The sequence below is a fragment of the Erwinia persicina NBRC 102418 genome (assembly GCF_001571305.1).
GTDB classification, from domain to species: domain Bacteria; phylum Pseudomonadota; class Gammaproteobacteria; order Enterobacterales; family Enterobacteriaceae; genus Erwinia; species Erwinia persicina.
Map to the genome: position 1 here is coordinate 114,153 of NZ_BCTN01000003.1, position 57,671 is coordinate 171,823.

Genomic DNA, 57,671 nt, shown 5'->3' on the forward strand with positions numbered 1-57,671 from the left:
GCGCAGCAGCCCGGCTGGCGGCCCTGCGACCCGCTTTCAGGTAAAGGGAGTGACTGACGTGAAAAACAAAAATGAACAGCTGGCTGATATGCAGCAACGGCGGGAAAAAATCCTGGAAATGATCCGTGAGGATGGCACCGTCACGGTGAAAAGGCTGAAAGAGACGTTCGGCCTGACGGAGGCGACGCTGCGCACCGACCTGCGGATATTACAGAAAGAGGGGCATGTGCAGCGCTATCACGGCGGCGCCACGCTGATGACCGGCAAGCAAAATACCGGCGCGCTGCTGCTGGAACGGCAGACCCATATGGAGGCGAAAGATGCCATTGGCCGGCTGGCAGCCCGACATATTGAAAACGGCGATACGGTGATTTTCGATTCCGGCACCACCACCACCGCTATCGCCAATCATATGGCACATATCCGGCGGCTGTCGGTGGTCACAAATGCGGTGAATATCGCCCTGAAGCTGGGCGGGGAGCCGGGGATCAATATTCTGCTCACCGGCGGTACCTTTAAGTTTCCGACCCTGTCCACTTCGGGTGAAAAAGCCGCCAGCTTTTTTGAAAACGTGCTGGCAGAAAAGCTGTTTCTGGCGACGGCCTGTATCTCCCCCCGTCTGGGCCTCAGTTTTCCCAGCGAAACCGATATCAAAGTGAAAAGTGCGATGATCCATTCAGCCAGCACGGTTTATGTGGTGGCCGATTCCAGCAAAATCGACAAAGTCTCGATGTTTGCGCTGCCGTGTGACTGGAGCAAAATCCACTATCTGATCACCGACAGCGGCATCAGTCAGGCGTCGATCTCGGCCTTTGAAGCGCTGGGGATCACCGTACTGGTGGCGACCTGAACGGCGTCGGGGCGATACAGGCTCACTACTTCGCCCACAATTAACAGACTGGGTGACTGCGGCTGGTGCAAGGCCACGGCCTGCGCCAGCCGGTCAAGACGGGTGATCAGGGTGCGCTGGTCTGTCCTTGTTCCCCGCTCGACGATCGCCACCGGGGTAGCGGCATCACGCCCGGACAGGATCAGCTGTCCGCTTAAGGCTTCACACCAGGTCAGCCCCATATAAAACACCAGCGTCTGACGTGCGTCGCGCAGGCTTTCCCAGTCAAGTCGCGGTTTCCCGTCACGCCCGTGACCGGTAATAAAGCGCACAGACTGGGCCAGGTCACGGTGAGTCAGCGGGATGCCGCTGGCGGCAGCACAGCCGGTGGCAGCAGTAATACCGGGCACAATATGGCAGGTAACTCCGGCTTTTTGCAGCCACACCATCTCCTCACCGCCCCGGCCGAAGATAAAGGGATCCCCCCCTTTCAGCCGGACAACCTGCCGCCCGGCGCGGGCCAGATCTTCCAGCAGCTGGTTAATCTGCGACTGTTTCATCCCGTGGAAGCCCGGCGTTTTTCCGACGTCGATGCTCAGTGCACCAGGCGGGATCAGCGCAAGGATCTCCGGGCTGACCAGCCGGTCATAGACAACTACTTCCGCCTGTTCAATCAGACGCAACGCGCGAACCGTCAGCAGATCAACGGCACCCGGGCCGGCTCCTACCAGCCATACGGCCCCCTGCTGGCCGGGAACCATATTCCCGGCCAGCAGTTTATCAAGAGAAGGAATTTTCGCAGTCATCGGTTACCCTCAAGCGGTGATCGTTTTTCCGGCCTGCACCATTGGCGTGCTGGCGACCCATACCTGTCCCTGCTCTACTTTCACCGGCCAGCAGCGCTGTGAGAGGGCCGGATTATCCAGGCTCTGCCCGTCCCGCAGGCGGAAACGCTGTTTGTACAACGGCGAGATCACCAGCGCATCACCGCCGCTGTCCCCGAGCAGACCGCGCGACAGCACGTTGGCCCCGGTTCCCGGCTCCAGATCGTCCAGCGCGTAAACCTTATCGTCCAGGCGGAACAATGCAATCGGCTGTGAGCCCAGCCGGGCACCTATACCTGCCTGCGGTGGAATGTCCTCGATCTGGCATACAGCATTCCACAGCGAGGTGGGTTGCACCTCGTTGACCGAACGACGGAACAGCGCCACGCGATCGGGGCTGGCCAGCGTGGTCTGCCATTCACACTGGTAGCTGTCGACCACGCGCTGCATATCCGCTTCCAGCTCGGCGGCCACGCCGAGGACGTCATCAATCACCACCTGACGCAGATAGGTCAGGCCCCCTTCGAGGTTATCCATCCATACGCTGGTGCGCTGCAGGCGGTCAGCGGTACGGATGTAAAACATCAGCAGGCGGTCGACGTAACGCAGCAGGGTTTCATCATCCAGATCGCTGGCAAACAGATCGGCATGACGCGGTTTCATTCCCCCGTTGCCACAGACGTAAAGGTTCCAGCCTTTGTCGGTGGCGATCACCCCGATGTCTTTACTCTGGGCTTCGGAGCACTCCCGCGTACAGCCGGACACCGCCATTTTGATTTTGTGCGGTGAGCGCAGGCCCTTGTAACGGTTCTCCAGCCGGGCGGCAAAGCCCGTAGAATCCTGTACGCCGTAGCGGCACCAGGTGGAGCCCACGCAGGACTTCACGGTGCGCAGCGATTTGCCATAGGCGTGGCCGGTCTCAAACCCGGCGGCCAGCAGCTTCTGCCAGATTTCGGGCAGTTGCTCCAGCTGGGCACCAAACAGATCGATACGCTGCCCGCCGGTGACTTTGCAGTAAAGGCCATATTCACGGGCTATCTCACCCATAGCAATCAGCCCTTCGGCGCTGACCTCACCGGCTGGCATCCTGGGCACGACCGAGTAAGTACCATCCTTCTGGATATTGGCAAAATAGCGGTCATTGGTGTCCTGAAGCGGTAGCAGAGCTGGCGTCAGCAGATACTCGTTCCAGCAGGAGGCCAGCATCGACCCCACCAGCGGCTTACAGATCTCACAGCCGCAGCCGCGCCCGTGTTTAGCCAGCAGCTGTTCGAAGCTTTTGATGTTGCCGACGCGGATCAGCGAATAAAGCTCCTGCCGTGACCACGGGAAGTGCTCGCAGATATCTTTCTTCACCTCCACGCCCAGATCGGCCAGTTGATACTCCATCACCTGTTTAACCAGCGCGGCGCATCCTCCGCAGCCGGTGGCGGCTTTGGTGCTGGCCTTCAGCGAGGCCATATCACTGCACCCGGCTCTGACTGCGGCGCAGATGTCTCCTTTGGTCACGTTATGACAGGAACAAACCTGAGCACTGTCCGGCAGTGCCGCCACGCCCAGCGCTTTCGATGGTGCTCCGGCGCTCTGCGGCAGGATCAGGGTTTCCGGTGCATCCGGCAGGGCCATGCCGTTGAGCATCATCTGCAGCAGAAGGCTGTATTCGCTACTGTCTCCGACCAGCACGCCACCGAGCAGCGTTTTACCATCGGCGGACACCACAATCTTTTTATAAATTTCATGGGGTTCATTGGTCCAGTAATAGCTCTGGCTGCCCGGGGTGGTGCCGTGGGCATCCCCCATTGAAGCCACTTCCACCCCCAGCAGTTTGAGTTTGGTACTCATATCTGCACCGCTAAAGGCGCCCGCTTCCCCGGCCAGGGTCGCGGCCAGCACGCGTGCCATCTGGTAGCCGGGGGCGACCAGACCATAGAGATTGCCCTGCCAGACGGCACACTCACCGATGGCGCTGACGGCGGGATCGGAAGTCTGGCAGCAGTCATCAATGACCACGCCCCCGCGCCGCCCGAGGGTCAGCCCGGCTGAGGCTGCCAGGTGATCGCGCGGGCGGATCCCCGCCGAAAACAGCACAAGGTCGGTTTCCAGTTCGCTGCCATCGGCAAAATTGAGCCGCAGCGTGCCGTCTTTCTGCACGTCAATGCCCTGACTGGCCTTGCCGGTCAGTACCTTAACCCCGAGCGCCTCGATTTTACGGCGCAGCATCGCAGCCCCGCCCTCATCAAGCTGTACCGCCATCAGCCGTGGAGACAATTCCACGACTGATGTCTCCAGCCCCAGCGTCTTCAGCGCATTGGCCGCTTCCAGACCCAGTAATCCGCCGCCGATCACCACGCCGCGTTTTGCTGTGGCTGCCCTGGCTGCGAGGGAATCCAGATCGTCCAGTGTGCGATAGACAAAGCAGGACGCGTGCTCACTGCCGGGGATTGGGGGCACAAACGGGCTGGAACCGGTCGCCAGCACCAGCCGATCATAATTTTGCACGCGCCCGTCGGCTTCGCGCACCTGCTGTTGCTGGCGGTCGATAGCGACGATCTGACGCCCGGTGCGCAGTTGTATGCCGTTCTGTTCCATGAATCCCGGTGGCACCAGCGACAGTTCGGCGTGCCCCTTACCGGCAAAGTATTCCGACAGGTGGACGCGATCATAGGCGACATAGCGCTCCTCGCCGTACACGACAATCTGATACTGCTGATGAAGCGCCAGGCTGACCATCTGCTCCAGAAAGTGCTGGCCGACCATGCCATGCCCGATGACCACCAGCGTGGGTTTGCCGGCGGCTTCAGACGCGTTGCCCGGGGCGGGTACTCTGCTTTGTGAATTGCTCATCATTGTCACTCTCTGAAAAACCCAAAAAAAAAGCGCCCACCCCCCTGCCTGATGCAGGGAGCTGGACGCCGTTATCCGAAGAGGGGTTTCACCGCCATTGGCGAAACCGCTCCGTTTTATGTTGTGTTAACTTTGCGCAGGCGACTACTTTTTCGCAGGTTCAAACGCAGAAGCCACCGCCATCAGCGCGCTGGCAATTTCCACCATGCGCTTGTTCTGGTTCATCGCCATTTTACGTAATGCCTGCCAGGCCTGTTCTTCACCGTAGCCGTGATGGTGCATCAGCAGTACCTTAGCGCGATCGATCTGCTTACGATCTTCAATGCTGGCGCGCAAAGCAGCCAGCTCGTCATCCTGATCCTGTAGCCGTTTTGACTGCTGCTGGATCATCGCCAGCAGCGACCGTCCCAGCCGTGGGGTGAGAGCATCGGCCTCCAGCGGCTCTGCCGGGGACGTTTTCTGCCACTCCTCCGCAGCGATAAAGACGCTCCACGCCGGCTCATTTGCCCGGTTTTGCATCTGCTGCTGGAGCAGGTCGTCTGTCAGGCTCTGACCCTGCGCCTCGGCATGTGCAATACTCTGCCGGCAGCGCTGCATCACGGCACGCGCCAGCCTGTCCTCGACAGTTTTCATACCGTCAATTCGCCGTGTCAGGCACTGATGCCAGCGCAGCGCCATTGCTGCATCCGGCTCATCCTGACATAACGTGGTACAGGCAATACGCCTCAGTCGCTCGATATCGCTCTCTTCCTGCGCCACCTGCTGCCAGCGTTGCAGACTGTCATCGTCAGCAAAACCGACAAAATGGCTAAAACAGCGTTCCTGGGCATCTATCAACGCCACAATCTGCTGGCTCAGCGCCATCGTCAGTCTTCCTGAGGCAAACCCCGCCGCCCCCATGGCGCGCTCCTGACCGGCCAGTTCTTTACCCTGCATAAAGCTGAACATAGCAATCAGCGCGCGGGAAACACCGGGGTCAGAGGCCGTATCTACCATCTCAAATATCAGGTTCAGGAGCTGGCGAATAATATGGTTAAACTGCGCCATCGCCGCATCATGGGAGAGGGTACGCTGCTGTACCTGCTCGCGCAGAACGTCCCGTTCACCCAGCGCCTGTAGCGCTGTAGCAATCCGGCTGTACAAGCGGCTGGAGACCAGCCCGTCGCTGTCGTCCTCTGGCAACGCAGGCAACCGGGCAATGACCTCGCTCTGGCTGTGTCTGACACGACGACTGCACTGTGACAGTTCGTCACCGAACATCTGCCCTGTCGTGCAGAGCCACAGATTACTGGCCCCACGCTCCCGCTGGATTTCATGGATCAGCTGACTGACCTCTGTGGTCAGTCGGCCCTTCTGTAAAAGGGAGCGCAGGCTGGCGATTTCCCGCTGACGCGAAGCCAGCAGGTACGCCAGCGGAGAAGGATCACCCCCGCTCATCGTTCATACCCTGCTTTTTTTTCATCGACCTGACACTCCCCCTCTCGTCGCGCACCGCATGGATACCGCCTGGCACTTCCCTGAAAAAGGGCGCGCCGACGGAGGTCATTAACCGGCTGCAATCAATCAGTCATGCTGCTGCGTTCGCGTATGTTAATGTCAGGCATCGCGTGGTTTTCAGGCGGACAGCATAGCGCAGGACGGAATACTGATTATTGATACTAATCAAATTGCCGTTTTGTCACCTTTCAGGCAAACTCTGTCACGCCCGCCGACCGCATTAACATGTTCATCCGGCGTCCGCAATGGTTTCCATTCCCAAAAGCGTCAGGTAAACTGACGTAAGAATTATCTTTATGTAAACCTGTGAATTTTCCTCCCGGAACGTACAGGCCACACCGCGTTTAATCACGCGTTCCTGGAGTCGCTCAGAGTCGCCCTGTCGCATCTGAAAAGAACCCGATTATTTGATGATATTCACGAGGACTAAAGTGAAAATTAGCATCGCGTTTACCCTGCTGGCCGCGCTCACGTTATCAGGGTGCAAAACGCCCCCTCCTCCGGTCAATGATGATACGGTCATAACCAGTGTCGTCGATGGCGCGACGCTAACACATCGACATGCGGTGAAAGCGCCTACGTCCTTCACGCCTGTGAATGAGAACTATCGCGCGCTCTACAGTGCCTCCGTCATGACCAGCCCGGACTATGGCGGCAAAGTGGTGCGCTATCTGGAAAACGGCAAACCTTTTCTGGTACTGGGTGAAGTGGAGAACCGCTGGTTTGCCATTGCTGACGTCGATCAGCAGCAGCTGATTGGTTACGTACCGCTGAAAGCCGGTGTGAAAAGTGAGCTGTACGACGCCACAGTGCGCAGCGATCGTCCACGGCCGCGTAAAAACAGCAAAAAAGTATGCGTCGATGTTGGCGGCAAGAGTAAAGCCTGCCGCAACAATAATACGGCGACCTGGATTCTGGAGTAACGCGCTTATTAAGGCACTGTGCTGCCAGGGATGGCAGCCAACGCGTTTCTTCTGCGTCTGGTAAAGTTTCCTATTTGCCTCCTGGCATACAGCCGAGAATAACACATCCTCATGACGTCGGAATTCCCTGTTGACCCCGCCACTCCGGTCAACCAAGACAATGCCTTGCTGGTCGCTGCCTCGCCGTTGCTTAATGCGATTGTACAGATCCGCCTGGCGGCTACCCATGACGACCCGGCCGGTTTACGCCATCAGCTGATCGATGAAATGCGACAGTTTGAGGCACGGTGTAAACAGGCGGGGATGCCCTTTGAAATGATTATTGGTGCCCGCTACTGCCTGTGCGCCGTACTGGATGAAGCCGCTGCGCAAACGCCGTGGGGCAGCCGTGGCGTCTGGTCTGCCAATGGCCTGCTGGTAACCTTTCACAATGAAAGCTGGGGCGGCGAAAAAGTCTTCCAGCTGCTGTCACGCATTTCACAGAATCCTGCCCAGCATCTCTGGCTGCTGGAAGTGATCCATTTTTGTTTACTGCTGGGCTATGAAGGTCGTTACCGCAGTATGGATAATGGTCGCCTGCAGCGTGATGCCGTTCGCACCCGTCTGGCCCAGCTGATTCGGGATGTGCGTGTCGAAGAAGTACAACCGTTACCACAAACGTCCATTGCCGCCGGGCAAAGTACGCTGTGGCGCCCGCCGGTTCCTCTTTGGGTCTGTTTTTCCCTCGCCACCCTCATCGGCTGTGTCTTTTTTTCCACGCTCAACTGGCGGTTAGGCAATGCCGCTGAACCTCTGCTGCGGCAAATCTGGCAAACCCCATTGCCAAAAGTGGTGACCGGACAACGCGCGACCGCCCCACAGGCTCTGCTGGACTTACGTCAGCGCCTGAGCGACCTGATTATTGAGCGCAAACTCGACGTCGCGGACAGTAATAACGGCAGTAAAGTGATTTTGTCCGCTGACCGGCTGTTTGAACCTGCCACAACCGGACTCTCCCAGAAGGGGCGCGCGCTGATAGCCCGCGTAGCCACGGCCATGGAGTCGGCTAAAGGCACCATTCTGGTGAGCGTTTTCACCGATGATCAGCGGGTGCTCTCACGTCGCTTCCCGTCAAATTATGAATACTCTGCCGCCCAGGCGCGTGCCATCAGCACCATGATGGCTGAGATGATGTCCCAGCCGGGGATCAGCGTTCACGCTCAGGGACGGGGCGACAGCGGCGCGCTGTTACCGAACGACAGCACAGAGAATCGTGCGCAGAACCGCCGTGTTGAAATCACCCTGTTCGCTGCTCCTGAGTCAGACGACAGCCACTCTACGGGGAAAAAATGATGCTAAAGACCTTCTTTTCACTGCTCTCCAGCCGCTTGCTCTGGGGACTTATTGGCGTCACCGCGCTCTCTGCGCTCATCTGGATGGTCGGCCCCCTGCTCTCACTGACCCCACTGCAGGGGCTGGACAGCCCGCTGAACCGTCAGTTGTTAATCGGCCTGACCTACTTTTTATGGATACTTTTTCAGCTTATCCCTCAGCTTTACCGCGCCTGGTTTAATAGCAAGCTGCTGACGCGCCTGCAAATCAGCAACATCGATCATGCGGAGCTTCAGGCGACGGGTGAAATGCTGGATAACCGCTTCAGTGAAGCGGCCATGCTGTTAAAGAAAACGCAATTCGGCAGGCGTAAAGGCTGGCTGCGACGCTTCAGCGCACAATATCTCTATCAGTTACCCTGGTATCTGATTGTCGGCGCGCCCGGCGCAGGAAAAACGACGGCGCTGGTCAACTCCGGTCTGGAATTTCCGCTCAGCGATACACTCGGTAAAAGCGCCCTTCGCGGCATTGGCGGTACCCGTCACTGCGACTGGTGGTTTACCGACCAGGCCGTGCTGCTGGATACGGCAGGGCGCTACACTCTGCAGGAGAGTCAGCGCGCACGCGATGCCAGTGAATGGCAGACCTTTATTACCCTGTTGAAACGTTATCGCCCACGCCAGCCGATTAATGGTGTGATCATGACCATCAGCGTCGCCGACCTGTTGAGTGACTCCGCCGAAGTGCGTCATGCGCAGGCCAGCGCACTGCGTCAGCGCATGGCTGAACTTCATCAACAGACCGGTATCGCCTTCCCCGTGTATATCATGGTGACTAAAACCGACCTGCTGAAGGGATTTATGTCCTATTTCGCCCGGCTCGATAAACAGCAGCGAGAAGACATATGTGGGTTCACCTTCCCGTGGGAACCAGGACGTCAAAACGATCGACGCCTGAACACGCAGTTTGAACAACGCTTTAAGCAGCTCTCTTCCCGACTGATGGCCGGTCTCAGCGACAAGATGGCGCAGGAAAGCGATCTGACTTTGCGCGCAGAATGTTTCCAGTTTCCGCAGGAATTTAGCGCGTTGCGTCCTCTGCTGGCCGAATACCTTGATATTGTTTTTTCACCGGAACACAGCGAAACCCCCTGGGCCGCCCGGGGTCTGTTCTTTACCAGCGGCACTCAGGAAGGCCTGCCGTTTGACCGGGTGATGGGCGAACTGTCGCGTAAACTGCAGCTACCCCAGCCACAAGGGCAGTCTATTGCCAGCTGGGATACCGTGAACCGTAGTGCCCCCATCCCGGCGAATAAAGGACAAAGCTTCTTTATTCATGGCCTGCTCTGCGGTGTGGTGTTTAAAGAGAGCCGGCTGGCAGGCAGCGATCGTCGCTGGGAAGATCGTAACCGCCTGCTACACAGGACAGGCTATGTGGCACTCGCCGTCGCCCTGCTGGGAACGTCGGCGCTCTGGTTGACCAGCTATATGAAAAATCAGGATTACCTGCAGGAAGTGGCCGCGCGCCTGCCCGCGGTGACACAGCAGGCAAAACAACTCACCCGGGATAACCACGGTGATATCCTGGATCTGCTACCCTTCTTAAATACCCTGGTCGCCTTGCCGCAAAGTCGCCATTTTTCGCTGGCGTCGCCACCGCTGACTCTGCGGGGTGGGCTTTACCGTGGCGATCAGATTAGTGATGCGACGTGGGGGCTGTATCAGGGGGCGCTGAAATCATTGCTTCTGCCCAGGGTCGCTCAAATCATCACCTACACACTCCGTAATGACGATGGGAAAGATGCTGAATTTAGTCGTAATGCCCTGCGCGCCTATCAGATGCTGTATCAGCCGCGCAGCTACGATGGTGAGTTTCTGCGGGGTTGGGTGATGCAGAACCTGCAGCGCAAGCTGCCAGCCAGCGTGACAACGCGTGAGCTACAACAGCTCGACTGGCACTTAAGCCAACTGCTGGACCGTCAGATTCTGAGTTCTCCCTACGTGCGCGATAATGCGCTGATGGTGAAAACATTAGCGCTCAATCTGGACAATTCCGGGCGTCAGGCCACTGCGACAGCCTCTGCCGAAATGCACACTTTTGATGCGGGTCGCCTCAACCCCGTTCACTGATAGGGTCATCACTATGGCAGCGAGAAATGACCTGGGATGGTATGGCAAACTGCCCACGGCGGGTGACTTTTTGCATCGCCGTATGCCGGAAGGGCTGATTGACAGCTGGTCGAACTGGTTTCAGCTTGGCCTGGCTCACTGGCACCATCATCATGATGGGACGACAGACCCGTTCAGCCGGGCACCGGTGTGGAACTTCGCCCTGCCCGCCACCCTGGGGGTTCAGCGGGTACAGATCGGTTGCCTGATGCCGTCGCGCGACAGAGTGGGACGGGCATGGCCCCTGCTGGCGGTGCAAAGTGTTCCGGTGAGTGCCTGGCATCCCGCCCAACTGGCCATCTCCGGGGAGTGGTTTCAGGAGTTGGGTGCCACGCTTAATCAGTCCGTTCAGCAGTTACACTCTGTAGACTGGCTTGAGCAGGCGCTGCGCGGCATGTCGCCCCTGTCGTTACCGGATACCGGGCGCTCCGATATTATGGATGTGATTGGCTATCAGGACCTGCCCTGTACGCTGGCATGGCGGGAAGTGGCGCTCCATTTTGATCCACTGCAGTACATCAGTTACTGGTGGACCAATCAGAGTGACGGGTATCCCCTGACCAGCCACAAACATAGCGGGAATCTGACCGCACAGCTCTTTTCGCAATTATTTCATCCGGCGGCCGGGTTAAAGCCGGGCCGTCACGGACTCTATCCTCCGATGTTTGAATAGCGTGTTTTGGCCATCGGCTTTATTGCAGGAAAAACGCATGCGATTGACCATTTTACAGAACCAGGACGACATTCCGATCGTCGCCTGCGATTTTGTACCACCGGGCGGCACGATTGGCCGCAGCGTTGATAACGACCTGGTGCTGCCGGATCCTGAGCGGGCGATCTCGCGCCTGCAGGCGCTGGTACATGTGGCGGCTAACGGCGACTGTCGCCTGACCAACCAGGGTAGCGTCATTGCGGTGATCCACAACGGCAATGAACTGATGCGCGGCAGTCAGGTCACCCTGGAACACGGTGACACACTGGCTATCGGCCCTTATCAGATTGACGTCAGCGATCCGCAGCAAGTCAGCATGGCGACACAGGAACAGGTTGACCCGCTGTCATTATTTGGTGACGAGGGGGCCTACAGCGACGATCCCCTGCAGATGCAGAGTCCCGCGGACGAGCCTGCTCCGCTCCCGACAGAAAGCCCTGACACCGGGGCAGCCGATATGCGGACGGCACGTCAGACCGTAGCCCGTCTGGGAATTGACCCGATAAGCAACGATACGTCCTCCACCGACCATGACGCCCCGGAGGGGGGTAATCGTGAGCAGCGTTTGATGGCCGCACTGCTGGAAGGCATGGGGCTGGACACCACGCTGGATAAAACGCCGCTGACAGAAGATCAGATGCGTATTACCGGGCGTATGCTCAGTCTGTTTTCACAGGGTACTGTTGCGCTGCTTTCATCGCGTTCGATCCTGAAACGGGGAGTGAAAGCGGAAATGACGATGATCCTGAATGAGGCCAACAATCCGTTCAAAATTCTTCCCTCAGGTAAAACGGTGCTGATGCAGATTTACCAGAGCCAGATGCCAGGTTTTATGCCGCCAGAGCAGGCGGTGCGCGATGCCCTGGTTGACCTGCAGGCCCATCAGTTAGGGATGATTGCCGGTATCCGCGCGATTATTGCCGCCATGCTGCAATCCTTTAACCCGCAGCGTCTGGAAGAACATGCCCGCCGCGACGGCGTACTACCGCGAATGGCGTTACCCCGTTGCAAAAAAGCTGCACTCTGGGACTATTTTATGCGTCACTATCAGAGCACGTCGGGTGAAATAGAGGATGATTTCCATACTCTGTTTGGCGAAGCCTTCCTGCACGCCTATGACATCGAAGTGAATCAATATAAAGATTCACAGACCCGCCCGGAAGACTTATGAATATTACGTATTCCACCACCAGTCAGAAAGGTGCCCGTGAGAGTAATCAGGACACCATCGGGGCCCTGCTGGGGCAGCACGCCGCCTGCTTTATGGTCTGTGACGGTGTCGCCGGCTCATCGGGCGGTGAAATGGCGGCCACAATTGCCCGTGATACCCTGCTGGCCCAGCTTGACGTCGATGCCCCTCTTCAGCCCGACCGCACGGCGGTACTGATTGAAAATACCGAGCAGGCCATTCTCAGCGCGCAGAGGAATAATCCGAATTTTCGGCAGATGAGTACCACGCTTGCGGCACTCTTTATCGATCGGGATAACCTGCATGCCTGGTGGGCTCACGCCGGTGACAGCCGGGTATATCTTTTCCGGCGGGGCGTTGTACATAGCGTCACCCGCGACCACAGTCTGGTGCAGCAGTTACAGGATGCGGGATATGAAAACACAGGCATTAACAGCAGCTTACTCTATAATGCCCTGGGTGCTGATGTGGCGCATCCGCACGGTTTCAGTGAGGTCGTGACGCTCCAGGATGGTGATGCCTTCCTGATTTGTACCGATGGTTTCTGGAGTCATCTCACCCCCGTCGAGATGGAACAGGCACTCCGGATGGTCAGTTGTCCGGAAGAGTGGCTGGCGCTGATGCAAAAAGCCATCGACCGCGGCGTAAAAACAGATAATCTGAGCGCCGTGGCGGTATGGGTCGGTTCACCCCAGGAGACCACGCTACTCTTCTCCATGGCGGACTCTGCTCGCTTTCTTCCGCCACGCGATTAACACCAAGGAATGTTATGAAATTTTGGTTGCCAGCTACGTTGACTCTGTTGTTCGCTACCACGACCCAGGCGGCGGACTACCGGGTCGTTTATTCCCCCAGTCTTGAACTGGAAGTGTTTATCGATAATGTTTCCAGCAATGCGCCCGCTGCCTGGTGTCAGGAGACGTTGAACCTGCGTATTGTCTCCGGTAAAAGTACCGAGTCAGATGTTCTGACCCCTTTCTTACCGCGCGTGGGCAATTTGCTGCAAAATCAGTGCGGCAAACTGCTGGAGCTGCCGTGGCAGATGACTAACGCCCGGGGCGCGGTACTGGCCACGGGAACAGCAGCAAAGGAGCAGAGCTGGCGTCCTATTGTGACGGCAGATGCCACCGCGACTGCAACGGCCAGCAACGCCTCGCCGCTCGATTTGTCGCAGCCAGCGAATGCCGAACCTCTCCAGCATTTTGATCTGCCAGGCGGCTGCCATTTTCGAACCTGGTGGGATGATAAGGGTAAATCACTCTTTATCCCGGATGATAAGAACATGAACTGCTCAACGGAGGGCTGGCTCGATGGTCAGAGTACACTGACCATGGCCCATGGCGACAAGAGCGAATCGCTGGCAGTAAACTTTTATCAGGGTTATCCGCTGGCCCATCTGCACCCGACCGGGGCGTCTCTGGATGTCGTATCGGTTAACAACCAGCGTATGGTGCTCGCAAGAGATGATGCCCCTGACAGCTGGCTGGTATTGCCCTTTAACAATAGCCTGCACGTCTGGTCGTTTGACGGCACGTTGCTGGTAAAAATGAGTAAAACTCAGGCCCGCGAGGGCGCCGCGTTGAAAACGGAAGTCGATGCTGTGCGGAAAACCTGGTCAGATAGCATTGATGCAGGTGTGAAAGTGAATGTGCTGCTGGTGGATGACCTGCACGCCGATCTGGCCGACCCGGCGATTGGCGCCTGGCGTACCGTTAACTAATATCCCGCTCAACAGGGCGCCATGAGAGTTTCACTATGTCGGCTAATGACCAACAAAAAAATGTACCTAACGCACTTCCCACTGGCTACCGGTTTAACGAGTTTGAAATCAAAGAAGTGATTGGGGGGGGCGGATTTGGCATAGTCTACCGTGCCTGGGATCATCTGCTTGAACGCACGATTGCGATTAAAGAGTATCTGCCGGTCTCGCTGGCCAGCCGCAACGAGGATCTGGCCATCAGCCTGCGCGGCGAGCGCTATCAGCGCCTGTTTAATGCCGGTCTGAACAGTTTTATCCAGGAAGCGCGTCTTCTCGCCCGCTTTAATCACCCGGGTCTGCTGCACGTTCTGCGCTTCTGGGAAGAGAACGGAACCGCCTACATGGGCACGCTATTCTACAGCGGGATGACGCTGAAAGCGTGGCAGCAGACCAGCCCGGAGAGTATTAACGAAGCATGGATACGGCAGCTTTTGCCGCCGTTGTTTGGTGCTATCAATACCATTCACCGCGCCGGGTATCTGCACCGTGATATTTCACTCGATAATATTCAGATCCAGGATAACCAGTTACCCGTGCTGCTCGACTTTGGCTCAGCACGCAAAGAAATCGGAAACCTTTCCGATGAAATGGAGATCATGCTCAAGCCCGGCTATGCGCCCATTGAGCAGTACAGTGAAGAGGGCGACAGCGATCAGGGCCCCTGGACCGACATTTACGCGCTGGGCGCGGTACTGCATACGCTGATCACCGGTAATCCCCCGCCGGTCAGCGTGGTACGCTGCATTGAAGATCGCTATCAGCCCCTGAGTACCCTGCGCCCCGAAGGGTATTCATTGCCGTTATTGCACGCGATAGACCGGGCTCTGGAAATGGATCCCCGGCAGCGACCACAATCCGTGGATGAGCTGGCAGCCCTGATTGACCTGCCGGTCAGTGAGATAGAGGAGCTGGTCGCCTCCCTGGACGTTGCACAGGAGGAACAGCCCGCCCTTCCCGACCCTGAACCCGTGGTGCTGGCCGTTAATCCGGCCGCGGGCGCTGCCGAGCCGGTAATGGCACCGCGCGTGGCAAAGCGTCTGTCGCGACCGCTGCTGTTACTGAGCGGCCTGGCCGTCGCCGCTGTCGTGGCACTGGTCTGGGGGCTTAACCATGAGGACAGCGCGGTTCCGGAGCACTCTGCAGCGGCCAGCAACAGCACCGCAACCCCTTCCCCGGCGGTGCCTCCTGCCAGTGCGCCAGCGATGGCCACCGTGTATCTGAAGTTAAGCAGCGACGACGTGTTATTACTGAATGGCAGCGTGGTGGAAGTGAAACCGAATACTAGCGGTTATGCTTCGCTTAATCTGGCGGCAGGGGACTATCAACTGGAAGTGCAAAACGCCAGCGGCGTTCGCAGCCAGCAGTTGAAGATCGATCGGCCAGGAACCTGGCTGATTAATCCGGGACGCTGAGTTTCTGTTTCTGTCCGGGGGGCGGTTGAGCGATCACCCCGGACGGACGCCTATCCCACCAGTCCGTTATGATATTCCTGCAGCTCACGCACCCGTTGTACCAGATCGGTCAGACAGTCGTCATACATCCCGCGCTGTTTCAGTTCCGTTTCCAGTGAAAAAAGATACTGCGCATTGGTGCCCAGCGGCCCTTTAGCCTGGGCAATCAGTGGGGCAATGGTTTTCGGGCAGGAATCTGGCTCGTACAGCGCGTGGCGAGGATCCATGACAAACACCAGCGCCGTCACCGTACGACCGTCATCCAGCGCCAGATCACACCAGGTCGGCAGATAGCAACCGGTAATCATTTCCCGTTTCCACAGCAGCTCAAGCTCTTCATGCAGCCTGGCTTCAGGCAGGCAGAAGGCCAGTCCGGTGGTCTGCCCCCCCTCTTTCAGCGCCAGCATACGCCCGGGCTGGCTGGCCGTGCCGCGGCCGGCTGTCAGGCGCAGGCAGAAAGCGCGGTGCCAGCCTTTCAGCGTTCCGGCGGCGACTTCATCCGCTTCAAAAACCGGGTTCCACATCAGTGACCCATAGCCAAAAATCCATACCGGGCTGTTATCCGGACGACAGGCCAGGGCCGCCGCCAGCGAGGCGGCACGCTGCTCGCAGGTCCACAACAGCGTTTCTTCAATATCACCAAAGGCCGTTTTGCAGTCCGCCTTTAATAAAAAATCTCGTGTTAACATTGCCACCTCCACACCACTGCTTAACATCCACGCTGTTCTGACTGCGTCCCTCAACGGTCTGATTTTCGCAAAAAAATGAGTGCGATGAATGACCTTATGCATTTCCGCGTGCGCAATCAAGTTTGAAGGCGATCACAAAAGAAAAAAAGTTTCACTTAAGTTTGTCGGCAGCCGGCGCGAAATCTTTACCCCCTGCACCGCCCTTCCACCACAAAGTGATAAAAAGAACTTTGATTTTTTTGCTAAACCAGTTTAGCTTTTCGGCAGATAATCACTTAAGGATAATGATGATGAGCAATAAAATCTGGGTACTGGGCGACGCAGTGGTAGACCTGCTGCCTGAAGGTGAAACTCACCTGCTGAAGTGCCCCGGTGGCGCCCCGGCCAACGTCGCAGTGGGTATTGCCCGCCTGGGGGGAAACAGTGGTTTTATCGGCTGTGTCGGCGACGACCCGTTTGGACGCTTCCTGCAGCAGACGCTACGCGATGAGAATGTTGATATTGAGCAGATGTATCGCGCGCCGGGCCATCGTACATCAACCGTGCTGGTCAGCCTGGATGCACAGGGCGAACGCCAGTTTACCTTTATGGTGCGTCCCTCTGCTGACCTGTTTCTCACCGCTGACCGCCTGCCGGCGTTTCGTGCCGGTGAAGGCCTGCACCTGTGCTCCATTGCCCTGAGTGCTGACCCCTCCCGCCGTGCGGCCATGCAGGCGATGCGGGCGATTAAAGCGGCAGGAGGCTGGGTCAGCTTCGACCCTAACCTGCGTGAGGATCTGTGGGCGGACCCGGCAGAGATGGACACCGTGCTGGCCGGCGCCTTTGCGCTGGCAGACATTATCAAACTGTCAGAGGATGAACTCGCCACGCTGACCGGCCATGCCAGTCTCACCGACGGCATCGCGGAATTTACCGCCGCGTATCAGCCCTCCCTGCTGCTGGTGACCTGTGGCAGCGAGGGCGTCAGCCTGTGGCAGAACGGAACGGTACAGCACTTCCCCGCCCCGTCGGTGGAGGTGGTCGACACCACGGGAGCGGGTGATGCATTTGTTGCCGGGCTGCTGGCAGCACTGGCCACTGAAGCCGATGCGCTGGCCCCCGTCCGCCTTGAGCAGGCCATCCAACAGGCGCAGCGCAGCGGTGCGGCCGCGACCACCGCTAAAGGCGCCATGACGGCCCTGCCACACGCCGCCGACCTCGCCCGATTCTGATCCCTGCCCCGCACAAATTGCCAACCCGGTCACACTTCCTAAACCGGGTTAGCAAATCTGATTGAACAGGACATTCCTGTTAGCTTACTCTCTGCATCGAACCGGTTTAGCAAAAACAAAACAATCACACTGGGAACCGTGCAAATGATCACACCTCGTAGACTGGCTGTCGCCATCAGCCTCGCCTTAGCCACCCCGGCGGTCAGTTTCGCCGCCCCCACGCTCACCAGCCTGGAAGAGCGACTGATGGCGATGGAACAGCGACTGCAAAAAGCCGAAGATCGTGCGGCCACGGCCGAAAACCGTGCCGAGGCGGCAGAAAAGAAAATTGTCAGGCTGGAGGCCCGCTCTCAGCAGCAACAAGCGCAGCAGGTAACGGCCCCCGTCGCCGCGACCGCCAGCGTGGCGCCACCCGCCGCCGCGCCGGTGGCCACCAGCAGGATCGCAGATGGCTTTGAGTTTCACGGTTATGCGCGCTCCGGCCTGATCATGAATGACTCGGCCGCCGGTACGCAAAGTGGCCCCTTCATGACGCCCGCCGGTGAAACCGGCGGAGCCGTGGGTCGTCTTGGTAATGAAAACAACACCTATGTTGAGCTGAACTTTGAGCACAAGCAGCAGCTGGCTAACGGCGCAACCACGCGCTTCAAGGCGATGCTGGCCGACGGACAGCGTGACTATAACGACTGGACCGGCAGCACCTCAGAGCTGAACATCCGTCAGGCGTTTGTCGAGCTGGGCAATTTGCCGACGTTCACCGGTGCGTTTGATAACAGCACCCTGTGGGCCGGTAAGCGCTTTGACCGCGATAACTTCGACATCCACTGGCTGGATTCCGACGTAGTGTTCCTCGCCGGGACCGGCGGCGGCATCTATGACGTGCAGTTGACCGACGGTCTGAAGAGCAACTTCTCGCTGTATGGCCGTAATTTTGGTGATATTGAGGCGATTGATAACACCATTCAGAACTACATTGTCACCAGCAATAACTTTGCCGGTCCGTTCCAGCTGATGGTCAGCGGCCTGCGCGCAAAAGATAACGACGAGCGCCTGAACCCCAGCCGTGAGAATGATAATGCGGGCGATACGGGCGTTCATGCCATGCTGGCCCTGCATAACGACAGTTTCTGGGGCCTGCGCGAAGGCACGGCGAAAACCGCCCTGCTGTACGGTCGCGGACTGGGTGCCGAAGTCAAAGGCGTGGGTTCTGACGGCAATCTGACGCAGCAGGCGGAAACCTGGCGTCTGGCCAGCTACGGCGTGACGCCGCTGAATAAGACATGGAGTTTTGCCCCGGCCGTGCTGGCCCAGACCAGCAGCGACCGTTACGCCGCTGGCGATCACTATCGCTGGGCCACCGTTAACGCGCGGCTGATCCAGGAGATTAATCAGAACTTCGCCCTCGCGTACGAAGGCAGCTATCAGTATATGGATCTCGATCCGCAGGGGTACAAAGATCGTCAGGCCGTGTCCGGCAGTTTCTGGAAACTGACCGTCGCTCCGACCTTCAAAGTGGCCGACATTGGCGACTTCTTTACCCGCCCGGAGATACGCGTTTTTGCCAGCTGGATGGACTGGGACAGCTCACTTGATCGCTACGCCAGCGACGACTCTTTCGGCAGCAGCGGCTTCAGCGCTGGTGGCGAATGGAACTTTGGTGTCCAGATGGAAACCTGGTTCTGACGGCTTCATCACAATAATGAAAAGGTGACATGATGAATTTTGAAAAAACAGCCCGGGAACTTCTGCCCTTACTGGGTGGAAGGGAAAATATCGCCAGCGCCGCGCACTGCGCTACGCGCCTGCGTCTGGTGATGGTCGATGATGAACTCGTACAGAAAGAGGCCATTGAAGCACTGGAAGGGGTGAAAGGCTGCTTCCGCAATGCCGGACAGATGCAGATCATTTTCGGCAGTGGCATCGTGAATAAAGTCCATGCGGCATTCGTGAAAGAAGCGGGCATTAACGAGTCCAGCAAGAGTGAAGCCGCCGATATTGCCGCGCAAAAGCTGAATCCGTTTCAACGCATAGCGCGCGTGCTGTCGAATATCTTCGTGCCGATTATCCCGGCCATTGTCGCTTCAGGCCTGCTGATGGGCCTGCTGGGCATGGTGAAAACTTACGGCTGGGTCGACGCCAGTAGCGCCCTGTTTATCATGCTGGATATGTGCAGCTCGGCGGCGTTTATCATTCTGCCGATCCTGATTGGCTTTACCGCCGCACGTGAATTCGGTGGTAACCCTTATCTTGGGGCGACCCTGGGCGGCATACTGACCCACCCCGCGCTGACCAACGCGTGGGGCGTCGCCAGCGGTTTCCATACCATGAACTTCTTTGGTCTGGAAATTGCGATGATTGGCTATCAGGGAACGGTTTTCCCGGTGCTGCTGGCCGTCTGGTTTATGAGCCACTGTGAGAAACGACTGCGCCGCGTGATACCCGATGCGCTGGATATCATTCTTACGCCGTTCCTGACGGTAATTATCTCCGGCTTTATCGCCCTGCTGATCATCGGCCCGGCGGGACGGATGCTGGGTGACGGCATCTCACTGGTTCTCAGCACGCTGATCGCCCATGCTGGCTGGCTGGCCGGGCTGCTGTTCGGCGGGCTGTACTCGGTGATTGTGATCACCGGGATCCACCACAGCTTCCATGCTATTGAGGCCGGGCTGCTGGGCAATCCGTCAATTGGCGTTAACTTCCTGCTGCCAATCTGGTCAATGGCCAATGTGGCCCAGGGGGGTGCATGTCTGGCGGTGTGGTTTAAAACCCGGGACATCAAGGTGCGCAGCATCGTGCTGCCCTCGGCGTTTTCTGCCATGCTCGGTATTACCGAAGCGGCCATTTTCGGCGTTAACCTGCGCTACATAAAACCTTTCATTGCCGGACTGGTCGGTGGTGCGCTGGGCGGGGCCTGGGTAGTGACAATGCACGTCAATATGACTGCCGTTGGTCTGACTGCCCTGCCGGGGATGGCTATTGTGCAGGCCAGCTCCATGCTCAACTATCTGATCGGCATGGTGATCGCCTTTGGTACGGCATTCGTGCTGTCGCTGCTGCTGAAAATCAAATTTGAGGTGAAAGCATGAGTGAAGCCCACCTGTTAAAACAGGCGCTGCGGTCGGTACTCTCCGGCCAGCAGCGTGCTGCGGCGGATCGCCACCGCCCGGCATGGCACCTGGCCCCACCGGTCGGGCTGATGAACGATCCGAACGGCTTTATTCACTTCGATGGCCGCTACGTGCTTTGCTACCAGTGGAACCCGATGGCCTGCGCGCACGGAGCCAAGTTCTGGGGCCAGTGGAGCTCAGAGGATTTGGTGAACTGGCGACACGAGCCGGTCGCGCTGGTCCCGTCTGAACCGTGGGAGAGTCACGGCTGTTATTCCGGCAGTGCGGTGGATAACGCGGGTGTACTGACGCTGCTTTACACCGGTAACGTTAAGTTTGCCGACGGCAGCCGCACCGCCTGGCAGTGTCTGGCCACCCGTGATGAGCACGGCGAGTTTCAAAAACACGGGCCGGTACTGGCACTGCCGGAGGGATACACCGGCCACGTACGCGACCCGAAAGTGTGGCAGCACGAAGGCCAGTGGTACATGGTGCTGGGCGCGCAGAATCAGCAGTCTGAAGGGAAAGTGCTGCTGTTCCGCTCCCCCGACCTGCACCAGTGGACGTCGCTGGGTGAAATCGCCGGCAGCCGGCTTAACGGGCTGGATGATTTCGGCTATATGTGGGAGTGCCCGGACCTGTTTGAACTCGACGGCACCGCCGTGCTGGTGGTGTGCCCGCAGGGCCTGCCTGCAGAAACCTGGCGCTGGCGTAATACTTTCCAGAGCGGCTATTTTTGCGGACGTTTTGACTACGACAGCGCGCAGTTTCAGCACGGCGAGTTTCACGAGCTCGACCACGGCTTCGAATTCTACGCACCGCAGACCTGCCTCAGTGCCGATGGTCGCCGTCTGATGATCGGCTGGATGGGGATCCCCGACGGGGATGAGTTCTTCCAGCCGACCCGCGACAGCGGCTGGATGCATACCATGACCTGCCCGCGTGAACTGACACTGCGCGGCGATCGGGTGTTTCAGCACCCCGCCCGCGAACTGCAGCAGTTGCGGTCGCGTGAAAGGAGCCTGACGGGGCGGGCGGCAACGCTGCCACCACTGGACATTGACAGTGCCGAGATAGAAATAACGATCAGCGGTACGTGCCAGGCGGATTTTGCCGGCGCCCTGCATCTCAGCGTTAACGCACAAGGGTTAACGTTACAACGTCACAATTTACGCAGTGGAAAACCGGAAGAGCGTTACTGGCGGGGAGAGGTACAGACTTTGCGTATCCTGTGCGATCGCTCGAGCGTGGAAATCTTTGTCAACGAGGGTGAGGCCGTGATGTCGTCGCGCTATTTCCCCTCCCCACAGCCGCAGCTGCGCTTCGACGGTACGGGGCAGATCGCGCTGCGTCACTGGAGCTTGCGACAATGCATGATAGAATAGGCTCATGTACCATCACACCTAAGCCACTGTGACTAAAAACAAACGCATCACCATTAATGATATTGCCCGGCTGGCGGGCGTCTCAAAATCCACGGCCAGTCTGGTGCTCAATGGCCGTGGGAAAGAGCTGCGCGTGGCTGAAGCCACCCGCGAGCGCGTGCTGGAAATTGCCCGTCAGCAGCACTATCAGCCGAGTATTCACGCGCGCGCCCTCAACTCCGCCCGCAGCCATACCCTCGGGCTGGTGGTGCCTGAAATGACCAACCAGGGCTTTGCCCGTTTTTCGCACGAGCTGGAGATGCTTTGCCGGGATGCCGGCCTGCAGCTGTTAATCGCCTGCACGGCGGAAAATGCCAGTCAGGAAACCCTGGCGGTCAACAATCTGATCCAGCGACAGGTCGATGGCCTGATCGTAGCCTCCAGCCAGTTGAACGATACCGAGTATCAGAAAATTAACCAGCAACTGCCGGTGGTGCTGTTTGACCGCCATCTGGGCGAGTCCAGTCTGCCGCTGGTGATCACCGATGCCACCGGGCCTACCGCCACCCTGATGGAGGGGGTAGCGCGCCTGGGCTATGAAGAGATCTACTTCTTTGGCGGGCAACCGCGCATCTCCCCCACCCGCGACCGTCTGGCAGGCTTTCGCCTGGGGCTGGAGCGTGCCGGCGTAGCAGTGAAGCCGGAGTGGATCATGCACGGCCATTACCACGCCAGCTCAGGCTATGAGATGTTCGCGGAACTGTATGCGCGGCTGGGCCGCGTGCCACAGGCGCTGTTCTGCGCCGCCTGCGGCCTGCAGGAGGGCGTGCTGCGCTACCTCAGTCAGCATGACCTGCTGAACACACCGATGCATCTGAGCAGCTTTGATGACCACTATCTGTATGACGCTCTGTCGGTGCGCATTGATACCGTGGCTCAGGATGAGCGGATGCTGGCCTGGAACTGCTTTGAAATGGTCACGCAGCTGATTGATGAACAGACGCCAGAAGTGACACAGCGCTGGTTGCCAGCCCGCCTGAAATGGCGGCGAGCTGTTTCAGCCGTCTGACTTCCGGCCAGCGGGCGCACACCGCAGCAGACGGCGCCCTCACTTTTTATGCCACTTATCGTCATCCCCCTTCTGATACTGGTGTTTTACCGCCGCCCAGGCGACCTTGTGCGCCACCTCTTCTCGTGAATCATCACCGCGTCGATCCTCGCTCTCTTTATACTGATCCCAGGCGCTGTTAAACGCTTCCAGATAGATGTCCTGGGCATGGGCGGGCAGCACATGTCGGACGCTGTCGGGTAAGGCGCTGCGATTGTTATAAGGCATGGTTTCTCTCCTCTCAGTGTCTGATTTAAGCCTGGTACAACTGCCCTTTTTTTCAAGGGCGGACTTTACACCGAAATATAGCATTCTGATGCTATAAAGCCTTATTTCAGCCTTTATCACATTGAGTTAGCGTACCTTCCTGCTTACTTTAATTTTTTTATTCTAATAAAGTCGGATGATTTTCATTACGATAGGAACTAAAGAGGAATAAATAGCGAGCATAGGCACTTTTCTAAGTCAAACCGTAAAAGGACGTAAATTTCTTCAATTTTGGCGAAAAAAAGGTTATACTTTCGCCACTTGTCTTTCATATTGTCAGACTATGTTTAACAGACCCGTGGCAGAATCTGCTATTTCCGGGTCCACAGGATACAAGATAAGGAGCGTTTGCCTATGAGTGCGCAAGAGAGCAGTAAAACCCGCCACACCGAGTATTCCCTCATCTTACCTGTCGCTGCATTAATCATATTATGGTTCTGGGGTAACACCGCTACCTTCTCCCTGGTCGTCGTCATTAACCTGATTGCCCTCGTTGCGATCCTCAGCAGCGCCTTCAGCGTCGTCCGCCACGCTGACGTACTGGCACACCGCCTGGGCGAACCCTACGGCTCCCTGATCCTCAGTCTTTCCGTTGTAATCCTTGAAGTCAGTCTGATTTCCGCCCTGATGGCCACCGGTGACGCTGCCCCGGCGCTGATGCGCGATACGCTTTATTCGATCATTATGATTGTGACCTGCGGACTGGTGGGCGCAGCATTGCTGCTCGGCGGGCGAAAGTTTGCCACACAGTATGTGAACCTGGCCGGGGTTAAACAGTACCTTATCGCTATTTTCCCACTCGGGATTATCGTCCTGGTGTTCCCGAACGCGCTGCCCGGCGGTAACTTTACGGTCATGCAGGCGCTGCTGGTCTCCGGGATTTCCGCTGCGATGTACTGGGTTTTCCTGCTGATCCAGACCAAAACGCACCAGAGCCTGTTTGTCTATGAGCATGAGGACGAAGGGGACGACCCGCACCACGGCAAACCGTCGGCCCACTCCAGTACCTGGCACACCGTCTGGCTGCTGGTTCATCTGATTGCGGTGATTGCGGTCACCAAGATGAACGCCAATACGCTGGAGTCGCTGCTGACCGAACTGAAAGCCCCGGAGCAGTTTACCGGCTTCCTGGTGGCATTACTGATCCTCTCCCCTGAAGGGCTGGGCGCGATTAAGGCGGTTCTGGCTAACCAGGTGCAGCGTGCGATGAACCTGTTCTTCGGTTCCGTACTGGCCACCATCTCACTGACGGTGCCCGCCGTGACGCTGATCGCCACCCTGACCGGGCAGCAGCTGATCTTTGGTCTTGAGCCGCCGCAGATGGTGGTGATGATTGCCGCGCTGCTGCTGTGTCAGATTTCGTTCTCCACAGGACGTACTAATGTACTGAACGGTGCGGCGCACCTGGCGCTGTTTATTGCCTACCTGATGACCATCATGCTGTAAGTCTTCGTGGCATAAGAAAGGGGCGGGCCGGTCGTCAGACCGGCCCGCCCCCGTTAACACATTCTGATTACTGGGCCTGATATTCCAGCGTATGCCCGCTACCCGACAGCGTCAGCGTCATTCCGCTCAGCCTGACCTCCGCACCCCGGGTCAGCACCGTGGATAACGTCTGCTCCCACTGGTTAAGCTGCGGATCGCTACACATCATACGCGTCGAGGCCAGTTGCGGTACGCTCAGACGCCCCTGCTCCAGCTTACCCTGCCCGAAGAAGCGATTACACATCACGCCACTCACCTTCAAATCCTCAGCAAAACCTATCCCCGGCTTCATTCCCTGATGTGGGGTGACGGCCTTCCCATCTACGGCACTCAGCGTAAACAGGCGGTTAGCTAACCGGGCGGCGTCCGGCGCATCAGCGGTCGTCTGAGCGTTGCTGCATCCGTTCAGTGCCAGGGCGCCGGCGAGTAGTAAGATGATTTTTTTCATAGAAACTCCTTAGATTACCTTTCCATTGTAGGTCAAAAAAAGCGGTGGATTCAGGCGGGGTGGGGGCAGAAAAAAGGCGGGTCCGTTGACGGGCCCGCCTGGGGATAAGGCAAAGTTAGTTGCTGGTATCCAGTTCAGCAAAACTTTTAACCAGGTCATCAATGGCTTTCATCTGTACCAGGAACGGTTCCAGTTTGTCCAGCGGCAGCGCAGAAGGACCGTCGCATTTTGCATTGGCCGGGTCCGGGTGAGCTTCAATAAACAGACCGGCAATCCCGACAGCCATACCGGCACGCGCCAGCTCGGAGACCTGCGCACGGCGGCCACTGGAAGCGGCCCCCATCGGATCACGGCACTGCAGAGCATGCGTCACATCGAAGATCACCGGGCTGCCGTTAGAGACCTGCTTCATGACGTTGAAACCCAGCATGTCAACCACCAGATTGTCGTAACCGAAGTTAGCGCCACGATCGCAGAGGATGACTTTATCATTCCCGCCTTCTGCGAACTTATCCACGATATTGCCCATCTGACCCGGGCTGACGAACTGCGGTTTTTTGACGTTAATCACCGCGCCGGTTTTCGCCATTGCTTCTACCAGGTCGGTCTGACGGGCAAGGAAAGCCGGAAGCTGGATTACATCCACTACGTCAGCTACCGCCTGCGCCTGACTGGCTTCATGCACGTCAGTGATGATTTTCACACCGAATGCCTGCTTAATCTCCTGGAAGATCTTCATGCCCTCTTCCAGGCCCGGGCCACGGTATGAATGAATAGAGGAGCGGTTGGCTTTATCAAACGAGGCTTTGAACACGTAAGGAATACCCAGTTTCTGGGTAACAGTGACGTAGTGTTCGCAGATACGCATAGCCAGATCGCGAGATTCCAGCACGTTCATGCCACCAAACAGGACGAACGGCAGATCGTTTGCGACCTTGATATCACCAATGCTAACCACTTTTTGTTTCATATCTTCGCCTTTATAGAGTTCACTTCAGTTAGTGAAGGGTAATCTGTTTCTGTTCTATTGAGTGAATCTGCACTTTGATCATTTCACTGATCGGATCTTCCGGGCACTGCTCAACGAAGTAGGTCAAATCGTTGAGGGCCACGTGCTCACACTCCAGCTGGGCAAAAATCAGCCCCCGATCGCGAATTTCATACGGGTCTTCCGGATCCATCTGCACCAACACCTGGCTGACGTGCAGCGCCATCTCCATCTGTTTCTCATCCATCAGGGCAGACTTCAGCGTATCCAGCATCTTACGCAAGACCATTAGCGGTTCGGCCTCCTGCAGATCGTCATCATAGAGCTCTGCAACCGGCCCGATGTTGCCCTTCAGCCACACTTCCAGCGTGTGTTCATCCAGGGTTTCACCATCGAAAGGGTTAATTAACCACATATCTTCATCGACCCATTCAGCACGCAGAATCAACTGAGTGGGGAAGATCACCGGGAACAGCGGTAAATCCAGCTTATCGGCGATATGCAGGAAAATCACCCCCAGCGAGACAGCCGTTCCCTGACGGCTCCTCAATACGTTATCCAGCCACAGCGTATCAGAGAGGCGATAGACGCCACTGGCACCGCCAAAACCCCAGCGGCCCCAGAACAGTTCAATCAGTTGTTCAACCTGTAAATCTGCAGCAAGCTCGGACGGGATTTCCGCTCGAGCTTCGGTCACCAGCGCCGATAACTGCTTTCTGACATCTTCAGCCGGGAAATCGCTGCGAATAGCCAGCGATGCGGTAATCACCGCCTCACTCAGCGGCGCTGCGGTAAAATCAAAATCAGCGACAGACGTCATACAAACCCCAGCAATGGCATTTTAGTTGTGGCGAGATACACGATGGCCACAATGGCGACTAAAGCCACAATGAAGGCTATCCAGCGCACTTTTTGCGCGCGTGGGCGACGCCCTAAAGCAATAAAACCCAGCACGATATAGATAATAACGCCAAACAGCTTCTCAGTCAGCCAGTTACCTTGTGGGGTAAAGGGATAAAAATGGGTGATTGCCACCAGCAGCGCGCCTGACAGCAGCAACAGCGTATCATTCAGGTGGGGAACAATCCGCACCCAGCGGCGCTGCAGCAGCGCAGAATGTGTCTGAAGCCAGTAAAAGCGCAGCACAAACATCAGCAGTGTGATCGCAACGGTGAACAGATGAAACTGCTTGAGCGGAAGATACCAGCCAGCCATAAATTTCCTTATTTACCTTGATGTTGTCCGAATGTCACACGGTCATTACCGCCATAATCCTGACAGGTTTCCACCGTATGGAAGTGGTTGTCACGCAAAATGTTTCGCACTTGCTCCCCCTGCTGCCAGCCGTGCTCCAGCAGCAGCCAGCCATTCTGAAACAGGTACTGGCCCGCCTGTGCGGCAATTATTTTAATATCGGCCAGCCCCTGATCGTCAGCCACCAGCGCGCTGGCGGGTTCAAAACGCACGTCACCCTGCGACAGATGGCCATCGGCGGCATCAATGTAAGGGGGATTACTGACAATCACGGCGAACTGCTGCCCGGACAGCGCAGAAAACCAGTCACTTTGCAGGAAAAGGGCGTTGGGCAGCGCCAGTTTGCGGGCATTATGCTGTGCCAGCGCCACAGCCGCCGGAATGCGATCCACGCCGGTGATCTGACAGTCGCGACGTTCGCTGGCCAGCGCCAGCGCAATCGCCCCCGTACCGGTACCCAAATCGAGTACCTGACAACCTCCGGCGGGCAGCCGCGCCAGGGCCTGTTCTACCAACACTTCGCTGTCCGGGCGTGGGATCAGGGTATCGGGAGACACCGTCAGTGACAGTGACCAGAACTCACGCTCTCCGGTCAGGTACGCTACCGGCTCACCCACGGCGCGGCGGGCAAGCAGCGCATCCAGCTGCGCCAGCTGCGCTGCTGTCAGCACCTCATCGTCAAACGCGATTAACCAGGCGCGGGATTTACCGGTCACTTTTTCCAGCAGGATCTCCGCATCCCGCTTTGGGCTGTCGCTGTCAGGCAGCTGAGCGATGGCCTGGCGCCGCCAGGCGCGGATCTGCACTAGTCGTTCCCGGCAAGGGCAGCCAGCTGATCGGCCTGATATTCCTGCACGATCGGCTCAATCAGCGCATCCAGTTTACCTTCCATTGCCTCGTCGAGACGATAAATGGTCAGGTTGATACGGTGATCGGTCACACGCCCCTGGGGGAAGTTATAGGTGCGGTTACGGTCTGAACGATCGCCGCTGCCCAGCAGGTTACGGCGCGTTGACGACTCCTGTTCCTGGCGGCGCGCCATCTCTGCGGCACGAATACGCGATCCGAGCACGCCAAGCGCCTTCGCTTTGTTTTTATGCTGGGAACGTTCGTCCTGGCACTCCACCACAATGCCGGTCGGCAGGTGGGTAATACGAATGGCAGAGTCGGTGGTGTTAACGTGCTGGCCACCGGCGCCGGATGAACGGAACGTATCAATTTTCAGATCGGAGGGGTTAATTTCCGGCAGTTCGGCTTCCGGAACTTCCGGCAGAACGGCGACGGTACAGGCTGACGTGTGAATACGTCCCTGGGACTCCGTTTCCGGTACGCGCTGCACGCGGTGACCGCCGGATTCAAACTTCAACCGGCCGTAAGCGCCCTCACCGATCACTTTGGCAATCACTTCTTTATAGCCGCCGTGTTCACCTTCGTTGGCGCTCATCACTTCCACCCGCCAGCGGCGCGATTCCGCATAACGGCTGTACATGCGGAACAGATCGCCGGCAAAGATGGCCGCTTCGTCACCGCCGGTTCCGGCGCGAATTTCAAGATAGCAGTTACGCTCATCATCCGGGTCTTTTGGCAGTAACAGCACCTGTAACTGTTGCTCAAGCGCTTCGCTGGCCGTACGTGCTTCTTTCAGCTCTTCCTGAGCCATCTCGCGCATTTCCAGGTCATCGAGCATCATTTCAGCGGTCTCGATATCTTCCTGGGTTTGCTGCCACTGACGGAAACACTGACTGACGTCGGTTAGCTGGGCATATTCACGGGAGAGCGCACGAAAACGATCCTGATCGGCAATCACGCCGGCATCACCCAGCATGGCCTCCACTTCTTCGTGGCGCTCCTGCAAGGCTTCCAGTTTGGCAACAATAGAAGGCTTCATTCGTGTTATTTTACCTTGTAAAAAAGAGGCTTGAAACGCTATTCCAGCCCGAGGCTGTCGCGTAAAATTTGCAGACGTTCGCCATCACCATCACGGGCGGCCTGCTGAAGAGATTTGGTTGGGGCGTGGATCAGACGGTTAGTCAGTTTGTGGGCCAGGTCACGCAGCACGTCTTCGGCATTGCCGCCCTGCTGGAGGGCAGCAATGGCCCGCGCTTCCAGTTCAGCCCGAACCTGCTCCGCCTGTGAGCGGTAATCGCGGATGGTTTCAACGGCGCTCTGCGCCCGCAGCCAGGACATAAATTCGCTGCTTTCCTGCACCACGATGGTTTCAGCCTGCACCGCGGCAGCCTGACGCTGCGCCATGTTGCTTTCAATAATCGCCTGCAGGTCATCCACGCTGTAAAGGTAGGCGTTGGGCAGTTTGCCCACTTCCGGCTCTACATCTCGCGGGACGGCAATATCGACCAGCAGCATGGGCTGGTTACGGCGCTGTTTTAGCGCCCGCTCGACCATTCCTTTACCAATAATCGGCAGCGGACTGGCGGTAGAACTGATAATAATGTCGGCTTCAGCCAGGCGGGAGTCAATGTCCGGCAGGCTGATCACCTCTGCGCCCACTTCATCGGCCAGCACCTGTGCGCGTTCGCGAGTTCGGTTGGCAATCATCAGCTTCTTCACTTTATGCTGATGAAGATGTCGGGCGGCCAGTTCGATCGTTTCACCGGCCCCTACCAGCAGTACGCTCACGGTCGAGAGAGATTCAAAAATCTGCCGCGCCAGCGTACAGGCGGCAAACGCCACCGACACGGCGCTGGCACCGATTTCAGTTTCGGTACGCACGCGTTTAGCAACGGAGAAGGATTTCTGGAACATCCGCTCCAGCTCACTGGACAGCGAGTGGCCGCGCTGGGAATCAGCAAAGGCTTTTTTCACCTGACCGAGAATTTGTGGTTCACCCAGTACCAGCGAGTCCAGCCCGCTGGCGACACGCATCAGATGGCTGACCGCATCGTTATCATGGTGCCAGTAAAGGCTTTTACGCACTTCATCAACACTCAACTTATGGTAATCACACAGCCAGGTGACCAGTTGCTCTTGCAGGTTTTCCTGCTGCTCGACGCTCAGATACAGCTCGGTTCGGTTACAGGTAGACAGCACAACGCCGCCCTGTACCAGCGGCTGCGCCAGCAGGCTGTTCAGCGCCTGTTCCAGCGTGTCCGGCGAGAACGTTACACGTTCACGCAGCGCCACAGGTGCCGTTTTATGATTGATGCCGAGAGCCAGTAACGTCATGGTACCAGGTTGGGGTTATCCCACAGTTGATAGGGTTTTGTGAGGCGCATTCTACAAGATGCGCGGGATCAATAAAAGCCATGGTTGGCCTATCCCTGTAACAAGATATACCTCTTGTCGATCAAATGAGACAATTTGCACATTGACGCCGCCGTTTTAGCTGGTTAGCGTGGTCGGTTGATGACGGCATCTATGCCGAACCGAGTCTGAGGAGCTGACCCTGATGTTGTTAATGCCGAATCGCCGCTTGCTGCGGCTTCTTCCCCTGGCTGCCGTGGTGCTGGCCGGCTGTGTTACACCGGATTCCGCACAGAAACCCGGGCAGAGCCCTGCGTCACCCCAGTGGCGTGAACATCAGCGGGCCGTGGAAAAAATCACCCAGTATCAGACGCGCGGGGCCTTTGCCTACCTCTCTGACCGGCAGAAAGTTTACGCCCGCTTTAACTGGCAGCAGACCGCCCCCGATCGTTACCGCCTGCTGCTGACCAATCCGCTGGGCAGTACCGAACTGCAGCTGGATCAGCAGGGCCAGGTGGCACAGATTGTCGACAACAAAGGCAAACGCTACGTCAGCAATGATGCTGCGAAGATGATCTCTCAGCTCACCGGCATGAGCATTCCGCTGGATAACCTGCGTCAGTGGATCCTCGGCCTGCCTGGCGATGCGAAGGATTTCACCCTCGACGACCAGTATCGTCTGCGTGAAGTGAACTACAGCCAGGACGGGAAACAGTGGAAAGTCACCTATCAGGGCTATGACCGTCAGCAAACCCCGCCGCTGCCGTCAAATCTTGAACTGCGTGAAGGCGATCAGCGTATCAAACTGAAGATGGACAGCTGGACCGTAAAATGATCACAACCTGGCCTGCCCCGGCAAAGCTGAATCTTTTTCTCTATATCACCGGCCGTCGTCCCGACGGCTATCATGACCTTCAGACCCTGTTTCAGTTTCTCGACTACGGCGATACGCTGACGATTGAAGCCAACAATAGTGGCGAACTGCAACTGCTGACCCCGGTTAACGGCGTGCCCGATGCACAGAACCTGATTGTCCGGGCGGCAGAGCTGCTGCGCGATCAGGCCAGGGCACAGGGTGTGCTTCCGGCAACAGCAGGGGCCACGCTGGGGGTGGAGAAACGTTTACCCATGGGCGGTGGTCTGGGGGGCGGTTCCTCCAATGCAGCGACGGTACTGGTGGCGCTCAACCATGTCTGGAACACCGGCTTCAGTTTTCAACAGCTGGCGGAATGGGGACTGCAGTTGGGCGCAGACGTCCCGGTTTTTGTGCGGGGGTTCTCGGCTTTTGCGGAAGGCGTTGGCGAACAGCTCACACCCGTTTCCCCGGCGGAAAAGTGGTATCTGGTGATGCACCCCGGGGTCAGCGTGGCAACCCCGCTGGTGTTTAACGATCCTGACCTGACCAGAAATACGCCGAAACGCGAAATCAGCGCGTTATTAACCACCAATTTCCGCAATGATTGTGAAGCAGTAGTAAGAAATCGTTTTCGCGAGGTTGAACAGCTTGTTTCCTGGCTGCTAGAATACGCGCCGTCGCGCCTGACTGGAACGGGTGCTTGCGTGTTTGCTGAATTCGACACCGAGTATGCCGCACGCCAGGTGCTTGAGCTGGCCCCGAAAAATCTGCAGGGGTTTGTTGCGCGAGGTGTTAATATCTCGCCGCTGCACCGCAGACTTACAGGGCAATTGAGCTGATGTGACAGCGTCACTCCTGTTCCGGACGCTGCACAGCTGCTCTATATGACACACACCCGTATGAAACCGTAAGCGGTATTCCGCCCAGTGCCGCTAACGATATTTCATTCTCTGGACGCAAAGCCTGAGGTTCCTCTCGTGCCTGATATGAAGCTTTTTGCTGGTAACGCCACCCCCGAACTAGCACAACGTATTGCCAACCGCCTTTACACCAGCCTGGGCGACGCCGCCGTCGGTCGTTTCAGCGATGGTGAAGTGAGCGTACAAATTAACGAAAATGTACGCGGTGGTGATATTTTCATCATCCAGTCCACCTGTGCCCCCACCAATGACAACCTGATGGAACTGGTTGTGATGGTTGACGCCCTGCGCCGTGCCTCTGCGGGTCGTATTACTGCCGTTATCCCTTACTTTGGCTATGCACGTCAGGACCGCCGCGTGCGCTCTGCGCGTGTCCCCATTACGGCTAAGGTCGTTGCTGACTTCCTTTCCAGCGTGGGTGTTGACCGTGTTCTGACTGTGGATCTTCACGCGGAACAGATTCAGGGCTTCTTTGACGTCCCGGTTGATAACGTATTTGGTAGCCCGATCCTGCTCGAAGATATGCTGCAGATTGGCCTGGTGAACCCGATCGTGGTTTCCCCGGACATCGGCGGCGTGGTACGTGCACGTGCTATCGCTAAACTACTGAACGACACCGATATGGCGATTATCGATAAGCGCCGTCCGCGTGCCAACGTATCTCAGGTGATGCATATCATCGGTGATGTTGCTGGCCGTGACTGTGTGCTGGTAGACGATATGATTGATACCGGTGGTACCCTGTGCAAAGCAGCGGAAGCGCTGAAAGAGCGCGGTGCGAAACGCGTATTTGCCTATGCGACTCACCCTATCTTCTCGGGCAACGCGGTTGAAAACCTGCGCAACTCGGTGATTGATGAAGTCGTGGTCTGCGATACCATCCCGCTGCCGGAAGAGATTAAAGCCCTGCCAAACGTGCGTACCCTGACCCTGTCAGGCATGCTGGCTGAAGCGATCCGTCGTATCAGCAACGAAGAATCGATTTCTGCGATGTTTGAGCACTAATCCCGGCCTGACCTGGCGGGTTGACCTTTAGTTTCGGTCGGCACGTAAGGTCAACCCGCCTAAAAAGGGACAGGTCACACCTGTCCCCTTTTTTTATTTGCTTAAAGCGATATGCTCTGCCAGGTAATCAATCAGTACCCGCAGCTTAGGTAACAGGTGCCGGTTTCCTGGCCACAGCAGCGAAAACTGCCCGCCCGCACCAATGTGATCCTCCAGCACGCTGCACAATTCACCGCATCGCAGCGCGTCCGCCACGGCAAAGTCCGGCACATAAATCAGCCCCAGACCGCGACGGGCAGCAGAAATTTGCGCTTCCAGGTTATTGAAAACCAGCGGTCCGACGGGCGTTTGCACATGCCCTTCCCCCCCGTCAAACTGCCACGGCTGGATCTGACCATTGCCGGCAAAACGATAAAGCAGACAGGTGTGTTGTGCGAGGTCGGCGGGAACACGCGGGATGCCATAATCACGGAAATAGCGGTCAGACCCGACGACACGAAAACGAAAGCCGCCCATCCTGCGTGCCTTTAGCCGGGAATCAGCAAAGTCCCCGCTGCGCAGCACCGCGTCGTAGCCCTCTCCGATCACATCGACCAGACGGTCGTTAAAATCGAGATCCAGTACAATTTCGGGATACTGCCGGGTAAAACCGGGCAAAAGAGGCAGCAACAGGTGATAACCAATCGCCGGGAAACTCAGACGCAGGCGGCCACGGGGTACGGCCATCAACGTCGACAGCTCCTGTTCCGCTTCCTCCAGTTCCGCGACGATGCGCTGGCTGCGCTCATAGAACATCTGCCCTTCCTCGGTCAGGCTCAGACTGCGCGTGCTGCGATTAAACAGGCTGACGCCGAGACTGCCCTCCAGTCGGGCGATACTCTTACCAATTGCCGACGCCGACACGCCGAGCCGTTCAGCAGCCGCCACAAAACTGCCCAGCTGCGCGGCTTTCACAAACGCATTAAGACCGCTCAGACTCTCCACGCTACTCATTCGATACTTTTTGTCCTTTATCTGTGGCCATCTGGCCTGTTTATCGACGGATAACGCCAATCTATCCTGCTTCTCTGTCTGAATAAAGCGGAGTATGACCGATGAGTATCCTGACACTGTCGTCACCACGTGGCCGCCTGAGTCTGCTGGCCGTATGCAGCGCCGCGATGATGCTGCCCCTGAGCTTTTCCGCCGGCGTCATTGCCACGCCGGCCATCGCCCTGCAGCCGGGGGCATCGCCTCTGGTTCTCAGTTGGATCACCAATGCCTTTCTGCTCAGTTTCGGCAGCCTGCTGATGGCGGCAGGAACCCTGGCCGATCGCTACGGCCGTAAGCGCCTGTTTATCAGCGGAGTCAGCTTATTTACGCTGCTGTCGCTAATCACAGGCTGGGTGCCCTCCGTTGTCTGGCTGGATGGGGTGAGAGCGCTGCAGGGGGCCGCCGCCGCCGCGGCACTGGCCGGGGGTGGCGCGGCGCTGGCCAGTGCGTTTGACGGGAGTGAAAGGGCGCGGGCCTTCAGCCTGCTGGGCACCAGCTTCGGCATCGGTCTGGCGGCCGGGCCGGTGATTGCCGGTGGGCTGATGGCACTGGCAGGCTGGCGCAGCGTCTTTCTCTGCTGCGCGCTGTTTGGCGTGCTGGCCCTTGTCACTGGCATACGTGCCCTGCCTGAGTCACGGAATCCTCATGCGCACGCGCTTGACTGGCCCGGTATCGTCACCTTCAGCGCCATGCTGACGCTGTTCACGTGGGGAATGCTTCAGCTGGCTGATGGCAGTAGCGATTATCTGGCACCCGGTTTATTGCTCGCTTCCCTGGCGGCAGGCCTGCTGTTTATTCATTTTGAACGGCGCAGCGCCAGGCCGATGCTCGACCTCACGCTGTTTCGCTACGGACGCTTTGTCGGGGTTCAGCTGCTGCCGGTAGCCACCTGCTACTGTTTTGTTGTCCTGCTGGTGCTGCTGCCGCTGCGCTTTATGGGATATTACGGATTTGACGCCCTGACAACAGGCCTGCTGATGCTGCCTCTCTCCCTGCCGATGCTGGTCATGCCGTCCCTTGCCGTCACGCTGTCCCGGCGGGTTTCGCCCCGTACTCTCTGCTGTGCGGGGCTGGTACTGGCCGCTGCGGGCATTGGCCTGCTTTCTCTGGTCACCCCGCAAAGTTCGTTGCTGCTGACGCTACTGGCCATGCTGATGACCGGCATCGGCAGCGGTTTGCCCTGGGGACTTATGGATAACCTTTCGGTCAGCGTGGTCCCGCCAGAGCGCGCCGGGATGGCAACCGGCATTTTCAGTACGGTACGCGTGGCAGGTGAAGGGGTGGCGCTGGCCAGCGTCAGTATGCTCTTCAGTCAGTTGCTCCTGCATCAGTTGGCTGCCAGCGGCGGATCGCCGGACAATGTTCGCCTGCTGGCCAGTTACCATCTTACCAGCGCGCCCCTGCTGCCGCTGGCCGAGCAGGCTTTTCAGCAGTTGCTGTGGATGCTGATGGCCCTCACCCTGATATGCACTGTCGCTATCTGGCGCTGCCTGTTACCTGCCCGCCAGGCATTTTCCGGAAATGATTGATTTTTTACTGGAACGCTTCAGCCCCCCCTGTTGGTGAGTATTTATTAGTGATATTTTGCTGTCATTGCTCACCCAGGAATAATCCTAAAATGCGTCTTGATGTTTATACGCTGTTTATTTGCGAACTCTATGTACTGGCTTTCCTCAGTATTATCATGGTGTTTGCCTGGCGTGGCGCACAGTACAACCGGGTTCTGGGGTTTAATTGTTTCTCACTGCTGTTGAGTATTGTGGCGGTCGCTCTGAGCAGCCTGCGCAGCTCCGGCATGATGTTTCTCCCCATTGTGGTGGGAAATCTGCTGATCCTTTGCGCGTATGGACTCCAGCTGAATGCATTCCGGGCGCTGCGGGGAGCCCGCTTCAGCTGGTTGTGGATCCTGAGCCTGGCGACATGGGCCGGGCTGTGCCTGCTGCCCGGCTTCTATTATTCCCTGTCGTCACGCATTCTGCTGAGCTCCCTGCTGTGCATACTATTCACCTCTGCGATGATTTATGAGCTGCAGCGTGCGCGCCTGCTGCTGCCGGTAACCTGGTGGCCCGCACAACTGCTGCTGGCTATCCACCTGAGCTTTAACGTGACGCGGGGGCTGCTCGACGGCGGCATCCCCAATCCACTGCACGGCGCGATTGGGGGCTCAACCTTTTCGGTTTATGTGATTCTGGAGTCCATCCTGGTGGTCATTGGACTGAGCTTTACGATGATGGCGATGGTCAATGAGCGCACGCAGATTATCTATCGCCAGGCCTCACTGCTTGATCCGCTGACCGGGGTATGGAACCGGCGGGCCCTGTTCGAAAAAACCAGTCAACTGGCTGGCAGCTGGCACTGCAGCCAGCAGCTGTTGTCGGTGATGCTGTTTGACCTTGACCATTTTAAAACCATCAATGACCGGTTCGGCCATTCACAGGGCGATCGGGTACTGAAGGACTTCTGCCGTCAGGTGGCCGGACAGCTGCCGCCGGGCAGTTATTTTGCCCGCCTTGGCGGTGAAGAGTTTGCCGCCGTCGTGATGTGTTCTGAGGAAGAGAGCCTGCAGGTGGCGGAGCGTATCCGACAGGGGGTCGAGCATTCCTGCCCGGAGAACGTCAGTTACAGCGTCAGCATTGGGATCGCGGGCTGTGAACCCGGGTGTGACGATATTGAGCATCTGATGGCCGCAGCCGATGAAGCGTTGTATCAGGCGAAGGCGGCAGGAAGAAATCAGGTTAAGATCTTTGACAACGCATTTTCCGGGCTGGAAAAGCGGGCACGGGTGGGACAGGAAGGCAGGCCTGACCCCGGTTTGCCGGCGTCAGGCACAGGAAATATCAGCGATGAGGCTGATGACCGGAACCCTGACGACAACGCTTGTCTCCGCAGTGACGCACCCAGTAATAACGATCGGCAATTTTTTCCCGGCCGCTGATTCTGGCCCCGACCAGCCACAGCAGCGCGCCAATAAAGATGCTAAAGATGGCACCATGGACCATAAACTGCGGCAAGTTGAGCTGTGGCATCTGATTCAGTACCGAGTAGCCTACTCCACCTATCATCACCACCAGACCTAATACCATCAGGGCATTACCCATCATGTGTGAATGTTTACGTTTCATTGCGCACCTCCAGTCAGTATTGAAAGGCAACTCCGTTGCCAGATGCAGATAGTCTAGGCAATCTTCAGTATCTCTGATGAGTGGATGATCACATTTATAGCTAAAACTTTGACAAAACTTTACGTCTAACCGGCTGTTTTTATATACAAAACGTATTATCACGTGGCTGTATTATTGTGATTTTCATCACAACGGTGGCAGATCTTTGAGTTATCGCTGCCGCTTCAGTAAACTAGCCGTTTTCACCCCGCACGCTTCAGGAAACCCACTCGTGAGCAGCATCAAACTGATCGTTGGCCTTGCCAACCCCGGCGCTGAATACGCCGCTACACGCCATAACGCCGGTGCCTGGTATGTTGACCTGCTGGCTGAACGTCATCATCAGTCATTAAAAGAAGAGAGCAAATTTTACGGCTATACCGCACGCTTAAACATTGGCGGTGAGGATGTGCGCCTTCTGGTACCGACCACCTTTATGAACCTGAGCGGTAAAGCCGTGGCGGCGATGGCGACCTTTTATCGCATTGCGCCCGAGGAGATCCTCGTGGCTCATGACGAACTGGACCTTAACCCTGGCGTGGCAAAATTCAAGCAGGGCGGCGGGCATGGCGGCCATAACGGGCTAAAAGATATTATCAGTAAGCTGGGTAACAGCCTGGATTTCCATCGCCTGCGCATTGGCATTGGCCATCCTGGCGACCGAAATAAAGTGGTGGGTTTTGTGCTGGGGAAACCCCAGGCAGCAGAACAGACGCTGATTGATAACGCGATTGACGAAGCGGCACGCTGTACCGAAGTGTGGCTGAAAGAAGATCGCCTGAAGGCGATGAACCGCCTGCACAGTTTTAAAGCGGTCTGACGGTATCCGGCCAGGCCTGTTGTCGCTGCGGGCTCTGCCCGCGGTTAGCGGTTTTCACAGCGGCGGTGGTCCTGGTGTTCCAGACCCGCCAGCGTCAGTGAGGGGCTGAAATAGCCCTCAACTCCCCAGACTTTGCTTTTACGCAGCAACGCCAGCTGACTGTCCCCCGCAACGCCACCGACAATGACCCGGTTAGTGTATTCCCGGATATGATTGATCAGCACGGTGAAGAACGGCTTATTGACGTTTTCCAGATAGAACTGGCGATCGAGCTTCACGGCTTCGAACATATTGGACTGCAGCGCGTTCAGATTCGCATCCCCCGCCCCCAGATCGTCCAGCCACAAAATATTTAACTGTTCAATCAGGGTACGCAGCAAAGGATTATTCATTCCATCGTGCAGATTAGGAAAGTCTTCCGACAACTTCAGCCGCACAAAAGGAAGCTGGCTGAGGATCTGCTGAATAAACGATGACTCTGATACCGCGCGCGCCAGCTGAAAATCAATGGCGACACTGCACATCAGACCCTGCTGGCGAAAATAATCACCCTGCTCTTCGACGATCAGCAGCTGATTCAGCAGCCGATCCTGGGGAGTCAGTGACGTTACCGGTGGCCCGCTATGGGCACCCGGCTGGGGCCGATAGCTAAGGTCAATGGCGATTAGCTCGCCACTGAGCGTATGGACTGGAATACAAAGGAAATCGTTTTTCATGCTGCCGGGCCAGTTAACGGGCATCCTGCCAGTGAATAAAATCGCCGTACAGATAAACTATAGAAGTTAACTCTGCCTTCGCCGTCGTAAAACGACGATTTTTATGTTATCGGCAGGCCCGGCCGTTGCTTTATGGTTCAGGCATCGTTGCTGGCAACTTTATAATCAGGGTCGTCAAGTTCGTGGCTGCAGAACGGTCCGGCCTGCTGTAACAGGCTGATACAATCTTCACTCAGGTGGCGCAGACGCAGGGTTTTACCCGCTTCGAGATAGCGCAACGTCAGCTTATCGATGGCTTCGACGCCGCTGGAATCCATCACCCGGGTGCGGGCAAAATCAATCACCACGCTATCCGGGTCCAGCTCCGGGTGGAACAGTTCCTGGAAACTGGCGGTGGAACCAAAGAACAGCGGCCCTTCCAGCTGATAAGTCTTCTGCCCTTCCTGCTCTGACTGCGCCAGAATGGTAATGCGGGCATGTTGCCATGCGAACACCAGCGCCGAGATAATCACCCCGCAGATCACCGCCATCGCCAGATCGGTAAAGATGGTCACCAGCGTCACCGCCACCATGATCACCGCATCGGCTTTTGGCATACGCTTCAGGCGGCGCAGGGAGCTCCACTCAAAGGTATTAATGCACACCACAAACATGATCCCGGCCAGCGCAGCCACCGGCAGCAGTGCGATGTAGTCCGACAGGCTGATCACAAACAGGATCAGCAGCAGCGCGCCGACCAGATTAGAGATACGCCCGCGTCCTCCCGAGGTGAAATTGATAATGGACTGACCGATCATCGCACACCCTGCAAAGCTGCCGAAGAATCCGCAAATCGTGTTGCCGATACCCTGCGCCACACACTCCTGGTTTCCTGAGCCTTTTTTACTGCCCATTTCATCGAGTACCGCGAGGGTCAGCAGCGATTCAATCAGCCCCACCAGCGCGATCACCACCGCGTAAGGCAGCACAATCTTCAGGGTTTCCCACGTCAGGGGGGCCGTGGGCAGGTGGAACTGCGGCAGCGTCCCGGCGATATCGGCCAGGTCACCCACGCGCTTGGTGTCCAGCCCCAGGCCAATTGCCAGCGCACTGACGGCAATTAACGCGGCCAGCGACCCCGGAATGGCTTTTGTCAGCTTAGGGAACCACCAGACTATCAGCATCGCCAGAGCCACCAGCGCATACATTACCGGCCCCTGCCCCTTAATCATCGGGAACTGCGCCAGCATGATGACTATCGCCAGGCCGTTAACAAAACCGTAGATCGCCGGTTGTGGCACCAGACGGATAAACTTACCGAGGCGCAGTACGCCGATGGACAGCTGGATCAGTCCGGCAAGAATGGTCGCCAGCAGCACGTACTCATAGCCATGCTGGGTTATCAGACTGATCAGCACCACGATGATCGACCCGGCCGCCCCGGAAATCATGCCGGGTTTACCGCCGAAGAAGGCCGTCACCAGCCCGAGGATAAAGGCGGTATGTAAACCGATGGTCGGCGACAGCCCGGCCAGCAGAGAGAAGGCGGTCGCTTCCGGGATCAGCGCGACAGACACCACGGCACCGGCCAGCACGTCATTTTTAACGTGACTCGCCCTGAAGTTGCTCAGGTTAAACATGGTCATTCCATAATTTTTTCATGTGATCGACTTTCTGCGCCACAGAGTACGGGCACAGCTGGCTCGTCAGAGTGACGAGTGGCGGCAACAGGCGTTGCGCTGGAGGGAAGGACTTAAGGTGGCGTAAGCAGGAAGCGATGCATCTGCAGGGTTCTCCGGTTTCTGTAAAGACACGTCAGTATGGGAAAATGTGAGCACGATCTCAAGGAATAACTTCACCCCCCTTCCGGAAATCAACCGCCGCCAGGCTAAAATTACGTGTATAATGCGCGGAAACTTTTTAGACAACCGTCTGTGACACTATCAGGGCACGTAATAGTGCGTTGATTATCAAGAAATTAAGGTGATTCAAACATGGGATTCAAATGCGGTATTGTGGGCCTGCCAAACGTCGGGAAATCCACCCTGTTCAATGCGTTAACCAAAGCGGGCATCGAAGCAGCTAACTTCCCGTTCTGTACCATTGAGCCAAATACTGGCGTGGTGCCCATGCCTGACTCCCGTCTCGATCAGCTGGCGGAGATTGTCAAACCGCAGCGCATTCTGCCCACCACCATGGAATTCGTCGATATCGCCGGCCTGGTGAAAGGCGCGTCTAAAGGCGAAGGCCTGGGTAACCAGTTCCTGACCAACATCCGTGAAACCGAAGCCATTGGCCACGTGGTGCGCTGCTTCGAGAACGATAATATTATCCATGTGAATAATAAAGTCGACCCGGCTGATGATATTGACACCATCAATACCGAACTGGCGCTGTCTGACCTGGACACCTGTGAACGTGCCCTGCAGCGCGTGCAGAAGAAAGCCAAAGGCGGCGACAAAGATGCGAAAGCGGAACAGGTTGCCCTGGAGAAGTGTCTGCCGCACCTGGAAAAAGCCGGGATGCTGCGTGCGCTGGATCTGAGCGATGATGATAAAGCCGCCATCCGCTACCTGAGCTTCCTGACCCTGAAACCTACCATGTATATCGCTAACGTGAACGAGGACGGTTTTGAAAATAACCCGTACCTGGACATCGTGCGTGCGATTGCCGAGAAAGAGGGCTCAGTGGTGGTGCCGGTCTGCGCAGCGGTGGAGTCTGATATTGCCGAGCTGGAAGATGGCGACCGCGAAGAGTTTATGGCGGAACTGGGCATTGAAGAGCCGGGTCTGAACCGCGTGATCCGCGCCGGTTACGCCCTGCTGAACCTGCAGACTTACTTCACCGCAGGCGTGAAAGAAGTCCGTGCATGGACGATCCCGGTCGGCGCTACCGCCCCGCAGGCCGCCGGTAAAATCCACACCGACTTCGAAAAAGGCTTTATCCGTGCTCAGACCATCGCCTTTGATGACTTCATCACCTACAAGGGTGAACAGGGTGCGAAAGAGGCCGGTAAAATGCGTTCAGAAGGGAAAGACTACGTGGTCAAAGATGGCGACGTGATGAACTTCCTGTTTAACGTCTGACCCGTTCTTCTGACTGATGGGGCGAGAAAACCCCCTCTTCAAGGCAGACTGCGACAATCAAACCCACGCCACGGCGTGGGTTTTTCATTTTATGTCGCACAGCCGCAGCGAATGACGGGTTATGGCCCCGGCGACTCCTCTCTCCCCTTGCCAGTGTCAGACGCGGATCCTTATTCCTTTTCCGACCAGACAATGCGGTACCCCTCACCCGCCTGACGCACCCGGGCAAATCCCGAACGACCTAAGTGCATTCCTGCGATGAGGAGATTTTCTCTTACCGCTTGTGCCAGGATTTTTTCCCGCGTTTCTCTGGCCTGAACGGGGTCACAGTCAAAGACAATTGAAACCTCAGGACGGGCTGTCTGAATATGGGGATAATGGACAATATCACCCCAGATCAACAGGCATTTACCCTTTGAATCGATGCGAAATCCCGTATGCCCGGGCGTATGACCCGGCAACCATACCGGGAGAATGCCCTCAGTCACCTCGCCTTTGCCAGTCAGTTGCAGCTTACGGGCATACGCGTCTACTGTCCGGCGGACGAGAGTAAAATTGCGCTGTCCGCGCTCATTCGCCCTTTTTCGTTGTTCATCATCCTGCCAGTATGCCGCCTCAAGAGGATGAAGATAAAGGTCTGCCTGCTGAAATACCGGCTGACCTTCAGCATCCAACAGGCCACCAATATGGTCAGGATGAGCATGCGTCAGTAATACGGTATCCACATCATCCGGGCTGATGGCCGCAGCAGCCAGACTCTCTCTAAGCTGCCCGCCGATGTTATTGAGGCCTCCTGCACCCGCATCGACCAGAATGGTGCGCCCCCTGCCCTGAATAAGATACCCGTTGATATGGATATTGCCGGGTTCAGCGATCTGCGCATTGTCCTGAATCGCCGCCGCTTCTGCTGTCTCAATGCCTGACAGTAAGTCCAGGCTGGCTGACATGGTGCCATCGCTCAGGGCTGACACCAAAAAATCCCCAATCTGGCGGGTGGGTAAACACGGAATGCTCATAGTGACCTCGGGATAATGATGCTTAGTGACTTTTACTCACCCTACAGACGCTGCTTACGGTGATAAATCGATATTATTTCAATAAATAGTGACATTATGTCACTGACGGCTCGTCACGCCGATTAACAGGGCATTTATCTATGCGCAGTAAAATCCCCAGCACAGCGTCACTGAAAGCCTTTGAGGCCGCAGCCAGGCACGGTCATTTTGCCCGCGCCGCAGAAGAGTTATCCCTGACGGAAGGTGCCATCAGCCGACAGATTGCCCGCCTGGAGTCTCTGCTCGGTTGCAGGCTGTTTGACCGGACGGGCGCCCGGGTAAAGCTGAATCCCGTGGGGGCTCGCTATGCCCATCACGTGCGGCAGATCCTTGAACGACTCGAACGGGATACCCAGTACGTAATGGGAATGCCCGAAGGCAGCAGAATGCTGGAAATTGCCGTTCTGCCGACGTTTTGCAGCCGCTGGCTTATCCCCCGCCTCACTGGCTTTCACGCGTTATACCCGGACATCATGCTGAATATCGCGGCAAGAACCGATCCCTTCATTCTCACCGGGAGTGGCTTTGACGCAGCGATACATTTTGAGCATCCCGCCTGGGCAGGCATGCGCATGCACGTTCTGTTTGAAGAAAAACTGGTGCCGGTGTGCCGCCCCGAGCTGTTAACAGACAGCAATATTTTCAGTCAGTTAAATGCACTGCCCCGCATTCACCGGCGGCAGAATCCGGAAGCGTGGCCCCGTTATGCCGGGCAAAGCGGCATTGCTATTGATAATCCGGCGCAGGGTGTCCGGTATGATCTGCATGACATGGCTATCGCTGCCGCCTTAGCGGGACAGGGGGTGGCGATGGTTCCTCGCATATACGTTGAACAGGAGCTGAAGCGCGGGACCCTCGTTGCGCCCTGGCCGCCATCAGAACATCTGAGCAAGCGATTTTGTCTGGTAAAGACGGTTGAAACGGGGATCAATGAATCGGCCCTGCATGATTTTGAACGCTGGTTGCAGGCAGAATCATTACTTATGAGATGACCGGGTGGATAGCGTTGTAAGAGGGACAGCAGTCAGTATCATCCCGCGTCGGATATCATCACGACGCCTTCAGGTCAGGGGCCAGAAGTTTGAATAAGGCATGCATATCGTTAACTCAGAGGTCGGAAAGCGTCTTTTGAAAAACCGGCCTTTATCGACCCACCCGCACAAGGCCAGGTCGCCCTCACTTTCGAGCACAACCATGGTTTTTCTTCTTTTTCGCCGCCGGACAATTGTGCCCACTTCAATCATGTTGATGCCTTAATCGAAAGATCCGTGTCATTAACAGAGGCGTTCGAAAGCACTGATCTGACAATAAACTCGTTACACCTTCTGAGGTCGTTAATATCAGGCTGAATTTTTCCGTATACACGCATCCCTTCCAGCATCATAAAAATGCTCATTGCCATGACTCTGGCATTTTCGTCCTGACGAAAGATTTTCTGTGTCTGACCTTTGCTGAGTATTTTTTCTAACTGATTAATTATGCTGTTAAATTTACAGGAAACCTTGTATCTGATCTCTTCATCACCCGGTAAAAGTTCACTGGCTGCGGCGATGGTAAAACAGCCCTTCTCTCCATCCGGAGCAGAAGATAACAGAGCCACAAACCCAAGCATTTCACGCAGTGCAGCCTCGGGTGATAAATGAGCATCACGCGTCACGCCTCTGGAGGCACCCTCATCCATATAGTGCTGCAATGCGGCAAGATAGATAGCGCGTTTATCCGGATAGAGTTTATAAATGCTGGCACTGGCCAGGCCCGATGCGTTCATAAGATCGGACATTGACGTCCCCCGATATCCTTTCAGCCAGAAGCATTCCAGCGCAGTATTGAGAAAGTCTTCAGGATCAAATTCCCTGGGTCTGCCAACCGGTGTTTTCATCAGATTCTCCTGTGGTGAAAATCAATTGTAGATCGAACAATCTACAATTAACAACACCAGCACTGAATCTGCTTTAATATCCAGCCTGACTGCGCTGCATTGTTGTCAACACTACACAGGCAGCTCAGTTTTTCGCTCATGCTGTCACTGCCCGCTTCAGGCTGCGAAGGATCATGAGCGGCCCCTGCAGATGTCGCGGTGCCTTAAACTTTGAAAAGCGGAGCGGGCGAGAAATCATCGCATGATGCACCATGAGATGAAGTAAGATTAACGGTTTCAGGGAGGGGATTATGGATGCAGAGCACGCGGTTGACGTAGTCTGTGCACGGCTGCCTGGAGAAAACACCATCCCGCTAAAAATTCGCAGCAGAAAAGGCGTGTCCGCGGCGGAAGTCAGCGAGCTGTTTTTGGCTATCGATGTGCTGACTGGTCATTACCGAGGACAGGATACGATCCCGAAAAAGCTGGCACTGGCCTTTGTCGATGTCTATGTGGGATTCAGTGTTGCCGATACCTTTTATGATCAGGATGAGCTTGAGCGATATGAGGCTATCGGCATTGCGCTTCAGGATAAAGCCTGCGCGTTATTCGACGGGGCCTGAGACGGGCCGGCGGGCCTCTCTTCAGCCTGGCAACCTGCCGGACCGGGGTCGGTTTCACCGCAGGTGATCCCCCTGTCTGAGCAACCGTTGACCTTTAACGGCGCCGGGGATGGCACCCATACAGGTTCCGGTAAGGCTTATTGAAATCGGCCAGGTTGTCATGCACGATTCGGTTGCAGCAGCGCTGGGTTAAACGGTGCAGGTACAGGTTTGATACAAGGGTAAGCCATGAGAAGGGAACATCGGATTTATTTTGAAGAGGAGCTGCAAAACGAGCTCAAACATATCGGGCGTCACGCACTGGCCGTCACCGCCGTTAAGCGGGGCCTGAAATTTCGCTATGAAAAAAAGCTGGTGGCGGAGCTGTCTTTGCAGTATCTGGTCAAGGCGCACGCCTTTGTCCTGCTCGGGCATGTCTTTGGTGGCCCGCTGTTTGACAGCCTGTCCAAAATAGAAATGCCTTATAAAAGTAACCTGGGCAGTGATGCCTGCTTTTCTTTTACCACTTCAGGACGGCAGGATAAAAAGTTCAGTCCCGATATTTACGGGGCGATCGCGGTGCCCCGCCCTGAGCAAGCCAGTGAGGTGTCTGAGCACATCCGGCGCGTCCTTGAGGAGTACTATATCCCTGTCGTTGTCGGCTGCATCATGCCTTCAGAACGAACGATTGAGGACGTGCTGTATTCCCCGAGAGACTACTCCTATCCGGCTGCATTTATTCACTGTGCTCTCACCAGCAACCCGTGCTTATATCATGATGGTATAAAAGAGAAGTTGAGAACCAATAAGAAAATCATTAAAAACAAAGCTTTTGATTTTGCGCTTTTAGGTATTGAACCCCCGCAGAAGCGTTAATGCCGCTTACGCGGCATGAAGAGGCCCCCTGCCCGCGTCAGGATCGGTTCAGGCAGACGCGGGAGGCAATGGGGTGGCGATTTCTCGTGACCGCAGCGTGATGCGTACCGGAGCCGATTTATAAGACGGCGTACCGCTTTCCCTGTCGATGTAATCAAGAGGGATTAGCACGTTCGCTTCAGGATAGTAGGCCCCGATCGATCCTCTGGCGATGGCATAGCGGATCACCGTCATGCCTTCCAGACGCATACTGTAGCCCTTCACTGCTGACGCCAGGTCCACCACATCGCCGTGTTCAAGCCCCAGGCGGTCAAGATCATCGTCGCACATAAACAGCACATCACGACGGCCAAACACCCCGCGATAGCGATCGTCAAGGGCATAGATGGTCGTATTGTACTGGTCGTGGCTGCGCAGCGTGATGAGACGCAGCACGTTGTCACCCGGCACAGACAGGTCTTCATGCGTCCCCTGATAAACCGAAAATATCGCTTTACCGCTCGGGGTCGGCCAGATGCGATCCCGGGGCGGCAGCGGCATCTGGAAGCCGCCGGGTTCCCGTATACGCGCGTTGTAATCCTCAAAGCCGGGAATGGTTTTTTCAATCAGATCGCGGATAAGACTGTAATCGGCAATCAGCGCATCCCATGCCACTTTCGTGCCCGGCAGCGCCGCTTTGGCCATTCCGGCGACAATGGCCGGTTCCGATCGCAGCAGCGGCGACGCTGGCTTCAGCTTGCCAGAAGACGCATGCACCATAGACATGGAGTCTTCCACGGTGACGGACTGGCGGGTGCCGTCCTGCTCATCAAGTTCGGTGCGCCCGAGGCAAGGCAGCAGCAACGTTTCTTTCCCGGTCAGAAGGTGCGTGCGGTTCAGCTTGGTGCCGATGTGCACGCTGAGTTCAAGCTCCCGCATCGCCGGGAAGCTCACCCCGGAATCGGGCAGCGCCACGGCAAAATTGCCGCCGAGGCAAATCAGCGCTTTAGACCGCCGATCCACGATGGCCTTCATTGCCTGCACCGCATCGTGACCGTGGTGCGACGGGGGAGTAAATCCGAACACCTTCTCAAGCTTACTGAGAAAATCAGCAGAGGGCTTCTCCGTGATCCCCACCGTGCGGTTACCCTGCACGTTGGAGTGACCGCGCAGCGGACAGACCCCGGCGCCGGGCTTGCCCATGTTGCCGCGTAACAGCAGCAGATTAACCAGCAGACGCACGTTGTCGGTGCCACGGTTATGCTGAGTGATGCCCATTCCGTAGGTCAGGATGGTGGCATTCGACTTCACGTAAGCCTGGGCCACCTGACTGAGTTCCGCCTGCGTCAGGCCCGACTCAAGCTCCACCGAAGCCCAGGACGTGGCCTCGATGTCAGCCGCAAACTGCGCAAAACCGTCGGTATGCTCGCGGATAAAGGCGTGATCCAGCGCCGCGCCGGTCGCGTCCTCAATCGCCAGCACGGCTTTGGCGATGCCCTTCAGCGCGGCCGAGTCACCACCGGCGCGAACCAGATAGTACGTGGAGGCAATATCGGTTGAGCTGTTGGTAGCCATCTCCATGACATTTTGCGGATCGGCAAAGCGCTCCAGTGCGCGTTCACGCATCGGGTTGAAGACGATGATGGGGACGCCACGGCGCGCCAGCTCGTGCAGCGTCCCCATCATGCGTGGATGATTGGTCCCCGGATTGTGTCCAAAGGAGAGGATCAGCTCTGCGCTGTCGAAGTCATCCAGGGAAACCGTGCCCTTGCCGATACCAATCGACTGAGGCAGGCCGACGCTGGTGGCTTCATGGCACATGTTTGAGCAATCCGGGAAATTGTTGGTGCCGTACTCGCGGGCAAACAGCTGAAACAGATAAGCCGCCTCGTTTGACGCCCGTCCGGAGGTGTAAAACTCCACCTCGTCCGGCTGCAGCGCCGCCAGTTTTTCAGCAATAATCGTGAAGGCGTCATCCCAGCTGAGCGCGTTAAAGGTATCGGCGTCGCGGTTATAGCGCATCGGCGTGGTCAATCTGCCGTACCCTTCCAGCTCAAAGTCTGTTCGTGCCAGCAGCGATGTCACGGTATTTTCAGCAAAAAACGCCGGCGTAACGCGTTTAGTCGTGGCTTCCCACGTCACAGCTTTAGCGCCATTTTCACAGAACTGGAAGGTGGATTGATGATCCTTATCTGGCCAGGCGCAGCCGGGGCAGTCAAAACCATCAGGCTGATTGGTGCGCATCAGCGTGGGCGGCGCTTTCAGGGTATCCATCTGATTTTTTACGGCAATGGCCGTCGCTTTCAGGGCGCCCCAGCCGCCTGCGGGGCCATCATAGGGATGGACGCCTGGCACGGTACGGTGTGTTTTTTTGCTCATGACGACTCCGGGCTCACATAAAGGAAATCAACGGCGCTACCGCGCCTGCGGGTGTGGTGACCTGAGAAAAACAATGTCAAAAGTGAAGCCTGGGCCTGAATACGCCTTCTTCTGATGTTGAATTTGTAAATTAAAAGTAGCAAAAAAAAACCGATGGCCGGCTCTGGTTAGCAACTGGTTACGTTTTTCTTCCTTTTGAACGGGAAGAGAGACGACGCTGGAAAGCACCGTTCGTTATCTGGGTATTAAAGCCGGTGATGCGGGGCATTTTCTGAACCGATTGCCGTCCAGGGATCAGGGCTGCTTCCGCAGCCCTGTGCCAACACGGGTCAGTGATGACGTTATGTTGTGTTAATCCACCGTGCGCAGAGCATGGGCATCCCAGGCTTTCATGGCGGATGATACCGCAGCATCAAGCTCTTCACCCGGTGTCCCGTCGCGTGCTTCTGTGGAGAGTCCGGTTTCAAAACTGTGCAGACAGGCGGCCAGTGCGCTTGCATTGGTGTCCGCAGCCAGTTCACCCGCCTCTTTTGCTCGCCTCACACAGCGCAGAAACCCCTCCCTTGTGCGTGCGCGTCGTCCTGCCAGAAGCTGGCGGATATGCTCGTGCCCCGGCGAACAGGTGTTAACGGATAAGGCGATAAGACAGCCGCTGGGATGCCCCGGTTCTGTCTGCATTTTTGCTGAACAACGCAGCGCCCGTTCCACGGCCTCGCGCGGGCCAAGCCTGTCGTCCCACAGGCAGTCGTTAACCTGACCATAGGTCGACATATAGCATTCAATCACCTCTTCAAACAACGCTTCTTTAGAGCCAAACGCCGCATAAAAGCTGGGTGCGGTGATGCCGTTGCCGAGGTTCGCCTTCAGCAGGGCAAGCGAGGTGGACTCGAAGCCGTGCTGCCAGAAAAGGTACATCGCCTGACGAATTGCCTCGTCCCGGTCGAAGGTACGCGGACGTCCCATCTGTGCCATATCGCTTCCTGATTTTGCCAGTGTCACATAAATACTAATCGATACAGATATCCTTGACAACCTGCACACTGACCTATAGCGTTACACATAAATACCAATCGGTATATATGTAATAGCAGAAACACCCTGTATGGACTGTTTCCGCTATTTTTAGTCATCCCAAGAAGGACTCAACGTGTACGCTGAAACAAAATCATCTCCAGACACAGCACCACGGCAGCTGCCTCTGGCTCCCCTGCTGGCGTTTGCCATGACAGGCTTTATTGCCATCCTGACCGAAACCCTTCCGGCGGGGCTACTTCCGGAAATCGGCGAGGGACTTGGTGTTTCCCAGGTAATGGCGGGCCAGCTGGTGAGTATTTATGCCCTGGGTTCACTGCTTGCGGCGATCCCCCTGACGGTGCTTACCCGTGGATGGCGGCGTAAGAAAGTGTTGTTACTGGCCGTCGGGATCTTCCTGATTTTTAATACCATCACCACCGTGTCAGCCAGCTACTGGCTGACACTGATGGCCCGGTTTATGTCGGGCGTGGCTGCCGGACTGGCATGGGGGATCCTGGCAGGTTATGCGCGCCGCCTTGTGCCTGCTGATTTGCAGGGTCGTGCGCTGGCCATTGCTATGGTTGGCATACCGGTTGCCCTGTCGCTGGGAACCCCGGCCGGGGCATGGCTGGGCGGCATGATGGGATGGAGAGTCCCGTTTGGGCTCATGGCCGGACTGGCGGTTATTTTGTTTATCTGGACGCTGGTTGCGGTGCCTGACCTGCCTGCAGAGCCGGCTGAGCGCCGCCTGCCCGTGTGGCAGGTCTTTCTGTTACCGGGTGTCCGTCAGGTTCTGGCGGTGATCTTTCTCTGGATGACGGCACACAATATTCTTTATACGTTTATCGGCCCGTTCCTGGCACTGTCGGGCCTGACCGCACACGTTGGCCTCATCCTGCTGGTCTTTGGGCTTGCTGCCCTTGTTGGCATCTGGATGACCGGAACGCGGGTTGATCGCCACCTGCGCCCTCTCGTTCTGTTCAGCCTTGCGGCGCTGGCTATGGTTTCTCTGATGCTGGCAGCGGGCATGCGGGAGCCGATCGTGGTATTGCTGGCCGTCATCGTTTGGGGCTGGTCATTTGGTGGCGCCTCCACGCAGATGCAGACGGCGGCAGCCGATGCGGCACACCATAATGTTGATGTCGTTCAGGCGATGGTGACCACCGCGTGGAATCTGGCTATCGCCAGCGGTGGCGTTGCCGGCGGGCTGCTTCTCAATAATGCTGGTGCAGTATCCTTTCCCTGGGCAATCCTGGTCTTAATGGCTGTCGCGTTTTTTATCGCTTATACCGGTAAAAAACAGGCTTTCAGACCCGGTGCCAGAAAGAACCAGGGCTTGGGGCCTCGCCCTGGCGGGTAAATTCCGTGATAAAAGCCGATACGGTCAGCCTGACAGGCGTGTGACAAACAGGCGATACCGTACAGTACCCTTCGATTTGGTATTAACATCTTCATCAAAGTCGATTTTTTACCGGTTTTTTGGTGTTAATTCTGTCAGACCGCTCATTATTTCATAAACTCATGTACGTTAACCCTTTGATCCGCTGCTCAGTGAGAGGACAGCGGCTCCTGATTTTTTTACTGTTCTGACAACTCCAGGGTTGTTGGCTGAAGACAAGGAAAAAGAATGCTAATGCTATTCGGTGAGTTCTCTGGTGCGCCGTCATGGGTGCCTGCGGTATTGCTCGTCACACTTTCATTTGCACTGGGTTTCCTGGCGCGATTTATACTTCTCAGGTTCATCCGCTACTGGCAGAGTCGTGACCGGAAGCTGTTCAAATCACTTGAAAAGCATCTTCGTGGATCGATGTTTCTTTTTATCCCCTTACTGATGATCAGTGTGGGCGTTAATTACCTTAATATTCACCCTGAAGCCCTCTCGCTGATCACCACCGTGGTCAATATATTTATTATCTTATCGTTCTGCTCTGTTTTAATTCGGCTGACTAATGTGGCGCAGGATATGCTTTTTATACGCTACGATATTAATCTTTCGAATAACCTTCGTGCGCGTAAAATCCGAACGCAGATCATGTATGTCAAAAAGGTTGCGATCGTACTGCTCGTCCTGTTCTGCCTTTCGCTGGTTCTGCTCAGTATCCCCGGCGTGCGAAAATTCGGCACCACCATTCTGGCGGGTGCAGGGGTGGCCGGGATTATCATTGGTTTTGCCCTGCAGAAGTCGCTGGTTAATCTGTTTGCCGGCATTCAGATCGCCTTTACGCAACCAATAAAAATTGATGATGCGGTAGTGGTTGAAAATGAATGGGGCTGGATTGAAGAGATTAACCTGACGTACGTGGTGGTGCGTATCTGGGATCTGCGCCGGCTGGTTCTGCCCATTACCTACTTTACAGAAAATGCTTTCCAGAACTGGACACGTAATAACGCACAAATATTAGGTTCTGTTTTTCTTTACCTGGATTATTCCATGCCACTGGATCCCCTGCGTAAGCATTTCGAAAAAGTACTCAGTGAGACAAAACTCTGGGATCAACAGACTCAGGTGCTCCAGGTCACTGATACCACGGATAAAACCATGACGATCAGATTACTGATGACGGCACAGAACTCCCCCACAGCCTGGGATTTACGCTGTCATGTGCGGGAAAAGATGATTGAGTTTATTCAGCAAAATTATCCACAGAGCCTCCCTCACGTCCGGGCGACCCTGACCGGGGCTGATGGGTGACAGTCTGTCATGGACGTCATGAATCACTGGCATTTTTAACTGAACTCAGACAGGGGAACGAACCGTTCTCACGCCTGAACCGGCACGGTGGCCGCCGTTGTCACCGCGCAATCTGCACGCCGTTTGTAACCGCAAGCGTCAGCCACGGTATCGGCTCGCAACGGGCAGGATGTCCGAAAAGCGGGAGATGATCATTCCAGAGCCTGGGTCAGTTTCTGCCGCAGCGCGGTAATCCGCGCAGTCAGGTCAGACAATTCTTCATACGGCGTATCCATCACCGAGACCATATCTGCCGGCACGCCAGCCGCTTTCACCCTGAGCTGGTGTCCCTGCTCCGTTAGCGAAATAAGTACCCGGCGCTCATCGCCGCCCAGGTCACGTTTCCTGGCGATCAAACCCGAGGCTTCAAGTCGCTTCAGCAACTGACTGAGCGTACCGGAATCCAGACAGACGCGAGCGCCAATGTCTGAAACCGTGACATTGTCTGTTTGCCAGAGTGCCAGTAAAACCAGGTATTGCGGGTACGTCAGCCCGAGGGGCTTCAATCGTGACTGATAGAGTTTGGTCATCGCCAGTGAGGCAGAATACAGCGCAAAGCAGAGAAACTGATCGACTGTCGCAGGCGCATCGGTGCCAGGAGGAGACCCGCCCGTTTCATCTGTGTCATTGTTCACATCGTTATGCATTGAGGATCCGAATCTGATAGCGAGCGGAGAGTCTTTCTGCTGAAGAAAGTGACCGGCTGACACCCGAATGAGACGCCATGTTAACCGGCCCCTGTCCGAAAAGACATGATGGCGAAAGTCGTTCTCCTCGCCCGGATAGAAGCGAGCGCAGTATTGAACCAAGTTTATATGATGTCAATTTTATTCATCAGAACACGTCCCTGTTTTCTGACAGATAAGTGCAGATAAGAAGGGCGAAAGCGGGGGTAATATGACGCCCGCCGTAATACGTTATTTGCCCTGCTTTGCCGCACAGCGCAGGAAGTTGTTCATGACCTCAATGATACGCCCCACTGCCATCAGGTCTGCCGCCAGCAACAAATCGGTGCGTACCAGAATGTCCATTAGTTGAGCGTCATTCATGTGACGCTGGATACTGGCGTACAGGCGCATCAGATGCACCCAGTTGTTTGCAAAGGTGTCGAGACTCAGGTACTCCCCTTCACTGAGCTGCTTCATCAGAAAATTCACGTCAACCCTGAGCGCACAGATACGTGAGAGAAGGTCTCCTGACGATGAAGAGGCCAGAATCGCTGAGGACCTCATACGCGAAAGGTTTCCACCATGCCGCGCAGCGCATGTGCCTGTGCAGAGAGGGACTGCGATGCGGTCGATGATTCCTCCACCAGGGCCGCGTTGCTCTGTGTAACGCCATCCATTTGGCTCACCGCAACGCTGACCTGCGAAATCCCCTGCATCTGCTCACCTGAAGAGAGTGAAATGTTGTCCATTGCGTCGGCCAGTTCGCTCACCATACCCACTATTTTCAGAATACTTTCTCCAGTGCCGGTGGCCACTGTCACGCCGTTTTCTACCTGGTTTACCGCCTGTTCAATCAGGGCCTTAATGTCACGCGCCGCGTTAGCGCTGCGTTGCGCCAGCGTTCTTACCTCACCGGCGACGACGGCAAATCCCCGACCCTCTTCCCCCGCGCGGGCGGCCTCAACGGCCGCGTTCAGCGCCAGAATATTGGTCTGGAAGGCAATGCTCTCAATAACGCCAGTGATGTCGCGAACCTTAGTCGCACTGAGGGATATTTCATTCATTGTCAGCGACATGCGCTGTACGTCTTGCTCCCCGTTGCGGGCCAGCGTCGCCGTTGTCCGGGCCGTATCCGCCGTCTGCTGCGCACCCGCCGCGTTACTTTTCACCGTCGCGGTAAGCTGTTCAATGCTGGCGGCCGTTTCCTGCAGAGCCGCAGCCTGCTGCTCAGTTCGCGAGGACAGCTCGGTATTACCCTGCGATATTTCGTCTGCCGCCAGGGCAACAGAGACCGATGAATCCCTGATGTCAGAGACCAGACTTCGCAGGCTGGCCTGCATGGTGGCCAGCGATGCCAGCAGGCTGCCCTTATCGTGCCGACGCAATGTGACCGGGTAAGTGAGATCGCCGCCGGCGATAGCGGCAGCCAGCGCCTGTGCCTGAGCAGGTTCACCGCCCAACTGGCGCATCAGTATGCGAACCGTCAGAAAACAGGTCGCCGCCGCCAGCAGGACGGACAATGCAGTAATCGCCATCAGAAGAGAGGCCGTACGTGAAGAACGGGCGCTGTTTTCAGCCACCGTATCGCGGCTCAACTGCATTTGAACATCGGTCAGTTCGTTCAGCGCTTCGAGCAGTTCTTTCTGAGCGGGACGGGCGGTGATCAGCAAATAGGTTGTGGCTTCGTTCTTATGGTTTTCCAGCCCCAGTTTTCCTGCCGTCATCAGGGTAGACAGTGCCGCGGATTCTGCAGATAAAGTCCGTCCCAGCGCCACCTTCCCGCGGGCAGAGACATTGACAGACATACTTTTTTCCAGTGCTTCACGTTTCTGGATATAAGCTTCACGCTGTTTAACCAGGCGCTGCCACTCCGGCTGCATCTGCTCCGGGTTCGTTATCAGAGCCAGGTTGCGTACGGCAATCGCCATATCACGCGCACTCCCCCGCATATCCAGCACCAGCGCGAAACGCTTCATCTTCACGTCAACGGTATCATTCATGCCATCACGGGCATGCCAGAGCGCTTTAATGGCGATACCCGTGCAAATAATAAAAAGAAAAATAATCAGGCTAAAGCCTGCGGTCAGTCGCGTTGCAATTTTCATCAATTATCCCTGGACATTTAACGTAGTGAACCTGTATCGGCAGGAACAGCGCACAACATAAGGGTTGAACAAAATTAAATTGAACACACTCTATTTTCACAAAAAGCTTCACCACTGCCCCTCCCGGGGGGAAAATTTCTGACTGCGCCAGTTCAGCCAGAGGGGACAGCGGCAGCAGAGCAGCCTGCTTTGTTGCGTCCCTGCCACTGCGGATGCCCAATCACCCCGCATGGCTGAACTTAACGCCGGCAGAATCCGGGTTGATTGACGCTGTTTAAAAAATAACGCACCTTTACCGGAGTACGCCGGGCTGGCGGGATGCACGTCGCGATACCACGCTGGCTGAAGCCAGCCGGGGCGGTGCGCCTGAGCCGGCTTTAATGCTGCCGTGTGAAAAGGAGATAAAGACATGTCTGTGCCCGTGCTAAGAACTGAGCGCCTGCTATTAAAACCGCTAGTCGCTGAAGATGCCTTTCAGATTCAGACGATCTTTCCGCGCTGGGAGATTGTGCGTTATCTGGTGGCCTCGGTTCCCTGGCCCTATCCTGAGAAGGGGGCCGAGCACTACGTCAGTCATGTCGCGCTCCCGGCGATGGCCAAAGGGGAGGCCTGGGTCTGGACGATACGGTGCAGCAGTGATCCCGATAAGCTGATAGGGCTTATCTGCCTGGATGACGAGAAAGATAATAACCGGGGTTTCTGGCTGGTGCCGGAATGGCAGGGTCAGGGATTAATGCGCGAAGCCAGTATTAAGGTAACAGATTACTGGTTCAATACTCTGAACAGGCCGCTATTGCGGGCACCAAAAGCCGCCGAAAACCATCGTTCCCGGCATATTTCTGTCGGCAGCGGTATGCGACTCGTCAGGACGGAAGAAAAGGAGTATGTCTGCGGACGAATGACCTCTGAGCTGTGGGAAATCACCCGTGATGAGTGGAACGCTCAACGCCGCAGCTGATCCTGTTGGCCGATACGCGAACCGCTGCAGATAACAAAGATACCTTATCCTTCGGACTCAGCACGTTAAGGCGTGCTGTGGCTTTGCAGCCATGCCCTGACGGCAGCCTTGTAGACGCCCGGCAGTCACGCAGTGAATGAGCCTGTGCCGCTACTGGCGCATACAGCACGCGATGCCGTTAAAGTCGCTTTTCATACACCCGGTAACGCTTATAAGCCACCGCACCAATACGCTCCAGCATCGTACGCATTCCGCTGTTCGCCTCTAAAATCCACGACATCTCCAGCGCATCAATGTTACGCCGGGCAAAAGGGTCGCGCAGCGCCTCAATGAGCAACAGCGCCATGACGGGCCCACTGCGGCTGAACTGATATTCCTGCCGCACCCCCATCAGCGGTACCCGGGCCGTGCGCACGCCACTGACCTTCAGCCGCCACAATAGTTTTGCCCAGCCAAAGGGCAGCATGCGCCCTTTTAAACCGGTGATAGCTTCATTAATATTGGGTAAGCCGACGATAAAGGCGCAGGGATTGCCATTCACTTCAGCAATATAAATCATATCGTCAGGGACCAGGAATTTAAGCTGGTCGCCCATGACGGCAAACTCCCGTTCGGTGAAAGGTACAAAGCCCCAGTTATTTTGCCAGCCGGAATTGAAAATCTGTCGCATAATCTGCATTTCCTCGCTGAACTGCTTGCGATTAAGGCGACGAACAGTGACTTTCTGTCGCATTTTATCCATCAGTCGGCGCAATGAAGGGGAAAAATGCAGGTCGGTGCGGCGCATCCAGTAAGCCAGCAGGTCGGTACCTTTTGTATACCCCTGTTGTTCTAACGCGGCAGCATAATAGGGTTTACCGTGAGGCATCATCGCTGACGGCGGCGTTTCAAAACCGTCAATCAGCAGACCACTTTCCTGATTGATATTCAGGCTGAAAGGGCCGCTTATATGGGTCGCGCCTTTCGCTTTTAACCACTCTTCTGCCGTGCGGAATAACAAGCTGAACACCGCCGGATCGTTAATGGCCTCAATCATGCCAAAGTGGCCGGTATCCTCACCATATATTTCACGATGTAATGTATCAATTTGTGCCGTAATTCGCCCAACGACTTTCTCTCCGGATCTCGCGATCCAGGCCTGCCATTCAATATGTTCCTTTGCCGGATTTTTATCAGACAGATGTTCTGCGCGCTCCATGTATAAGGGATCAATCCAGTGAGCGTCATCAGCATAAAGGG

At 56.5% G+C, this 57,671-nt stretch carries 51 protein-coding genes and 1 pseudogene (1 of these 52 only partly in view); 28 read left to right on the forward strand and 24 right to left on the reverse strand.

The window, feature by feature from the left end:
- Nucleotides 1-58 precede the first annotated feature (58 nt).
- Nucleotides 59-850, forward strand: coding sequence for a DeoR/GlpR family DNA-binding transcription regulator (locus tag EPE01S_RS05170; RefSeq protein ID WP_062743652.1), 792 nt, complete (start codon nucleotides 59-61; stop codon nucleotides 848-850).
- Here the strand turns inward: EPE01S_RS05170 and cobA are convergent.
- The 3 genes and pseudogenes from cobA to EPE01S_RS05185 form a co-directional block, all read right to left on the reverse strand.
- Nucleotides 793-1,635: a uroporphyrinogen-III C-methyltransferase gene (gene cobA, locus EPE01S_RS05175; protein ID WP_062743534.1), complete on the reverse strand. Its 843-nt coding sequence runs from the start codon at nucleotides 1,633-1,635 to the stop codon at nucleotides 793-795. The two genes, EPE01S_RS05170 and cobA, sit on opposite strands and share 58 nt — an antisense overlap.
- A 9-nt stretch (nucleotides 1,636-1,644) precedes the next feature.
- A pseudogene (gene nirB, locus EPE01S_RS05180) lies at nucleotides 1,645-4,521 on the reverse strand (nitrite reductase large subunit NirB); the annotation flags it as partial.
- A 120-nt stretch (nucleotides 4,522-4,641) separates the two neighbouring features.
- Nucleotides 4,642-5,934: a nitrate regulatory protein gene (locus EPE01S_RS05185; RefSeq protein WP_062743535.1), complete on the reverse strand. Its 1,293-nt coding sequence runs from the start codon at nucleotides 5,932-5,934 to the stop codon at nucleotides 4,642-4,644.
- A 470-nt stretch (nucleotides 5,935-6,404) separates the two neighbouring features.
- Between EPE01S_RS05185 and EPE01S_RS05190 the strand changes: the two genes are divergently transcribed.
- The 8 genes from EPE01S_RS05190 to EPE01S_RS05225 all read left to right on the forward strand — a co-directional run bounded on the left by EPE01S_RS05190 (nucleotide 6,405) and on the right by EPE01S_RS05225 (nucleotide 15,468).
- Complete coding sequence (locus tag EPE01S_RS05190) at nucleotides 6,405-6,917, forward strand: SH3 domain-containing protein (protein WP_062743536.1); 513 nt, start codon at nucleotides 6,405-6,407, stop codon at nucleotides 6,915-6,917.
- 111 nt (nucleotides 6,918-7,028) lie between these two features.
- Nucleotides 7,029-8,249, forward strand: a complete 1,221-nt coding sequence (icmH, locus tag EPE01S_RS05195; protein WP_062743537.1) for a type IVB secretion system protein IcmH/DotU — start codon at nucleotides 7,029-7,031, stop codon at nucleotides 8,247-8,249.
- Nucleotides 8,249-10,357 (forward strand): type VI secretion system membrane subunit TssM, encoded by a 2,109-nt coding sequence (gene tssM / locus EPE01S_RS05200; protein ID WP_062743654.1) that lies wholly within the window; start codon nucleotides 8,249-8,251, stop codon nucleotides 10,355-10,357. Before icmH ends, tssM begins: the two co-directional genes overlap by 1 nt.
- 13 nt (nucleotides 10,358-10,370) lie before the next feature.
- Nucleotides 10,371-11,069, forward strand: a complete 699-nt coding sequence (gene tagF / locus EPE01S_RS05205) for a type VI secretion system-associated protein TagF (protein WP_062743538.1) — start codon at nucleotides 10,371-10,373, stop codon at nucleotides 11,067-11,069.
- 37 nt (nucleotides 11,070-11,106) lie between these two features.
- On the forward strand, nucleotides 11,107-12,279 hold the full coding sequence (gene tagH / locus EPE01S_RS05210; protein WP_062743539.1) for a type VI secretion system-associated FHA domain protein TagH: 1,173 nt from the start codon (nucleotides 11,107-11,109) through the stop codon (nucleotides 12,277-12,279).
- Entirely contained in the window at nucleotides 12,276-13,052 is a 777-nt protein-coding gene (locus EPE01S_RS05215; RefSeq protein WP_062743540.1) for a PP2C family protein-serine/threonine phosphatase, read from the forward strand. Before tagH ends, EPE01S_RS05215 begins: the two co-directional genes overlap by 4 nt.
- A gap of 14 nt (nucleotides 13,053-13,066) precedes the next feature.
- A complete protein-coding gene (locus EPE01S_RS05220) occupies nucleotides 13,067-14,017 on the forward strand; it encodes a hypothetical protein (protein ID WP_062743541.1) in 951 nt (316 codons plus the stop codon).
- A gap of 35 nt (nucleotides 14,018-14,052) precedes the next feature.
- A complete protein-coding gene (locus EPE01S_RS05225; protein WP_062743542.1) occupies nucleotides 14,053-15,468 on the forward strand; it encodes a serine/threonine protein kinase in 1,416 nt (471 codons plus the stop codon).
- A 50-nt stretch (nucleotides 15,469-15,518) separates the two neighbouring features.
- On the opposite strand, the gene EPE01S_RS05230 is transcribed toward EPE01S_RS05225, so the two are convergent.
- On the reverse strand, nucleotides 15,519-16,196 hold the full coding sequence (locus EPE01S_RS05230) for a gamma-glutamylcyclotransferase (RefSeq protein ID WP_062743543.1): 678 nt from the start codon (nucleotides 16,194-16,196) through the stop codon (nucleotides 15,519-15,521).
- Between the two features lie 290 nt (nucleotides 16,197-16,486).
- Between EPE01S_RS05230 and cscK the strand changes: the two genes are divergently transcribed.
- The 5 genes from cscK to EPE01S_RS05255 all read left to right on the forward strand — a co-directional run bounded on the left by cscK (nucleotide 16,487) and on the right by EPE01S_RS05255 (nucleotide 22,950).
- Nucleotides 16,487-17,407 carry a fructokinase gene (gene cscK, locus EPE01S_RS05235; protein WP_062743544.1) on the forward strand — a complete coding sequence of 307 codons (921 nt, stop codon included), beginning with the start codon at nucleotides 16,487-16,489 and terminating at the stop codon, nucleotides 17,405-17,407.
- Nucleotides 17,408-17,551: 144 nt separating this feature from the next.
- Nucleotides 17,552-19,090 (forward strand): carbohydrate porin, encoded by a 1,539-nt coding sequence (locus EPE01S_RS05240; protein WP_062743545.1) that lies wholly within the window; start codon nucleotides 17,552-17,554, stop codon nucleotides 19,088-19,090.
- Between the two features lie 32 nt (nucleotides 19,091-19,122).
- The gene (locus EPE01S_RS05245) at nucleotides 19,123-20,496 is read left to right on the forward strand and encodes a sucrose-specific PTS transporter subunit IIBC (protein WP_062743546.1); all 1,374 of its coding nucleotides are present in this window, start codon (nucleotides 19,123-19,125) and stop codon (nucleotides 20,494-20,496) included.
- Complete coding sequence (locus EPE01S_RS05250) at nucleotides 20,493-21,902, forward strand: sucrose-6-phosphate hydrolase (RefSeq protein WP_062743547.1); 1,410 nt, start codon at nucleotides 20,493-20,495, stop codon at nucleotides 21,900-21,902. The genes EPE01S_RS05245 and EPE01S_RS05250 overlap by 4 nt, the downstream gene beginning before the upstream one ends.
- 28 nt (nucleotides 21,903-21,930) lie before the next feature.
- A complete protein-coding gene (locus EPE01S_RS05255; RefSeq protein WP_062743548.1) occupies nucleotides 21,931-22,950 on the forward strand; it encodes a LacI family DNA-binding transcriptional regulator in 1,020 nt (339 codons plus the stop codon).
- A 39-nt stretch (nucleotides 22,951-22,989) separates the two neighbouring features.
- Here the strand turns inward: EPE01S_RS05255 and chaB are convergent, their stop codons facing one another.
- A complete protein-coding gene (gene chaB, locus EPE01S_RS05260; RefSeq protein WP_062743549.1) occupies nucleotides 22,990-23,217 on the reverse strand; it encodes a putative cation transport regulator ChaB in 228 nt (75 codons plus the stop codon).
- Between the two features lie 393 nt (nucleotides 23,218-23,610).
- On the opposite strand from chaB, the gene chaA reads away from it, so the two are divergent.
- Complete coding sequence (gene chaA, locus EPE01S_RS05265; protein WP_062743550.1) at nucleotides 23,611-24,702, forward strand: sodium-potassium/proton antiporter ChaA; 1,092 nt, start codon at nucleotides 23,611-23,613, stop codon at nucleotides 24,700-24,702.
- A 67-nt stretch (nucleotides 24,703-24,769) separates the two neighbouring features.
- On the opposite strand, the gene EPE01S_RS05270 is transcribed toward chaA, so the two are convergent.
- The 7 genes from EPE01S_RS05270 to hemA all read right to left on the reverse strand — a co-directional run bounded on the left by EPE01S_RS05270 (nucleotide 24,770) and on the right by hemA (nucleotide 30,614).
- On the reverse strand, nucleotides 24,770-25,189 hold the full coding sequence (locus EPE01S_RS05270; protein ID WP_062743551.1) for an META domain-containing protein: 420 nt from the start codon (nucleotides 25,187-25,189) through the stop codon (nucleotides 24,770-24,772).
- A 115-nt stretch (nucleotides 25,190-25,304) separates the two neighbouring features.
- Entirely contained in the window at nucleotides 25,305-26,159 is an 855-nt protein-coding gene (gene kdsA, locus EPE01S_RS05275) for a 3-deoxy-8-phosphooctulonate synthase (RefSeq protein ID WP_062743552.1), read from the reverse strand.
- 28 nt (nucleotides 26,160-26,187) lie between these two features.
- The gene (gene sirB1 / locus EPE01S_RS05280; protein ID WP_062743553.1) at nucleotides 26,188-26,997 is read right to left on the reverse strand and encodes an invasion regulator SirB1; all 810 of its coding nucleotides are present in this window, start codon (nucleotides 26,995-26,997) and stop codon (nucleotides 26,188-26,190) included.
- A complete protein-coding gene (locus tag EPE01S_RS05285) occupies nucleotides 26,994-27,392 on the reverse strand; it encodes a SirB2 family protein (RefSeq protein ID WP_062743554.1) in 399 nt (132 codons plus the stop codon). The genes sirB1 and EPE01S_RS05285 overlap by 4 nt, the downstream gene beginning before the upstream one ends.
- A gap of 8 nt (nucleotides 27,393-27,400) precedes the next feature.
- On the reverse strand, nucleotides 27,401-28,237 hold the full coding sequence (gene prmC / locus EPE01S_RS05290; RefSeq protein ID WP_062743555.1) for a peptide chain release factor N(5)-glutamine methyltransferase: 837 nt from the start codon (nucleotides 28,235-28,237) through the stop codon (nucleotides 27,401-27,403).
- Nucleotides 28,237-29,319 carry a peptide chain release factor 1 gene (gene prfA, locus EPE01S_RS05295; RefSeq protein ID WP_062743556.1) on the reverse strand — a complete coding sequence of 361 codons (1,083 nt, stop codon included), beginning with the start codon at nucleotides 29,317-29,319 and terminating at the stop codon, nucleotides 28,237-28,239. The genes prmC and prfA overlap by 1 nt, the downstream gene beginning before the upstream one ends.
- A gap of 38 nt (nucleotides 29,320-29,357) precedes the next feature.
- The gene (hemA, locus tag EPE01S_RS05300) at nucleotides 29,358-30,614 is read right to left on the reverse strand and encodes a glutamyl-tRNA reductase (protein WP_062743557.1); all 1,257 of its coding nucleotides are present in this window, start codon (nucleotides 30,612-30,614) and stop codon (nucleotides 29,358-29,360) included.
- 226 nt (nucleotides 30,615-30,840) lie between these two features.
- Between hemA and lolB the strand changes: the two genes are divergently transcribed.
- The 3 genes from lolB (at nucleotide 30,841) to prs (ending at nucleotide 33,413) form a co-directional block, all read left to right on the forward strand.
- Entirely contained in the window at nucleotides 30,841-31,467 is a 627-nt protein-coding gene (gene lolB / locus EPE01S_RS05305) for a lipoprotein insertase outer membrane protein LolB (protein ID WP_062743655.1), read from the forward strand.
- Nucleotides 31,464-32,327: a 4-(cytidine 5'-diphospho)-2-C-methyl-D-erythritol kinase gene (gene ispE / locus EPE01S_RS05310; RefSeq protein ID WP_062743558.1), complete on the forward strand. Its 864-nt coding sequence runs from the start codon at nucleotides 31,464-31,466 to the stop codon at nucleotides 32,325-32,327. The genes lolB and ispE overlap by 4 nt, the downstream gene beginning before the upstream one ends.
- A gap of 138 nt (nucleotides 32,328-32,465) precedes the next feature.
- Entirely contained in the window at nucleotides 32,466-33,413 is a 948-nt protein-coding gene (gene prs / locus EPE01S_RS05315; RefSeq protein ID WP_085939527.1) for a ribose-phosphate diphosphokinase, read from the forward strand.
- 93 nt (nucleotides 33,414-33,506) lie between these two features.
- Here the strand turns inward: prs and EPE01S_RS05320 are convergent, their stop codons facing one another.
- Complete coding sequence (locus EPE01S_RS05320; RefSeq protein WP_062743656.1) at nucleotides 33,507-34,397, reverse strand: LysR family transcriptional regulator; 891 nt, start codon at nucleotides 34,395-34,397, stop codon at nucleotides 33,507-33,509.
- Nucleotides 34,398-34,507: 110 nt separating this feature from the next.
- Here EPE01S_RS05320 and EPE01S_RS05325 point away from each other — a divergent pair, with 110 nt between their 5' ends.
- Together EPE01S_RS05325 and EPE01S_RS05330 are read left to right on the forward strand one after the other, a co-directional pair.
- Nucleotides 34,508-35,974 (forward strand): MFS transporter, encoded by a 1,467-nt coding sequence (locus EPE01S_RS05325; RefSeq protein ID WP_062743559.1) that lies wholly within the window; start codon nucleotides 34,508-34,510, stop codon nucleotides 35,972-35,974.
- A gap of 89 nt (nucleotides 35,975-36,063) precedes the next feature.
- Complete coding sequence (locus EPE01S_RS05330) at nucleotides 36,064-37,380, forward strand: GGDEF domain-containing protein (protein ID WP_072277409.1); 1,317 nt, start codon at nucleotides 36,064-36,066, stop codon at nucleotides 37,378-37,380.
- On the opposite strand, the gene ychH is transcribed toward EPE01S_RS05330, so the two are convergent.
- Nucleotides 37,283-37,567 (reverse strand): stress-induced protein YchH, encoded by a 285-nt coding sequence (gene ychH, locus EPE01S_RS22760; protein WP_072277410.1) that lies wholly within the window; start codon nucleotides 37,565-37,567, stop codon nucleotides 37,283-37,285. The genes EPE01S_RS05330 and ychH overlap by 98 nt on opposite strands.
- Nucleotides 37,568-37,838: 271 nt before the next feature.
- Here ychH and pth point away from each other — a divergent pair, with 271 nt between their 5' ends.
- Nucleotides 37,839-38,426, forward strand: a complete 588-nt coding sequence (gene pth, locus EPE01S_RS05335; RefSeq protein WP_062743560.1) for an aminoacyl-tRNA hydrolase — start codon at nucleotides 37,839-37,841, stop codon at nucleotides 38,424-38,426.
- Between the two features lie 44 nt (nucleotides 38,427-38,470).
- Here pth and EPE01S_RS05340 read toward each other — a convergent pair whose 3' ends face one another.
- Nucleotides 38,471-39,142, reverse strand: coding sequence for an EAL domain-containing protein (locus EPE01S_RS05340; protein ID WP_062743561.1), 672 nt, complete (start codon nucleotides 39,140-39,142; stop codon nucleotides 38,471-38,473).
- 137 nt (nucleotides 39,143-39,279) lie between these two features.
- Nucleotides 39,280-40,761 carry a SulP family inorganic anion transporter gene (locus EPE01S_RS05345; protein WP_062743562.1) on the reverse strand — a complete coding sequence of 494 codons (1,482 nt, stop codon included), beginning with the start codon at nucleotides 40,759-40,761 and terminating at the stop codon, nucleotides 39,280-39,282.
- Between the two features lie 354 nt (nucleotides 40,762-41,115).
- Here EPE01S_RS05345 and ychF point away from each other — a divergent pair, with 354 nt between their 5' ends.
- A complete protein-coding gene (gene ychF / locus EPE01S_RS05350) occupies nucleotides 41,116-42,207 on the forward strand; it encodes a redox-regulated ATPase YchF (protein WP_062743563.1) in 1,092 nt (363 codons plus the stop codon).
- A 170-nt stretch (nucleotides 42,208-42,377) separates the two neighbouring features.
- Here ychF and EPE01S_RS05355 read toward each other — a convergent pair whose 3' ends face one another.
- Entirely contained in the window at nucleotides 42,378-43,223 is an 846-nt protein-coding gene (locus tag EPE01S_RS05355) for an MBL fold metallo-hydrolase (protein ID WP_062743564.1), read from the reverse strand.
- Between the two features lie 140 nt (nucleotides 43,224-43,363).
- On the opposite strand from EPE01S_RS05355, the gene EPE01S_RS05360 reads away from it, so the two are divergent.
- Nucleotides 43,364-44,254 (forward strand): LysR substrate-binding domain-containing protein, encoded by an 891-nt coding sequence (locus EPE01S_RS05360; RefSeq protein ID WP_062743565.1) that lies wholly within the window; start codon nucleotides 43,364-43,366, stop codon nucleotides 44,252-44,254.
- A gap of 248 nt (nucleotides 44,255-44,502) precedes the next feature.
- Here the strand turns inward: EPE01S_RS05360 and EPE01S_RS05370 are convergent, their stop codons facing one another.
- Complete coding sequence (locus EPE01S_RS05370; protein ID WP_062743567.1) at nucleotides 44,503-45,141, reverse strand: TetR/AcrR family transcriptional regulator; 639 nt, start codon at nucleotides 45,139-45,141, stop codon at nucleotides 44,503-44,505.
- 290 nt (nucleotides 45,142-45,431) lie between these two features.
- Here EPE01S_RS05370 and EPE01S_RS05375 point away from each other — a divergent pair, with 290 nt between their 5' ends.
- Both EPE01S_RS05375 and EPE01S_RS05380 read left to right on the forward strand, forming a co-directional pair.
- Nucleotides 45,432-45,743, forward strand: coding sequence for a hypothetical protein (locus tag EPE01S_RS05375; protein ID WP_062743568.1), 312 nt, complete (start codon nucleotides 45,432-45,434; stop codon nucleotides 45,741-45,743).
- 228 nt (nucleotides 45,744-45,971) lie between these two features.
- Nucleotides 45,972-46,598, forward strand: coding sequence for a hypothetical protein (locus EPE01S_RS05380; RefSeq protein WP_062743569.1), 627 nt, complete (start codon nucleotides 45,972-45,974; stop codon nucleotides 46,596-46,598).
- A gap of 48 nt (nucleotides 46,599-46,646) precedes the next feature.
- On the opposite strand, the gene EPE01S_RS05385 is transcribed toward EPE01S_RS05380, so the two are convergent.
- Complete coding sequence (locus EPE01S_RS05385; RefSeq protein WP_062743570.1) at nucleotides 46,647-48,956, reverse strand: FdhF/YdeP family oxidoreductase; 2,310 nt, start codon at nucleotides 48,954-48,956, stop codon at nucleotides 46,647-46,649.
- 351 nt (nucleotides 48,957-49,307) lie between these two features.
- Nucleotides 49,308-49,928 carry a TetR/AcrR family transcriptional regulator gene (locus tag EPE01S_RS05390; RefSeq protein ID WP_062743571.1) on the reverse strand — a complete coding sequence of 207 codons (621 nt, stop codon included), beginning with the start codon at nucleotides 49,926-49,928 and terminating at the stop codon, nucleotides 49,308-49,310.
- A 250-nt stretch (nucleotides 49,929-50,178) separates the two neighbouring features.
- Between EPE01S_RS05390 and EPE01S_RS05395 the strand changes: the two genes are divergently transcribed.
- Together EPE01S_RS05395 and EPE01S_RS05400 are read left to right on the forward strand one after the other, a co-directional pair.
- Nucleotides 50,179-51,330 carry an MFS transporter gene (locus EPE01S_RS05395; protein WP_084344165.1) on the forward strand — a complete coding sequence of 384 codons (1,152 nt, stop codon included), beginning with the start codon at nucleotides 50,179-50,181 and terminating at the stop codon, nucleotides 51,328-51,330.
- Nucleotides 51,331-51,597: 267 nt separating this feature from the next.
- A complete protein-coding gene (locus EPE01S_RS05400; RefSeq protein ID WP_062743573.1) occupies nucleotides 51,598-52,662 on the forward strand; it encodes a mechanosensitive ion channel family protein in 1,065 nt (354 codons plus the stop codon).
- A gap of 191 nt (nucleotides 52,663-52,853) precedes the next feature.
- On the opposite strand, the gene EPE01S_RS05405 is transcribed toward EPE01S_RS05400, so the two are convergent.
- From EPE01S_RS05405 to EPE01S_RS05415, 3 genes are all read right to left on the reverse strand, one after another.
- The gene (locus EPE01S_RS05405; protein WP_062743574.1) at nucleotides 52,854-53,348 is read right to left on the reverse strand and encodes a MarR family winged helix-turn-helix transcriptional regulator; all 495 of its coding nucleotides are present in this window, start codon (nucleotides 53,346-53,348) and stop codon (nucleotides 52,854-52,856) included.
- Nucleotides 53,349-53,618: 270 nt separating this feature from the next.
- On the reverse strand, nucleotides 53,619-53,846 hold the full coding sequence (locus tag EPE01S_RS05410) for a hypothetical protein (protein WP_240043743.1): 228 nt from the start codon (nucleotides 53,844-53,846) through the stop codon (nucleotides 53,619-53,621).
- An 83-nt stretch (nucleotides 53,847-53,929) separates the two neighbouring features.
- A complete protein-coding gene (locus tag EPE01S_RS05415; RefSeq protein WP_062743576.1) occupies nucleotides 53,930-55,474 on the reverse strand; it encodes a methyl-accepting chemotaxis protein in 1,545 nt (514 codons plus the stop codon).
- Nucleotides 55,475-55,883: 409 nt separating this feature from the next.
- Between EPE01S_RS05415 and EPE01S_RS05420 the strand changes: the two genes are divergently transcribed.
- Nucleotides 55,884-56,432: a GNAT family N-acetyltransferase gene (locus tag EPE01S_RS05420; protein ID WP_062743577.1), complete on the forward strand. Its 549-nt coding sequence runs from the start codon at nucleotides 55,884-55,886 to the stop codon at nucleotides 56,430-56,432.
- Between the two features lie 178 nt (nucleotides 56,433-56,610).
- Here EPE01S_RS05420 and EPE01S_RS05425 read toward each other — a convergent pair whose 3' ends face one another.
- Nucleotides 56,611-57,671 carry the 3' portion of a hypothetical protein gene (locus tag EPE01S_RS05425; RefSeq protein WP_062743578.1) on the reverse strand. It continues 64 nt past the right edge of the window, so the window shows 1,061 of its 1,125 coding nt (coding positions 65-1,125); its start codon lies beyond the right edge, outside the window; the stop codon is at nucleotides 56,611-56,613.

Coding starts and splice junctions, on each gene's coding strand:
- cobA (WP_062743534.1), bottom strand. CDS start 1,635: ATGACTGCGAAAATTCCTTCTCTTGATAAACTGCTGGCCGGGAATATG.
- EPE01S_RS05185 (WP_062743535.1), bottom strand. CDS start 5,934: ATGAGCGGGGGTGATCCTTCTCCGCTGGCGTACCTGCTGGCTTCGCGT.
- EPE01S_RS05190 (WP_062743536.1), top strand. CDS start 6,405: ATGATATTCACGAGGACTAAAGTGAAAATTAGCATCGCGTTTACCCTG.
- icmH (WP_062743537.1), top strand. CDS start 7,029: ATGACGTCGGAATTCCCTGTTGACCCCGCCACTCCGGTCAACCAAGAC.
- tssM (WP_062743654.1), top strand. CDS start 8,249: ATGCTAAAGACCTTCTTTTCACTGCTCTCCAGCCGCTTGCTCTGGGGA.
- tagF (WP_062743538.1), top strand. CDS start 10,371: ATGGCAGCGAGAAATGACCTGGGATGGTATGGCAAACTGCCCACGGCG.
- tagH (WP_062743539.1), top strand. CDS start 11,107: ATGCGATTGACCATTTTACAGAACCAGGACGACATTCCGATCGTCGCC.
- EPE01S_RS05215 (WP_062743540.1), top strand. CDS start 12,276: ATGAATATTACGTATTCCACCACCAGTCAGAAAGGTGCCCGTGAGAGT.
- EPE01S_RS05220 (WP_062743541.1), top strand. CDS start 13,067: ATGAAATTTTGGTTGCCAGCTACGTTGACTCTGTTGTTCGCTACCACG.
- EPE01S_RS05225 (WP_062743542.1), top strand. CDS start 14,053: ATGTCGGCTAATGACCAACAAAAAAATGTACCTAACGCACTTCCCACT.
- EPE01S_RS05230 (WP_062743543.1), bottom strand. CDS start 16,196: ATGTTAACACGAGATTTTTTATTAAAGGCGGACTGCAAAACGGCCTTT.
- cscK (WP_062743544.1), top strand. CDS start 16,487: ATGAGCAATAAAATCTGGGTACTGGGCGACGCAGTGGTAGACCTGCTG.
- EPE01S_RS05240 (WP_062743545.1), top strand. CDS start 17,552: ATGATCACACCTCGTAGACTGGCTGTCGCCATCAGCCTCGCCTTAGCC.
- EPE01S_RS05245 (WP_062743546.1), top strand. CDS start 19,123: ATGAATTTTGAAAAAACAGCCCGGGAACTTCTGCCCTTACTGGGTGGA.
- EPE01S_RS05250 (WP_062743547.1), top strand. CDS start 20,493: ATGAGTGAAGCCCACCTGTTAAAACAGGCGCTGCGGTCGGTACTCTCC.
- chaB (WP_062743549.1), bottom strand. CDS start 23,217: ATGCCTTATAACAATCGCAGCGCCTTACCCGACAGCGTCCGACATGTG.
- chaA (WP_062743550.1), top strand. CDS start 23,611: ATGAGTGCGCAAGAGAGCAGTAAAACCCGCCACACCGAGTATTCCCTC.
- EPE01S_RS05270 (WP_062743551.1), bottom strand. CDS start 25,189: ATGAAAAAAATCATCTTACTACTCGCCGGCGCCCTGGCACTGAACGGA.
- kdsA (WP_062743552.1), bottom strand. CDS start 26,159: ATGAAACAAAAAGTGGTTAGCATTGGTGATATCAAGGTCGCAAACGAT.
- sirB1 (WP_062743553.1), bottom strand. CDS start 26,997: ATGACGTCTGTCGCTGATTTTGATTTTACCGCAGCGCCGCTGAGTGAG.
- EPE01S_RS05285 (WP_062743554.1), bottom strand. CDS start 27,392: ATGGCTGGCTGGTATCTTCCGCTCAAGCAGTTTCATCTGTTCACCGTT.
- prfA (WP_062743556.1), bottom strand. CDS start 29,319: ATGAAGCCTTCTATTGTTGCCAAACTGGAAGCCTTGCAGGAGCGCCAC.
- hemA (WP_062743557.1), bottom strand. CDS start 30,614: ATGACGTTACTGGCTCTCGGCATCAATCATAAAACGGCACCTGTGGCG.
- ispE (WP_062743558.1), top strand. CDS start 31,464: ATGATCACAACCTGGCCTGCCCCGGCAAAGCTGAATCTTTTTCTCTAT.
- EPE01S_RS05325 (WP_062743559.1), top strand. CDS start 34,508: ATGAGTATCCTGACACTGTCGTCACCACGTGGCCGCCTGAGTCTGCTG.
- EPE01S_RS05330 (WP_072277409.1), top strand. CDS start 36,064: ATGCGTCTTGATGTTTATACGCTGTTTATTTGCGAACTCTATGTACTG.
- ychH (WP_072277410.1), bottom strand. CDS start 37,567: ATGAAACGTAAACATTCACACATGATGGGTAATGCCCTGATGGTATTA.
- EPE01S_RS05340 (WP_062743561.1), bottom strand. CDS start 39,142: ATGAAAAACGATTTCCTTTGTATTCCAGTCCATACGCTCAGTGGCGAG.
- EPE01S_RS05345 (WP_062743562.1), bottom strand. CDS start 40,761: ATGTTTAACCTGAGCAACTTCAGGGCGAGTCACGTTAAAAATGACGTG.
- ychF (WP_062743563.1), top strand. CDS start 41,116: ATGGGATTCAAATGCGGTATTGTGGGCCTGCCAAACGTCGGGAAATCC.
- EPE01S_RS05355 (WP_062743564.1), bottom strand. CDS start 43,223: ATGAGCATTCCGTGTTTACCCACCCGCCAGATTGGGGATTTTTTGGTG.
- EPE01S_RS05360 (WP_062743565.1), top strand. CDS start 43,364: ATGCGCAGTAAAATCCCCAGCACAGCGTCACTGAAAGCCTTTGAGGCC.
- EPE01S_RS05370 (WP_062743567.1), bottom strand. CDS start 45,141: ATGAAAACACCGGTTGGCAGACCCAGGGAATTTGATCCTGAAGACTTT.
- EPE01S_RS05375 (WP_062743568.1), top strand. CDS start 45,432: ATGGATGCAGAGCACGCGGTTGACGTAGTCTGTGCACGGCTGCCTGGA.
- EPE01S_RS05380 (WP_062743569.1), top strand. CDS start 45,972: ATGAGAAGGGAACATCGGATTTATTTTGAAGAGGAGCTGCAAAACGAG.
- EPE01S_RS05385 (WP_062743570.1), bottom strand. CDS start 48,956: ATGAGCAAAAAAACACACCGTACCGTGCCAGGCGTCCATCCCTATGAT.
- EPE01S_RS05390 (WP_062743571.1), bottom strand. CDS start 49,928: ATGGCACAGATGGGACGTCCGCGTACCTTCGACCGGGACGAGGCAATT.
- EPE01S_RS05395 (WP_084344165.1), top strand. CDS start 50,179: ATGACAGGCTTTATTGCCATCCTGACCGAAACCCTTCCGGCGGGGCTA.
- EPE01S_RS05400 (WP_062743573.1), top strand. CDS start 51,598: ATGCTAATGCTATTCGGTGAGTTCTCTGGTGCGCCGTCATGGGTGCCT.
- EPE01S_RS05405 (WP_062743574.1), bottom strand. CDS start 53,348: ATGCATAACGATGTGAACAATGACACAGATGAAACGGGCGGGTCTCCT.
- EPE01S_RS05410 (WP_240043743.1), bottom strand. CDS start 53,846: ATGAAGCAGCTCAGTGAAGGGGAGTACCTGAGTCTCGACACCTTTGCA.
- EPE01S_RS05415 (WP_062743576.1), bottom strand. CDS start 55,474: ATGAAAATTGCAACGCGACTGACCGCAGGCTTTAGCCTGATTATTTTT.
- EPE01S_RS05420 (WP_062743577.1), top strand. CDS start 55,884: ATGTCTGTGCCCGTGCTAAGAACTGAGCGCCTGCTATTAAAACCGCTA.